Annotated in this window: 40 protein-coding genes (1 of these 40 running past the window's edge); 20 read left to right on the forward strand and 20 right to left on the reverse strand. The window is 36.4% G+C overall.

The features are described from left to right. The 9 genes from recN to ACI6PS_RS04965 all read left to right on the forward strand — a co-directional run. A protein-coding gene (gene recN, locus ACI6PS_RS04925; protein WP_421011438.1) for a DNA repair protein RecN crosses the window boundary here: on the forward strand, positions 1–898 show its 3' portion. Its footprint begins 755 nt before the window's first position; 898 of the gene's 1653 nt are visible here — the last part of the coding sequence; its start codon lies beyond the left edge, outside the window; its stop codon occupies positions 896–898. Between the two features lie 72 nt (positions 899–970). Beyond that, positions 971–2161 (forward strand): enoyl-ACP reductase FabV, encoded by a 1191-nt coding sequence (gene fabV / locus ACI6PS_RS04930; RefSeq protein WP_421011439.1) that lies wholly within the window; start codon positions 971–973, stop codon positions 2159–2161. Between the two features lie 154 nt (positions 2162–2315). Then, the gene (locus ACI6PS_RS04935) at positions 2316–5789 is read left to right on the forward strand and encodes a T9SS type A sorting domain-containing protein (protein WP_421011440.1); all 3474 of its coding nucleotides are present in this window, start codon (positions 2316–2318) and stop codon (positions 5787–5789) included. 263 nt (positions 5790–6052) lie between these two features. After that, complete coding sequence (locus ACI6PS_RS04940; protein ID WP_421011441.1) at positions 6053–9886, forward strand: GEVED domain-containing protein; 3834 nt, start codon at positions 6053–6055, stop codon at positions 9884–9886. A 147-nt stretch (positions 9887–10033) separates the two neighbouring features. Continuing rightward, a complete protein-coding gene (locus ACI6PS_RS04945) occupies positions 10034–13117 on the forward strand; it encodes a T9SS type A sorting domain-containing protein (RefSeq protein WP_421011442.1) in 3084 nt (1027 codons plus the stop codon). Positions 13118–13194: 77 nt separating this feature from the next. Beyond that, complete coding sequence (locus ACI6PS_RS04950; protein WP_421011443.1) at positions 13195–14193, forward strand: glycosyltransferase; 999 nt, start codon at positions 13195–13197, stop codon at positions 14191–14193. A gap of 3 nt (positions 14194–14196) precedes the next feature. Next, on the forward strand, positions 14197–14781 hold the full coding sequence (gene coaE, locus ACI6PS_RS04955; RefSeq protein WP_421011444.1) for a dephospho-CoA kinase: 585 nt from the start codon (positions 14197–14199) through the stop codon (positions 14779–14781). A 72-nt stretch (positions 14782–14853) separates the two neighbouring features. After that, the gene (locus tag ACI6PS_RS04960) at positions 14854–16440 is read left to right on the forward strand and encodes a sensor histidine kinase (protein WP_421011445.1); all 1587 of its coding nucleotides are present in this window, start codon (positions 14854–14856) and stop codon (positions 16438–16440) included. Between the two features lie 3 nt (positions 16441–16443). Beyond that, entirely contained in the window at positions 16444–17166 is a 723-nt protein-coding gene (locus ACI6PS_RS04965) for a response regulator transcription factor (protein WP_421011446.1), read from the forward strand. 259 nt (positions 17167–17425) lie between these two features. Here the strand turns inward: ACI6PS_RS04965 and ACI6PS_RS04970 are convergent, their stop codons facing one another. The 9 genes from ACI6PS_RS04970 to ACI6PS_RS05010 form a co-directional block, all read right to left on the reverse strand. Continuing rightward, positions 17426–18166: an acyl-[acyl-carrier-protein] thioesterase gene (locus ACI6PS_RS04970; RefSeq protein WP_421011447.1), complete on the reverse strand. Its 741-nt coding sequence runs from the start codon at positions 18164–18166 to the stop codon at positions 17426–17428. Further along, the gene (miaA, locus tag ACI6PS_RS04975; RefSeq protein ID WP_421011448.1) at positions 18166–19080 is read right to left on the reverse strand and encodes a tRNA (adenosine(37)-N6)-dimethylallyltransferase MiaA; all 915 of its coding nucleotides are present in this window, start codon (positions 19078–19080) and stop codon (positions 18166–18168) included. Before miaA ends, ACI6PS_RS04970 begins: the two co-directional genes overlap by 1 nt. A gap of 235 nt (positions 19081–19315) precedes the next feature. Then, entirely contained in the window at positions 19316–20140 is an 825-nt protein-coding gene (locus tag ACI6PS_RS04980; protein ID WP_421011449.1) for an ion transporter, read from the reverse strand. Positions 20141–20200: 60 nt separating this feature from the next. Further along, positions 20201–21562: an exonuclease domain-containing protein gene (locus tag ACI6PS_RS04985; protein WP_421011479.1), complete on the reverse strand. Its 1362-nt coding sequence runs from the start codon at positions 21560–21562 to the stop codon at positions 20201–20203. A gap of 66 nt (positions 21563–21628) precedes the next feature. Further along, positions 21629–22282: a YggS family pyridoxal phosphate-dependent enzyme gene (locus tag ACI6PS_RS04990; protein ID WP_421011450.1), complete on the reverse strand. Its 654-nt coding sequence runs from the start codon at positions 22280–22282 to the stop codon at positions 21629–21631. A gap of 83 nt (positions 22283–22365) precedes the next feature. Further along, complete coding sequence (locus ACI6PS_RS04995; RefSeq protein ID WP_421011451.1) at positions 22366–23583, reverse strand: DUF1015 domain-containing protein; 1218 nt, start codon at positions 23581–23583, stop codon at positions 22366–22368. Between the two features lie 69 nt (positions 23584–23652). Further along, positions 23653–24540, reverse strand: a complete 888-nt coding sequence (locus tag ACI6PS_RS05000; protein WP_421011452.1) for a 3-hydroxybutyryl-CoA dehydrogenase — start codon at positions 24538–24540, stop codon at positions 23653–23655. A gap of 76 nt (positions 24541–24616) precedes the next feature. Beyond that, a complete protein-coding gene (locus tag ACI6PS_RS05005) occupies positions 24617–25633 on the reverse strand; it encodes a PDDEXK nuclease domain-containing protein (RefSeq protein WP_421011453.1) in 1017 nt (338 codons plus the stop codon). A gap of 11 nt (positions 25634–25644) precedes the next feature. Continuing rightward, positions 25645–26610, reverse strand: coding sequence for a Gfo/Idh/MocA family protein (locus tag ACI6PS_RS05010; RefSeq protein ID WP_421011454.1), 966 nt, complete (start codon positions 26608–26610; stop codon positions 25645–25647). A gap of 182 nt (positions 26611–26792) precedes the next feature. On the opposite strand from ACI6PS_RS05010, the gene ACI6PS_RS05015 reads away from it, so the two are divergent. Next, positions 26793–27434 carry a protein-L-isoaspartate(D-aspartate) O-methyltransferase gene (locus tag ACI6PS_RS05015; RefSeq protein ID WP_421011455.1) on the forward strand — a complete coding sequence of 214 codons (642 nt, stop codon included), beginning with the start codon at positions 26793–26795 and terminating at the stop codon, positions 27432–27434. On the opposite strand, the gene ACI6PS_RS05020 is transcribed toward ACI6PS_RS05015, so the two are convergent. After that, positions 27431–27928, reverse strand: coding sequence for a metallophosphoesterase family protein (locus ACI6PS_RS05020; RefSeq protein WP_421011456.1), 498 nt, complete (start codon positions 27926–27928; stop codon positions 27431–27433). The genes ACI6PS_RS05015 and ACI6PS_RS05020 overlap by 4 nt on opposite strands. 153 nt (positions 27929–28081) lie before the next feature. On the opposite strand from ACI6PS_RS05020, the gene ACI6PS_RS05025 reads away from it, so the two are divergent. From ACI6PS_RS05025 to secDF, 8 genes are all read left to right on the forward strand, one after another. Beyond that, positions 28082–29545: a tetratricopeptide repeat protein gene (locus ACI6PS_RS05025; protein ID WP_421011457.1), complete on the forward strand. Its 1464-nt coding sequence runs from the start codon at positions 28082–28084 to the stop codon at positions 29543–29545. 194 nt (positions 29546–29739) lie between these two features. Beyond that, positions 29740–30474: a tRNA pseudouridine(38-40) synthase TruA gene (truA, locus tag ACI6PS_RS05030; protein WP_421011458.1), complete on the forward strand. Its 735-nt coding sequence runs from the start codon at positions 29740–29742 to the stop codon at positions 30472–30474. Positions 30475–30526: 52 nt separating this feature from the next. After that, complete coding sequence (locus ACI6PS_RS05035; protein WP_421011459.1) at positions 30527–32287, forward strand: ABC transporter ATP-binding protein; 1761 nt, start codon at positions 30527–30529, stop codon at positions 32285–32287. A gap of 768 nt (positions 32288–33055) precedes the next feature. After that, positions 33056–34444 carry a dihydrolipoyl dehydrogenase gene (gene lpdA / locus ACI6PS_RS05040; protein WP_421011460.1) on the forward strand — a complete coding sequence of 463 codons (1389 nt, stop codon included), beginning with the start codon at positions 33056–33058 and terminating at the stop codon, positions 34442–34444. Positions 34445–34654: 210 nt separating this feature from the next. Beyond that, a complete protein-coding gene (gyrB, locus tag ACI6PS_RS05045) occupies positions 34655–36595 on the forward strand; it encodes a DNA topoisomerase (ATP-hydrolyzing) subunit B (RefSeq protein WP_421011461.1) in 1941 nt (646 codons plus the stop codon). After that, positions 36588–37595, forward strand: coding sequence for a DUF6588 family protein (locus ACI6PS_RS05050; RefSeq protein WP_421011462.1), 1008 nt, complete (start codon positions 36588–36590; stop codon positions 37593–37595). Before gyrB ends, ACI6PS_RS05050 begins: the two co-directional genes overlap by 8 nt. Positions 37596–37620: 25 nt before the next feature. Continuing rightward, positions 37621–38556 (forward strand): malate dehydrogenase, encoded by a 936-nt coding sequence (gene mdh / locus ACI6PS_RS05055; protein ID WP_421011463.1) that lies wholly within the window; start codon positions 37621–37623, stop codon positions 38554–38556. 223 nt (positions 38557–38779) lie between these two features. Continuing rightward, positions 38780–41761, forward strand: a complete 2982-nt coding sequence (secDF, locus tag ACI6PS_RS05060; protein ID WP_421011464.1) for a protein translocase subunit SecDF — start codon at positions 38780–38782, stop codon at positions 41759–41761. Between the two features lie 356 nt (positions 41762–42117). Here the strand turns inward: secDF and ACI6PS_RS05065 are convergent, their stop codons facing one another. Next, positions 42118–44247: a DPP IV N-terminal domain-containing protein gene (locus ACI6PS_RS05065; RefSeq protein WP_421011465.1), complete on the reverse strand. Its 2130-nt coding sequence runs from the start codon at positions 44245–44247 to the stop codon at positions 42118–42120. A 101-nt stretch (positions 44248–44348) separates the two neighbouring features. After that, the gene (gene cphA / locus ACI6PS_RS05070) at positions 44349–46973 is read right to left on the reverse strand and encodes a cyanophycin synthetase (protein WP_421011466.1); all 2625 of its coding nucleotides are present in this window, start codon (positions 46971–46973) and stop codon (positions 44349–44351) included. A 474-nt stretch (positions 46974–47447) separates the two neighbouring features. On the opposite strand from cphA, the gene ACI6PS_RS05075 reads away from it, so the two are divergent. Then, complete coding sequence (locus tag ACI6PS_RS05075) at positions 47448–48344, forward strand: cyanophycinase (RefSeq protein WP_421011467.1); 897 nt, start codon at positions 47448–47450, stop codon at positions 48342–48344. An 8-nt stretch (positions 48345–48352) separates the two neighbouring features. Further along, on the forward strand, positions 48353–49195 hold the full coding sequence (locus ACI6PS_RS05080) for an isoaspartyl peptidase/L-asparaginase (protein WP_421011468.1): 843 nt from the start codon (positions 48353–48355) through the stop codon (positions 49193–49195). Between the two features lie 59 nt (positions 49196–49254). Here the strand turns inward: ACI6PS_RS05080 and ACI6PS_RS05085 are convergent, their stop codons facing one another. The 8 genes from ACI6PS_RS05085 to ACI6PS_RS05120 form a co-directional block, all read right to left on the reverse strand. Then, complete coding sequence (locus ACI6PS_RS05085) at positions 49255–49554, reverse strand: hypothetical protein (RefSeq protein WP_421011469.1); 300 nt, start codon at positions 49552–49554, stop codon at positions 49255–49257. Positions 49555–49568: 14 nt separating this feature from the next. Then, positions 49569–50006: a carboxymuconolactone decarboxylase family protein gene (locus ACI6PS_RS05090; protein WP_421011470.1), complete on the reverse strand. Its 438-nt coding sequence runs from the start codon at positions 50004–50006 to the stop codon at positions 49569–49571. Between the two features lie 77 nt (positions 50007–50083). After that, positions 50084–50653 carry a Crp/Fnr family transcriptional regulator gene (locus ACI6PS_RS05095; RefSeq protein WP_421011471.1) on the reverse strand — a complete coding sequence of 190 codons (570 nt, stop codon included), beginning with the start codon at positions 50651–50653 and terminating at the stop codon, positions 50084–50086. 92 nt (positions 50654–50745) lie between these two features. Then, positions 50746–51090, reverse strand: coding sequence for a 50S ribosomal protein L20 (gene rplT / locus ACI6PS_RS05100; protein WP_421011472.1), 345 nt, complete (start codon positions 51088–51090; stop codon positions 50746–50748). Between the two features lie 169 nt (positions 51091–51259). Beyond that, positions 51260–51457: a 50S ribosomal protein L35 gene (rpmI, locus tag ACI6PS_RS05105; RefSeq protein ID WP_011921545.1), complete on the reverse strand. Its 198-nt coding sequence runs from the start codon at positions 51455–51457 to the stop codon at positions 51260–51262. A 107-nt stretch (positions 51458–51564) separates the two neighbouring features. Next, positions 51565–52119 carry a translation initiation factor IF-3 gene (gene infC, locus ACI6PS_RS05110; RefSeq protein ID WP_421011480.1) on the reverse strand — a complete coding sequence of 185 codons (555 nt, stop codon included), beginning with the start codon at positions 52117–52119 and terminating at the stop codon, positions 51565–51567. Between the two features lie 17 nt (positions 52120–52136). After that, positions 52137–54083 (reverse strand): threonine--tRNA ligase, encoded by a 1947-nt coding sequence (gene thrS, locus ACI6PS_RS05115; protein WP_421011473.1) that lies wholly within the window; start codon positions 54081–54083, stop codon positions 52137–52139. Between the two features lie 271 nt (positions 54084–54354). Next, on the reverse strand, positions 54355–54593 hold a 239-nt coding region (locus tag ACI6PS_RS05120), incomplete at its 5' end, for a hypothetical protein (RefSeq protein ID WP_421011474.1).

The raw sequence follows: 54593 nt of genomic DNA on the forward strand, positions 1-54593 counted from the left end.
AAAGATAATTTCCATATCTCCAGAATATAATGCTTTGTTCGAAAGGACAAACAGCATGGTGATTGAGCTGGATGATATTGTTTCGGAAATAACTTCTTTATCTGAAAAATTAATAAACGACCCTGAAAAGTTGGAGTTGATTAACCAGAAATTGCAAACTATATATAGTCTTCAGAAAAAGCATCAGGTTGTTACAATCGATGAATTGCTTCAAATTCAAAATGAACTAGAAAGCAAGGTTGTTTCGGTAGATAATTTGGAAAGTGAGATAAAAAAGTTGGAGGGTGTTATCGAGATTAAAGAATCTGAATTGAATTCTAAAGCAATTTTAATTAGAGAAAACCGACTAAAAGCAGTTCCTGTTTTATCTGAAAAATTAATTTATTTTTTGGAACAACTCGGAATGCCGAATGCACGTTTTAAAATTGAAGTAAAGGAAATTCAAAATTTTTCATCAAACGGAAAAGACGAAATTCAATTTTTATTTTCGGCCAACAAAGGTTCAGATTTTGGAATGCTAAAGAAAGTGGCTTCTGGTGGAGAAATGTCCAGAATTATGTTGGCTGTAAAAGCTATTCTGGCACAATATTCAAAACTTCCCACGATAATTTTTGATGAAATAGATACTGGAGTTTCTGGAGAAATTGCCAACAAAATGGCGGTTATCATGAAGCAAATGAGTAATGAAATGCAGGTTTTTGCTATAACCCATTTGCCACAAATAGCAGGAAAAGGTAATGAGCATTTCAAGGTGTTTAAAACCACGATTGGAAACCAAACCCAATCGGAATTGAAACTACTGACAAACGAAGAAAGGGTAATAGAAATTGCAGAAATGCTTTCTGGAAAGGATGTTTCTGACTCAGCCATTAATCACGCCAAAGCCTTGTTGAACTGATTTTTTGGATTATCTTTGTTTGATTAAACTACAAAAAAAAGCAAAAAAAAATATAAACAGAATAGATATCTTATGATTATAGAACCAAGAATGCGAGGATTTATTTGCTTGACTGCACATCCAAAAGGTGCTGAGCAAAACGTAAAAAATCAGATAGAATATGTAAAGTCAAAAGGAAAAATTGATGGGGCTAAAAAAGTTTTGGTAATTGGAGCTTCAACTGGATTTGGTTTGGCTTCAAGAATTACAAGTGCTTTTGGTTCTGATGCAGGAACAATAGGTGTGTTTTTTGAAAAGCCACCAAGTGAAGGAAAAACAGCTTCACCAGGTTGGTACAATTCAGCGGCATTTGAAACCGAAGCCCACAAAGCAGGTTTGTATGCAAAAAGCATCAATGGAGATGCCTTTTCTAGCGAAGTAAAGAGAGAAACTCTAGATATGATTAAAGCTGATTTAGGTCAGGTTGATTTGGTTATATATAGTTTGGCTTCTCCGGTTCGAACAAATCCAAATACGGGGATTACGCATCGTTCGGTTTTGAAACCGATAGGGAATGTTTACACGAACAAAACTGTAGATTTTCATACTGGAAAAGTTTCTGAGGTATCAATTGAGCCTAGCAAAGAAGATGATATTGAAAATACAGTAGCCGTTATGGGTGGAGAAGATTGGCAGATGTGGATTGATGCTTTGAAGGCTGAAAACCTTTTGGCAGATGGAGCTATAACAGTTGCATATTCTTATATAGGACCATCATTGACCGAACCAGTTTACAGAAAAGGAACAATCGGTAGAGCGAAAGATCACCTTGAAGCAACTGCTTTTTCTATTACAGATAGCTTGAAAGATATTAACGGTAAAGCGTATGTTTCGGTTAATAAAGCATTGGTAACACAGGCCAGTTCTGCAATTCCAGTTATTCCACTTTATATTTCTTTGTTGTATAAGATAATGAAGGAAGAAGGTGTTCATGAAGGAACGATCGAGCAGATCCAAAGATTGTATCAAGACAGATTGTATGCAGGGAAAGAAGTTCCTACTGATGAAAAAGGAAGAATCAGAATTGACGATTGGGAAATGCGTGATGATATTCAAGAAAAAGTGGCAGCATTGTGGGAAAAGGCTACGACTGAAAACCTGTCTGAAATCGGTGATTTGGAAGGTTACAGGAAAGATTTTTATAATCTATTTGGATTTGATGTTCAGGATGTCAATTATGAATCTGATACTAATGAAATGGTAGGGATTGAAAGTCTGAAATAAGATTCAGATAAATTTTTCAATACTGCTAGTTTAACAAGTAAAATTTGTGCAATAAAAAAAAAGCCTCCTTTGGGAGGTTTTTTTTATGAATTAAACTATTGGTGTCTTAAAAAAAATCATATATTAGCACTGATTAACAAAAACTATTTTTATTATGAAAAAAATTACTTGGATTTTTTTCAGCTTCTTCGCATTTATTAGTGCCAATGCTCAAATTGGTATAATCGAAGGACTGAATTCTGCGACAATTCCTACTGGGTGGACTCAGGTAGGAGGATTCGGATCAACAACTACAACTCCATGTGAGGGTAGTCATGCATATAGAGATAATCTTTATGCTTTTTCAACAACTGGAAATTTTACCTCTCCTAATTACGTTGGGGCTTCCAATGGAACAGACTTGACAGTCGCATTCCAATGGAAAGCAACAGAGTGGTCAGCAGGTGATGGTGTTGGATTTACGGTTAATGTAGAATATTCTGCAGATAACGGAACTAGCTGGATCGCAATTGGTGATCCTATTCTTGCTTCTACAGTAACGGAATGTGCCGATTTTTCATCAGTTGTTCCAGGCGCTTCATTACCAGAAGGCTCAGATTTTAAATTTAGAGTGAGAGAAACTTGGACATCAGGTGATTGCTATTTTTGGATAGATAACATCAGTATTACTCAAGTAACAGCTCTTCCTCCAAATTGCGATGCTGCGTTGACATCTCCAGTAGATGGTAGTGCAGAAGTGAATCTAACAGGAGTTCTGTCTTGGAGCCCTGCAACAGGTTTGCCATCAAGTTATATTCTTTCTGTGGGAACAACATCGGGAGGTACTGATGTTGTAGCCAATTTGGATTTAGGTTTAGCTACATCTTATGATATACCAGGTCTTTTAGCAGAGCAAACCACTTATTATGTAACTATTACACCTACAAATGCAAATGGTAATGCAACAGGTTGCACGGTTTATAGTTTCACAACAGGTACGGCTTTACCTGGGGATTTTTGTTCCAATGCTATAGATTTGACAAATGAAACGTCTCCGCTACAATCTACAACTGTTGGTGCTACAAACGATAATTTGATTGTTTGTAATAACTCAAATGAAGAAGTTGCAAATATTTATGGAGATCTATATTACTCTATCGTTGTTCCAGACGGTTCTATGCTGACAATTGGACAAACAGTCAATAGCTATGATTCAGCTAATGTAGTTTTTTATGGAGACTGTGATAACAGGACATCAATAAGATGTTTTGATGATGGTGATTTAGATCTGGTTGAATGGCTTAACGATACTGGTGCTTCTCAAACTGTTTACTGGGTTCAAGATGGATGGTCAGGAACAGGAACATTTACTTTGGCATGGTCTGTAATTGCATGTACTCCTGCTCAAGCAACTTATACCGTAGTTTCTGATTGTGAAAATGGAGAACAATTTTTGGTAGATGTAGAAGTTACAGATATGGGTTCTGCAACTTCAATTACAGTATCTGACAATCAAGGAAGTGCTCCACAAACAGTTACTGCAACAGGGATTACGACTTTTGGACCTTATCCTAATGCCACATCAGTTGTTTTTACAGTAGCTAATGATCAAGATGCTGATTGTACTTTAACTAGTCCAGCTAGAACACAAAGTGTATGTCCTCCAAATTGCGAAAATGCAGAAATTATTACTGCTTGTGATGAAGAACATACTGCTGTTTTTACTGCAGGAAATGGTTCTTGGAACGTTGCGGCTTGTGGATGGTCTACTCCAGGTGTTGAAAAACTTTACTCATTTACGCCTGCTGAGACAGGAGCTTATGAATTAGAAATTCTTTCAGTAACTCCAAGCTTTAGCTATGTAGATTATTTCTACAAAGAAGCATCAGGAACTTGTGATAATACAGGGTGGACTTGTATCGATGATTTATCAACTGCAACTACAAAAGCTATTGGAACATTAACAGCAGGAGTGGAATATTTATTCTTGATTGATAGTGAGGGAACTACTGAAAGAACACATGTGTTCAAAATCAAATGTCTTCCTACTTGTACAAACGGAACATCTACTTATACTGTAGTTTCTGATTGTGAAAACGGAGATCAGTTCATGGTTGATGTTAATGTTACTAGTTTAGGTACTGCGAGTTCAGTAACCGTTTCTGACAATCAAGGAAGCGAGCCTCAAACTACATCTGCAACAGGTATCTTAACTTTTGGGCCTTATCCGAATACTACTGGAGTTGTATTTACAACTGCAAATGATGATGATGAAACTTGTGTATGGACTAGTCCATCTACAACACAATCTGTTTGTCCTCCAAATTGCGATGAAGCTACTGTAATTGCGGCTTGTAATGAAGAGCAGACAGCTGTATTTGCAGCAGGTAATGGCGCTTGGAATGTTGCGGCATGTGGATGGTCTACGCCAGGTGTTGAAAACTTATACTCATTTACTCCTACAGAAACTGGGGCTTATGAATTAGAGATTGTTTCTGTAACTCCAAACTTTAGCTATGTAGATTATTTCTATAAAGAAGCTTCAGGAACATGTGACAATACAGGGTGGACTTGTATCGACGATTTATCAACAGCAACTACAAAAGCTATTGGAATATTAACAGCAGGAGTAGAATATTTATTTTTGGTTGATAGTGAGGGAACTACAGCAAGAACACATGTGTTCAAAATCAAATGTCTCCCTACTTGTACAAACGGAACATCTACTTATACTGTAGTATCTGACTGTGAAAATGGAGAACAATTTATGGTTGATGTTAATGTTACTGATTTCGGTACTGCAACTTCTGTAACCGTTTCTGATGATCAAGGAAGTGCTCCACAAACAGTTACTGCAACAGGGATAGTAACTTTTGGACCTTTTCCAAATAATACACCTGTGATTTTTACAAACGCGAACGATGGAGATCAAACTTGCGTTTGGACTAGTGGTGTAATAAATCAAATCGCTTGTCCTCCTATTAATGATGAGTGTTCAGGAGCAATAGCTTTAACTCCTGGTGCTTCATATAGTGATCAAATTACAGATGCTAACAATTCTGGAGCTACAGGCTCTTCTCAAGCTACACCGGCTACATGCTTCGGTTATGCAGGAGGTGATATATGGTTTTCTGTAGAAGTGCCTTCTTCAGGAAATTTAATTATCGAAACTGGTGATTCATCAACAAGTGCTAGTGGAATTGATACTGTAATAACGGTTTATACTGGTTCATGTGAAGAACTTACTCAAGTTAATTGTAATGATGATAATGCAGGTACCGCTTATTCAAAGGTTACTTTGACAGGTAGAACTCCAGGTGAAGTACTCTACATTAGAGCTTACGAATATGGTAATAATAATTTTGGGGAGTTTGGAATATCAGCTCATGATGTTTCACTATCTACATCTCAGTTTGATACAAGTGGTTTCAAAGTGTATCCTAACCCAGTTAAGGATGTATTAAACTTAACATATACTCAAAATATTTCAAAAGTTGAAGTATTTAATATGTTAGGTCAACAAGTCTTGACTAAATCAGTAAATGCTACACAAGGACAGGTAGATATGTCAAACTTATCTATGGGAACTTACTTAGTAAAAGTTGCTTCAGACAATCAAGTTAAAACACTTAAGGTTATCAAGCAGTAAACTAATTTATTTTATAGATAGAAAAGCCACCCTAGGGTGGCTTTTTTTATTTTACAAAATGAATAATATAGTTTGTATTATCTCTTATTATTTTTTATAAATAAATTAAATAAAAAAACAAAGCATGTTGCAATAATGTGTTTTAAGTTAAAATTATCTTTATTTAACGAATAAAATAAAAATTAAGATTTAATTGTAGCTAAACTTTAAATGAGCTTCCCAATAATATCCTAAATTTATCCCAATAACAAAAAACATATATTATGAAGAAAATTACTTTCTCGCTATTGCTGTTTCTAGCAATGGTGTCTGGGGGGTACTCACAAGTTCAAATTGGAGAGGGCACAAATCAAGCCCAAAGTCTTCCTTTTGAACCTTATTATGAGTACACCTATGCTCAATCCATTTATCTCGCAAGCGAAATAAATGCATCAGGATCTATTACTGCTATCAAGTGGTATTATTCAGGTGTAAGTTCTTTTGACAATAGTCAGCAATTGGTTGTTTATTTAGGTCAAACGGATAAAGAAACATTTGAAAATTCAACAGATTTTGTTGATATTGCTGAATTGACGCAAGTTTATGCTGGAGGAATTACAATTCCAACACCTGGAACTCCTGGGTGGGTAACGATTACATTGAATACTCCGTTTGCTTATGATGGAAATAGTAATTTAGTTGTTGCAGTTGATGAAAATCAAATAGAATATGATGCTTCTGGAGATGATTTTCATAATACACAAGTATCCGGACAGCGCTCTATTTATGCCTATTCTGATACCGTAAATTTTGACCCTGCAGATCCTTCAAATAACCAAGGTGGTGGCCCTTTTGATGCCACAAGAGGTACAGCAAATTATGTTCCAAACATTATATTTGAAGGAATTCAACAAGAATGTCCAAATCCATTGGCACTTGGAGTAGGAGCTCTAACTACGGTTTCTGCTAGTTTGCAATGGGCTTCAAACCCTTCAGTTACACTATTTAATGTACAATATGGTGATGTAGGTTTTGAATTAGGATCAGGAATTGGTACAGGAACAGGAGTTGGAAATCCATATCCGATTTCTGGATTAAATGCTCAAACAGAATATGAATTTTATGTACAGTCTTCCTGTGGAAGCACAACAAGTGCATGGGCTGGGCCATATAAGTTCACCACGCCATGTGATCCTATTGGAGATTTTCTTGAAACTTTTGATGATACTACAGATGGTGATTTACCTGAGTGCTGGTCTAAAATCGAGAATTCAGCGAGTGAATATGCTTATGTAGATATTGTTGACTATGACTCTTTCAGTCCAACAAACCATATTGAAATGAGTAATTCGGATGATAGTAATGCGCAGTTATTATTAGTTTCTCCAAACATTATCTCATTTGATGATATGAGAGTAAAGTTCAGAGCTTTTAGTTATAGCACAGGTGGTACAATTCAAGTTGGTACAATGACTAACCCTGGGGATGCGTCAACATTTGTAATGTTGGGAGATCCAATTGCTTTAACAGGAAGCTATCAAGAATTTACTAGAACCTTAGAAGGTGCGGCAGGAAATTTTGTTGCAATTAAGCACGGTCTAGGCGGAACGTATAGAACAGTACACGTTGATAATTTTTCTTTAGAGGCTGTTCCAACTGTAATTCCAGAATGTGTTACTGATATCAATGTAACGCCAGACGATAGCTGTGGTAATTTTGCTACCAATTTTGAATGGAGTGCCGCTGAAGGTGCTGACGGTTATAGAATTTCTATAGGAACAACTTCTGGAGGAACAGAAGCTGTGAATAATGTTGACTTAGGAAATAATTTTAATTACACATTTGTAGGACTTTATAATACAACCTATTATTATTCAGTTACCGCTTACAACACTTTCGGAGATGCTACAGGATGTTTTTCTGACAGTTTTGCAACTGCTCCAGACGGATGTTTCTGTGAGTCATTGCCTAATCCAACTCAAATTGATGGTGATGGAATCACAAATGTTAGAATTGGTACAACAGATTTTCCAATAGAATCTGTAACATATTCTGATAATACAGAAGTAGAAACAATAGACTTGGCTCAAAATGTAATGGCCAATGTTCAAATTACTTTTGAAACTGGTTTTACTTATGATACTCATGTTTGGATTGATTATAACGACGATTATAATTTTGATGCAAGTGAAAAAGTATTTACAGGAGTTAGTCCTGAAACAAATCCAACAATATTTAATGCTGGTTTTAATGTAGCGGCAGATGCTCCTCTAGGAATACACAGAATGAGAATTGGTACTGCAGATAGTGGTCAACAAATACCAAATCCATGTTATAACGGAGGCTATGGAATTACGTTAGATTTTAATGTAAATATTGTTCCAGCACCAAGCTGTCTTCCTCCAACAACTTTATATACAACTGGTGTTGTGGCTGAATCAGCAACTTTTGGATGGACTTCAGATGCAACAACGTTTAATGTTGAATATGGCGAAGGTAATATTTTGCCTGGTGAGGGTACACTTGTGTCTAACGTAGGAGCAAATACTTTAGCAGTAAATGCTTTAACTGAAAATACAGCTTACCAATTTTATGTTCAAGCAATCTGTGGAGAAGGATCTCTAAGTCCATGGGCTGGTCCTTTTTCATTTACAACAGCTTGTGCCGCATTTGGAGATTTTGAAGAAGATTTTACTGTTGATTCTAATGTTAGTGCTCCAATATGTTGGACAGCAATCAATGAAGCATCTACTCCATATTCTTATATTAGAGTATATTCTTGGAGTGACAACGTTGAAATGTATAATTCAGACGATACTGAAGCAAATTTAATGCTTGTAACGCCATTACTTGCTGATTTGCCTAACGGAACACACAGAATCAAGTTTCAAGCAAGAACTTACAATGAAACTTCATTGATAGTAGGAACAATGTCTGATCTAACAGATTCAAGCACATTTATTCCGGTTCAAACAGTTGAACTATCTGATGACGGTATTTTTACTGATTATACAGTTGCATTTACAGCAACCACAACTAATCAGTATGTAGCTTTCAAACATGGTCTTGGAGGTGAATATATTTACATTAATATTGATAATGTAGTATGGGAGCCTATTCCATCAGTTGTACCTGGTTGTGTAGAAGATTTGAATGTTACTGTTAATGAAGATTGCGGAAATTTTGCTTCTTTGTTTGAATGGACAGCAGTTGATGGAGCAGATGGATACAAAGTTTCTTTGGGTACAACTTCTGGAGGTACAGATATTATAAATAATCAAAATGTAGGAAACATAACAGCTGTTACCTTTACAGGTGATTTCAATACTACATACTACTACACTTTAACACCATACAATACTGTTGGAGATGCAGTTGGATGTGCAGGTGGCAGTTTTTCAACCGCTGCAACAGGATGTCATTGTACCTCAGTTCCAACAAGCTTAGATGGATTAGGAATAACAAATATTCAATTAGGCGATACAGATTTTCCTAATGAGGACGAAACTTATACTGATAATACTGAGCTAGGAAACATCGCTATTACGCAAGGGCAAGATACTAACCTTCAAATTACATTTGATACACAAGGTTCTGGTACAAGCAGTTATGGATATGATGTACACGTATGGATCGATTTTAATGATGATTATGTTTTTGAAGAGTCAGAAAGAGTATTTACTGGTGAGTCTTCAGCTTCAAGCCCAACTACTTTAGATGCTACATTCATGGTTCCTGCAGAAGCAACTGTAGGTGTTCATAGAATGAGAATTGGAACTGCTGACGGAGGTCAATCAGATCCAAACCCATGTTACTCAGGATCTTATGGTGTGACTGTGGATTTCAGCGTAAATGTAGAAGAAGGATTATCAATTAATGAATTTGATACTGCTAATTTCAGAGTTTATCCAAACCCTGTTAAAGATATTATGAAACTATCTTACACTCAAAACATTACGACTGTTTCAGTTTTCAATCTGTTAGGTCAAGAGGTGATTGCTAAGACAGTAAATGCTACCGAAGGTCAAGTGGATATGTCCAACTTGGCATCAGGAGCATATCTTGTAAAAGTTGCTTCAGAAAATCAGATTAAAACTGTTAAAGTTATAAAACAGTAATTTTAAAAGAATACCAATAAAAAAGCCACCTTCGGGTGGTTTTTTTTGTTTTTATAACTTTCAAAAAGAACTTCAAAGATGTTAATGTTATATTATTTTAAATAATTAGTAATATATTAGCTTTAAATTATCATTTAATTAATATATATGAAGAAAATTACATTTTTATTAGCGATGATTCTTTCATCCTTTTGGGCCAATGCTCAAACGTGTGTGCAAGAGTTTATTATGGAGGGTGAAGATGTCAATTCAGTACTGACAATTAATTCGTCGGAACTGAATTGTTACAGCGGAACTTTAAATTCTATAAAAATTTCAGATGCTTTACTGGGGTCTGATTTTTATTGTGGAGAGTGGTACACTTTTGATATTGATATCGATGGTGTGGTAACAACTGATGTTTGTTATGGCGATCTAATTGACATGGATGTAACGGGATTTACAACAATTACCATCACATCTTATGATAACGACGATTGGACGGATGACATTGCAATAGGAATTGCACTTGAAGTTAACTTTACTGCTACTACAGTTCCAAATTGTGATGCCGAATTAACTACTCCAGCAGCAGATGCTGAGGCTAATTTAACGGGCAATTTGGTGTGGACTCCTGCAACCGGTGGTGCTGCTTCTTATTTATTGCAAGTTGGTACTACAAGCGGGGCTTCTAATATTGTTAATGTAGAATTAGAAGGTAATGTTACAAGTTATGATATTCCTGGTATTTTAGAAGAACAAACGCAATATTTTGTTAATATTATTCCTAGTAATACTATTGGCTCAGCCACAGGCTGCGTTGAATATAGCTTTACAACTGGAACTGCTACACCTGGAGATTTTTGTTCGAATGCTATAGATTTGACAAACGAAACTTCACCTTTGAGTTCAACAACAGTTGGAGCATTAAATGACAATTTAATTGTTTGTGGTGCTAATGGACAAGTTGCAAATACATACGGAGATTTATATTATTCTGTATTGGTTCCTAATGGTTCTATGCTTACAATAGGACAAACAGTAAATGGTTATGACTCTGCGAATGTAATTTTCTACGGAGATTGTGATAACAGAACCAATATTGATTGTTTCGATGATGATGATGATAAAGTGATAGAATGGGTTAACGAAACTGGAGCAGATCAAACTGTTTACTGGGTTCAGGACGGTTGGTCAGGTACAGGAACATTTACATTGGCTTGGTCAGTTTTTGCTTGTACACCTGCGGAAGCAAGTTATACAGTAGTTTCTGATTGTGAAAATGGAGAACAGTTCATGGTTGATGTTAATGTTACAACTTTAGGTTCGGCTCCATCAGTTTCAGTTTCAGATAATCAAGGAAGTGCTGTTCAGGTTTTAACTGCTGAAGGTATTGCAACTTTTGGACCTTACCCAAACAACACTCCAGTTATTTTTACGGTAGTGAATGATCAAGATGACAACTGTACGTTGACTAGTCCAGCAATGAATCAGTTGGTTTGTCCTCCAGCAAATGATAATTGTTCTGGAGCAATAGAATTAGCTTTAAATACAGCATACACTTGTGATACTGTTTTATCAGCTACTTTAAATGGTGCTACAGGATCAGTTGTTACAGGTAATACATGTTCTGGTAATGCAAATGATGACATTTGGTACAGTTTTGTAGCAACGGCTACCTCACATAGAGTTTCCCTTCTTGATGTAACTCCGTATGTAGATTTATACCATTCACTTTGGACGGGTGACTGCGAAGGAGGTTTAACACTAGTGCCTAATTCTTGCAGTGATGGAAACATTAGCAATCCATCAGGTCTTGTTGTTGATCAGGTTTATTATTTAAGAATTTACTCTTATGGTGCTGCTAACAGTACATCAACATTTAATATTTGTATTGGAACACCACCACCACCACCAGCTAATGATACTTGCGAAACTGCAATTGATTTGACAAATGAAATTTCTCCAATACAATCCTCTACAGAAGGTGCTACAAACACTAACTTAAATGTATGTAACAATGATGGTGAAGAAGTAGAAAACATACACCCAGATGTATATTACTCGATAGTAGTTCCTAACGGGTCAACGCTAAGTATTGGACAAACTACAAATAACTATGACTCTGCAAATGTTGTTTTCTATGGAGATTGTGATAATAGAACCATTATTGATTGTTATGATGATAGTGATGAAAAAATTGTAGAATGGGCAAATAACACAGGAGAAGAACAAACAGTTTATTGGGTACAAGATGGATGGTCAGGTGCAGGAACATTTACTTTAGCATGGTCAGTTATTGCTTGTACGCCAGCAGAAGCAACTTACACAGTAGTTTCTGATTGTGAAAACGGAGAGCAGTTTATGGTTGAAGTTGATGTGACGAGTTTAGGATCTGCAACTTCTGTTTCAGTTTCAGATAATCAAGGAACTGCTGTTCAGGTTCTAACTGAAGCTGGTATTGCTACATTTGGACCGTATGCAAATGGTGAGGCTGTAATATTTACTGTAGTAAATGATCAAGATGAAAACTGTACTTTGACAAGTCCAGAAATGAATCAGGTGGCTTGTCCTCCAGCTAATGATTTATGTATTAATGCTGAAGAATTAACAGTAGGAGCAGTTTTCGCAGAGAATGAAATAGAAGGAACAAATCTAGGTGCTACAAAAGACAGCACAGATCCAATCCCTTCATGTGAAGCATATGAATTTGCCAATAATGGTAAAGATGTTTGGTTTAGTTTCATTGTTCCAGCTTCAGGAACAATAACAGTTGAAACAAAAACAAATACAGGTACAACACTTACAGATACTGGTTTAGCTGTTTATTCAGGTGAATGTGGCTCTATTGTATCCTTAGGTTGTAATACAGATGATGGCGATGGTAATTTTTCTAAATTATCTCTTTCAGGTTTGACAGCAGGTGAAGAACTTTTAGTAAGAGTTTGGGGTTATAACGGAGCATCAGGAAGCTTTAAGATTTCCGCATATGATGCTTCACTATCTTCTTCGCAATTTGATATAGCAAACTTTAAGTTGTATCCAAACCCAGTTAAAGATATATTGAATTTATCTTATACACAGAATATTTCAAATGTAGAAGTATTCAATATGCTAGGGCAGCAAGTGCTTACTAAATCAGTAGATGCTACTCAAGGTCAAGTTGATATGTCTAATTTGGCAGCTGGAACTTATTTGGTTAAGGTTGCAACTGATAATCAAGTGAAAACTATAAAAGTTGTAAAACAATAGTTTCTAACTTTTAATATTTTTAAAGCCACCTTCGGGTGGCTTTTTTTATATGCTTATATTTGTTAAAAATTAAAGCTATGTTTTTTTCGCTTATCATACCCGTATTCAATCGGCCAGATGAAATTGATGAACTTCTTGAAAGTTTGTCAGTTTCAGATTTTAATAAAGATTTTGAGATTGTAGTGATTGAAGATGGCTCAACAATTCCATGTAAACATATAGTCGATGCTTACCAGAATAAATTGAATATAACCTATTTCTTCAAGCCAAATTCAGGCCCGGGCGATTCTCGAAACTTCGGAATGCGTCATGCCAAAGGAGATTATTTCATCATTTTTGATTCCGATTGTATCATTCCAAAACAATATTTAACCGAAGTTTCAAAGGCTTTAAAAGCTAATTATGTAGATTGCTTCGGAGGTCCAGATAAAGCCTTGGATAGTTTTTCGGATGTTCAGAAGGCAATCAATTTTGCAATGACTTCTTTCCTAACAACTGGAGGAATACGTGGAGGTTCTGAAAAAATAGATAAATTCCAGCCAAGAAGTTTCAATATGGGAATTTCAAAAAAAGCTTTTGAAGAATCCCAAGGTTTTGGAAACATCCACCCTGGAGAAGATCCAGATTTGTCGATAAGATTATGGAATATAGGCTTTGAAACCAGATTGTTTCCTCTTGCGTATGTATATCATAAAAGAAGAATTGATTGGTCAAAATTTTACAAACAGGTGAATAAATTTGGAAAAGCACGACCAATCTTAAATACGTGGTATCCAAAATACAATAAACTGACTTTCTTTTTTCCAACAGTATTTCTGCTAGGATTCATAGTTTCAACGATTATCTTGCTGTTAGGTTTTCCATTTTTAATCTATGCATACGGATTGTATTTCCTTCTTTTATTTATAACTTCAACAGCTTCAAACAAAAGCTTGAAAATTGGAATACTCTCAGTAATAGCACTACTTATTCAGTTTTATGGGTATGGTATTGGTTTCCTAAAATCATTTATACTGGTCCAAATCTTGAAAAGAAAACCACAGGAAGTTTTTCCAGAATTGTTTTTTAAAAACTAAGAGATGACAAAAATAATAGGCCTCACAGGCGGTATTGGAAGTGGTAAAACAACAATTGCTAAAAAGTTTCAAGCACTAGGTGTTCCTGTCTACATTGCCGATACAGAAGCAAAGAAAATAATGGAATTCCCAGAAACAATCCAATCGGTTGTGGAAGAATTTGGAACTTCAATTATAGAAAATGGATCTATAAGCAGGCAAAAACTGGCCGAAATTGTTTTTGAAAATCCTGAAAAACTTCAAAAATTAAACAGCATTATACATCCTTTAGTTAAAAAACATTTCGATGAATGGGTTGAGCAAAAAAGTGATTTTGATTTTATAATTAAGGAGGTCGCTATTTTATTTGAAAGTGGAAGTTATAAAGATTGTCATAAAATTATTACAGTTGTTGCGCCATTTGATTTAAGAATTGAAAGAGTTTTGAAAAGGGACAATTCTGATTATGAATCGATTATGAATCGAATTCAAAACCAATGGACAGACGAAATGAAAATTGCAAAAAGCGACTTTGTCATTGAGAATATCGACATAGAAAAAGCATATAAACAGGTGGATGCCATTTATATGGAATTGAAAAATATGTAAAAATAATGAAAGGTGTTAATGTTTGGTTAATGTATTAATAGGCCAAGTGTTAAAATGTTAATTTTGTGATGTATGAATAAGACATTGTTTCGCTTACTGGTTTTTTTAATGAGCCTTTCCTTGATAGGGATTATTCTGGTTCAGTTGTATTTGATCAATACATCTTTTAAGAATAACGAAGAGCAATTTAAATACCATGTAAAGCAAGTTGTTGGGAATGTTGCTGATAATTTAAAAGAACAAGAAGTTTACACGATTCTTAACCAGTATAATATTCTAAAGGAAAAAAAAGGTAAAGATCCGACGGAAACGGAATTATTAGATTTTATCTTAGTTCAAAAGAACAAAGTTACCAATAAGACGATAATCTATTCAAACAGCATAACGTCAGAAGATTACAATATTAATCTTTCGGTCTTTGATAAAAAAAGTGATACTTTAAGAAAAGTTCAAAATTTTATTTCCAAAAGTAAAACAGAAATTTATTCTGGAGGTTCACTTGATAAATCGGAAATTCAGCACAGTACAACACCCGACATTACAATTCAGCAATCGGGAAGTATGGAGCTTTTGGATAAGGCTCAATTTGAAATATTTTTTAAAGGGATAACAGAAACAAAACCTTTAAAAGACAGAATTACAAAAGAAAGATTACATCAAATACTAAAGAAGGAATTAAAGCTTTATGATGTAGAAACGCCTTTTGAATTTGGGATTTACAGCAATGGTTTGGCTACAAAAATAAAATCGGATAAGTTCAAGTTTGATAAGAATTCAACATTTTCGATACCCGTTTTTGCAGACACAGACGGAAAAAGTAAGTTTCAGCTTTTAGTGAGTTTTCCTGAAAAAAAGAAGTTTCTATTTTCAGAATTGATTGGAATAACAACATTGTCGATAGTTTTTACACTGATTATCATAATCGCATACAGCAGTGCTTTGAACCAGTTGATAAAACAGCGTCAGATTTCAGAAATCAAGACCGATTTCATCAACAATATGACGCATGAGTTCAAAACACCAATTGCAACGATAAATCTGGCACTGGATGCCATAAAAAATCCAAAAATTATTGAAGATCGGGAGAAAACACAACGTTATCTCCAAATGATTCGGGATGAGAACAAACGAATGCACGCTCAAGTCGAAAATGTATTGAGAATTTCAAAACTCGAAAAACGAGAACTGGATATAAGCAAGGAATCAACAGATATTCATGAAATTGTAGAAGATGCAATCGAGCACGTAAATTTGATTATCGAAGACAGGCAAGGCACTATAAAAACACATTTTGAAGCCACAAGAAATTCCGTTCTATTAAATGATGTTCACTTTACAAATGTTATAGTAAATATCTTGGACAACGCCATAAAATATTCGCCAGAAGCACCAAAAATTGATGTTTACACAGAAAATGTCAAAGACTTTGTCATCATAAGGATAAAAGATCAAGGTGCAGGAATGGGAAAAACAGCCCAAAAAAGAATTTTCGAAAAATTCTATCGCGAGCATACAGGAGATATACATAACGTAAAAGGCCATGGTCTTGGACTTGCTTACGTAAAGAGAATAATAGACGACCACAACGGTCAAATTGCTGTAGAAAGTGAAAAAGGGAAGGGTAGCACCTTCATAATAAAATTACCATTAATAAATTAAAATATGGAAACTGAAAACAAAAAAATCCTTTTAGTAGAAGACGACCCAAATTTCGGATCAATTTTAAAAGATTACTTAATCTTAAACGATTTCGAGGTAACGCTTGCTAAAAATGGAATGGAAGGGTTTGAAAAGTTCAAAAAAGATACTTTTGATTTGTGTATTCTAGATGTTATGATGCCATACAAGGACGGATATACTCTTGCAAAAGAAATCAGAGAAAAAAACAAGGAAATTCCACTTATTTTCCTAACAGCAAAGTCTATGAAGGACGATGTTTTGAAAGGATACAAAGTAGGAGCCGATGACTACCTCAATAAACCATTCGATTCAGAAGTTTTGTTGATGAAGATCAGAGCAATCATTCAAAGAAAAGCATCAGAAGTAAAAACTGACGCCACTAAATTTGAATTCGAAATTGGAAATTTCCACTTAAATTCAAAACTACGTTTCCTAACATTCAAAAAAGAAGAACCAATAAAACTTTCTCCAAAAGAGAATGAACTATTGAAAATGTTAGCCATTTATGAAAACGATTTAATGCCGAGAGAACTTGCCCTAACAAAAATCTGGAGAGACGACAACTACTTCACGTCAAGAAGTATGGATGTTTACATCGCCAAACTGAGAAAATACCTAAAACAGGACGAAGAGGTAGAAATCCTCAACATTCACGGAGAAGGTTTCAGATTGGTAGTAAAAAACAAGCCAGCTGCAACAGAATAAATTAAGAGAAGCTTCGAGAAATCGGAGCTTTTTTTATGCTTTTTTAGAAGCTATTCCAGCTTTCCGTTTCAAGTTTTTTTCAAACCTCCTTTTTTGCTAAAATAAAAAAGAGCTTCCGTTGGTCGCTTTTTTTATTTTGCAAAAAATGTCGGTTTTTCAAAAAAGCTTTCCACTACAATCTGGGCTAGTAAGTATATTACCGAAAGAGATTGTGAGAGATTAAAATAAATCATTCAAATCCTTTAATCTGTGGCATTATTTATTTGTATTGAACTTCTAAAGCAAAACAAGTTTTTTCATCTTTCAAAATAGCATAAGTTGAGCTGTTTTCATTTTTAAAAGACTTGATAGAAACTTCATCATTCAGTATCAATTCCTTCATGAAGTTCATATCAATAGTAGAAATCTTCTGCTTCAAAATCGTTTTGTAATCCAGTAAATCCAGGCACCATTCCAGATATTTCACATTATTTACATGGTTCACAATATCCAAATCAGAAAGTACGACTTTTCTATTGTTCACATTTTTCATATCCTCATACAAGTCAACTTTCTTCACTCTTTCCAAAGTTGAAAAGCGTTCCGGAAATTTTTCAAAATGCTCATGTGGTAAAGCTAGAGCTTCCGGTCTACGGATTTTTGTATTGAAAACGGCCCAAAAAGTTTCGCAACCAATCAGCTTCTTATTACCGACCCATAATTCCAAAGCCCTTACAGAACGCGAGTTTTCTAGGGAAACAATCCAGGTTTTCACCGTAACAATATCCCTCCATTTTGGTAGCGATTCAATCTCAAGACGCATCCTGCTCATCACCCAAGCCTGATTGAATTCCTGCATATCGGTAAAACTGATTCCACCCACTTCTGCATGATCACCAGCGGTCAATTGTAAAATATTACACAAGTCGGTATATTTTAAATAGCCATTTGGCGTGCATTGCGTAAAGTTGATTTCCCAGTCTTTGCTGAAAACAGATGTAAAATTTTGAGCTATTGGCATTACTTTTCTTTTATATAATCAATAATTTTTGCGAAGTCAGTTTTATAATCAAACCATTTTGCATTTTCCGTTCTTTTGAACCACGTCATTTGTCGTTTTGCAAAACGGCGGGTATTTTTTTTGATTTCTTCAATGGCGAAATCCAAGGTGAAATCTCCATCAAAGTAACTGAATAACTCTCGATATCCAACAGTTTGTAAGGCGTTCAAAGTTTTATTTGGATATAATTTTTTTGATTCTTCCAATAAACCAGCTTGCATCATCATATCAACACGAAGATTAATTCGATCATACATTTCTAGTCTGTCAGCTTCCAAACCAATAATTATTGGTGTAAAATTTCTAGGATTTTTTTTCTGATTCAAGAAAGAAGAATAAGGCTTTCCTGTTCCAATGCAAACTTCTACAAAACGCATCATACGTTGTGGATTCTGTAAAGTCTGAGGATTTTCTTTTGATATTGAATTGAAATAATCGTTATCCAATTTTTGTAATTTTTGCTGTAGAAATTCAATTCCAAATTCTTCATAATTTAGGTTGACTTCTTCTCGAACGGAACTGTCGATTTCTGGAAAATAATCAAACCCTTTTAAAATAGCATCAACGTACAGTCCTGAACCACCAACAAGAATCGCATAATCATTGGTTTGATACAGGTCATCCAATTTAGCAAGCGCCTCCTTTTCAAAATCGCCAACGGTATAATTTTCAAAGATGGATTTGTTCTGTATAAAGTGATGTGGGGCAGAAGCTAACTCCTCTTTTGAAGGAACGGCCGTCCCAATTTCCATTTCTTTGAAAAACTGGCGTGAATCACAGGAAATGATTTCGCAATTGAAATGGTTGGCCAGCTTGATGCTCAAAGCTGTTTTCCCGATGGCTGTAGGGCCAATGATGGTGATTAATTTCTTCATTAAAGCAAAGTTACCTTTTATGCTACGGTTTTGAAAATTCTGCTGTTGATTTTTAAAATAATCTTCCTTTGTTGCACTGATTAGCCCGGATGGAAACGGAAATCCCGGAATTTCAAAAGCTAGTTTTTCTTGAAAGAAAAGAGCGACCAACGGAAGCTCCTTTTATGGCTTAGAAAAACAGCTTTTGAAATGAGGAATTGTAGTGTAGAGCCGGATTAGCTACTTGGAAAAGCAATTAATCGTTTAAGGAATGTCCACAGTTATAGCAAAATCCTGCGTCGTTACGATGATGATCGGCACTGCAATTAGGACAAACTTGTGTGTTATCGTGTATGGTTTTGTCTCTCGACATGAATTCGGCCGTGACCAGACCTGTTGGAACTGCAATGATACCGTAACCTAGAATCATGATGATGACTGAAACGAATTGACCGAAAGGAGTTTGTGGAGTGATGTCGCCAAAACCAACGGTAGTGAGGGTTACGATGGTCCAATAGATGCCCATCGGGATACTAGTAAAACCATTTTCAGGACCTTCAATCATGAACATTATGGTTCCTAGAATGATGCAGAGCACAATGACGTTGAACAAAAAGACGGCAATTTTAAGCTTAGCTTTTTTCAAGGCAACCACTAATTGATTTGAGGCACCAACAAAATGACCCAGTTTTAAAATCCTGAAAACACGTAGTAAACGTATGGCTCGAATGGAAAGCAAAAAGTGTAATCCTGGAAAAAGCAAATCGATATAAGCTGGCAAAGTCGCGAGCAGATCAATTAACCCATACGTGCTGAAAATATATTTGAGAGGTCGCTTAACGGCAATGATCCGGGCGATGTATTCCATCGTGAAAAAAATGGTGATGACCCATTCAATTATTTCAAGTTCCTTGCCATATTTGCTGTAAACCCCGGCCATACTTTCGAGCATAACCGCAACGATGCTGATGACAATGAGTACAAGAAGAAACAAATCGAAAAGTTTCCCGAAAGGAGTATCGGCTTCATAAATGATTTCGTGAAGCTTTTTTCTTATGTGTTCTTTTTTTGAAATTTCCAAAGCAAGTTTTTTATTATCAAATTTAGTAAAACTTAAAATGATATGATGCAATTGGTAACTTTAAAAACGAACTATTTTGTGGTGTTTGCTTTTTTTGAGATAACCTAAAATAATGTTTTTTGAATCTCGGTTGCTTGGAAGTGGCGTAATGATATTTTTGAGCACTTCTGTATTGCTGATCTGATAGTTCAAATCATAAAAGGCATAGCCCAGAAGCATTCCGTTTTCGAGGACAACTGCACTTTTTTCCTGTAGATTTCGACCCCTTTCAATGATGATCATGTTTTGATTCTGATAGTCGTTGTTTTCAAGAAAATCAGTTGCACGAATATTGTAGTCTTCGGCAGATTCCTTTTGGATACAAGCGCCGTTGCATTGTTGGATTTGATACGGAAAGCAATTCGTTTTTGGAGTATCAAGTCCATTTATTTTCTGACACAAATTGTATTTTTCGGTAATTTGAAATAATTTGTTTTGTGCTTCCTGATGCGTTGCGAATGACGCTATTTCTTTTTTGCGTAAATCAGATTTTTCTAGAGTCACGGCCAAATAACCGTTGTTGTCTATTTTAGAATACAACGACCATGGAAAAACCATCTTTCGAAGAGCTCTGTTGTAGATAGGTTTGTTGACTTTTATTTCTTCGGATTCTTTTAGTAGTGCAATCAGCTCACTACCCGTTTCTTCGAAAGAAACATCAAAAACTTCGGCTTGGATTTTTTTACATTTTCGAGCCGATCCGGTAAAATGCTGGTTGACTCTTTTCTTAATATTTCGACTTTTACCGATGTAGATAATATCGCCATTCTCTTTGTGGATGTAATAGATTCCAGTTGTAGAGGGCAGTTTCGAAACAATATCCAGCAGTTTTGGCTCCAGTTTTTTTTCGACTTCGGTCTTGATAAAGGTTTTTACGATTTCCTTTTCCAAGTCTTTATCCAAAAGCATCTTGAATAACTTTACCGTTGCCAATGCATCGCCAGAAGCTCGATGTCTGTCGGCCATTGGGATTCCGAGTGCACGAACCAATTTTCCTAAACTGTACGACGGCTGTTCTGGAATTAGTTTTTTAGCCAATTCAACAGTACAAAGGTTTTGCTTTTCAAAATTATACCCCAAACGAGAAAATTCGGTGCGAAGGATTCGGTAATCAAATTGAGCATTGTGGGCTACAATTATCGTGTCTTGGGTAATTTCTATAATGCGTTTCGCAACTTCATAGAATTTTGGAGCACTTTGCAACATCGCGTTATTGATGCCCGTCAATTTGACCACAAAAGGTTGTATGGGCTTTTCGGGATTTACCAAACTAATAAATTGATCGACAATCTCGTGTCCGTCGAATTTATAAATGGCAATTTCCGTGATTCCTTCTTCGTTGAATTGGCCTCCAGTGGTTTCTATGTCGAGTATGCTGTAAATATTCTTAAATTTAAAAGTTTACGGTTTAAGAGGTTTTTGCGAAGTCTTTTCTCTTTCTTCTTGTTTCTATTTTCTTCCTCCAAAGATACTACTTCCAATCCGAATCATTGTACTTCCACTGTCAATTGCAAGTTGATAATCTCCGGACATTCCCATTGAGAGAATTGAAAAGTTAGAATTTAGAATTGAGATTTTCTCAAAAATCGATTTTAAATGAAGGAATTCCTTTTTAATTTGGTTTTGGTTTTCAGTGAACGTTGCCATTCCCATCAAGCCTTTTATTTTAATGTTTTTTAGATTTTTAAATTTTTCAGAATTTAGTAAATCGTTCAATTCTGTTTCGTCCAATCCGAATTTTGTGTCTTCTTCGGCAATATGAATTTGTAAAAGACATTCAATAATTCTTTCGTTTTTTAAAGCCTGTTTATTAATTTCTTCCAATAATTTCAAGGAATCAACGCCGTGAATTAAATCAACAAACGGAGCAATAAGTTTAGCCTTTTTCGATTGCAAATGACCAATAAAATGCCACTGAATATCTTGTGGAAGTTGCTCATGTTTCTCAACTAATTCCTGAACATAATTTTCTCCAAAGATTCGCTGACCAGCTTCGTAAGCTTCCAACAAATCTGAAACAGGTTTTGTTTTTGAAACAGCAACAAGAGTTACATTTTCCGGAAGCGAAGATTTTATTTCGAGTAGGTTATTTTTTATTGACATTTTTTTTAAAATTATCGAATTATCGAATTATCGAATTATCGAATTATCGAATTATCGAATTATCGAATTATCGAATTATCGAATTATATTTCATAAACCACTAATCCACTTCTAAACTTCGGGTCAATGTAGGTGCTTTTTGGGGGCATAATCAAGTTGTTATCTGCTAATTCTTTTATTTCAGAAATATCGGTAGGGTAAAGCATAAATCCTAAGGCAAATTCACCTTCATCCACAACTTCTTTGATGGTGATAATGGATTGCTTTCCAGGAATGTAATCAATTCGTTCGTCGTTTCGTAAATCTTGGATGCCCAAAATTGGTTTCAAAACTTTCTCGTATAAAATCTGAGCATCCAAACGTTCTAAAACGGATGTGAAACTGTGTTCGTCCTTTAGGGTCAACGAATAAAATTCACCATCCAAATACATTCCAAATTCGAATTTTTTGGTCGGTTTCCAAAGCTCTTGTTCTTTGTTTTTGAGCCAAAAACTTTCGGATAATTTATTGAGAAATTCTTCTTTTGAATGTCCGTTTAAATCGTGTATGATTCGGTTGTATTCATAAATTTTTACGTTGCTTTCGGCAATCAAAAAACTCATGAAATAGTTCAGGTTTTCATTTCCGGAAACTTTGTCTTCTTCATATAATAATTCTGCAGAAGCCGAACGGTGATGTCCATCGGCAATATACAAATCGCCAATTTCGTTGAATTTTTCCTGAAGCCAAGCAATTTCATTTTCATCTTCAATTTTCCAAAGGATGTGCTTTTCTCTTTTGGTAGTTGAAAATTCGTAAAGCGAATCGGTTTGTTTTTTATCCGAAATCCAGTTAGTTAATTCTTGATTATCCGGATAGGTTACTAAAACGGGTTCGGTATTGAAACCAGTTTGATGTAGATAATCCTTGAAGAGTTCTACACGATATTGCAACGTATCTTCGTGTCTTTTGATGACATTATTTTGGTAATCTTCAATGGAAGTTCCAGCGATAATTCCGGTAAAAGTTTGGATTTTGGTTTGGATTTCGTAGATGAAAAAAACAGGTTTTTCTTCTTTTATCAAAACTACTTCTTCTTTAAAGTCGTTGTATTTCTGGGCAACCAATTTAAACCTTTTTTCAAGTCCTATTTTTTGCTGGTTGACATATGCCGGATTCAAAACGTGCAAAAACGAAAACGGATTAAAATCCAACTGCGAAGCCAATTCTGCTGGAGAATATTCGTCGTAAGAGCGCGAAGTTACCAAGCTGACTTTGTCGCGGGTTGGTCGGACTGCTTTGAAAGGGATTATTTTGCTCATTTTGGGCATTAGGCAATGGGCATTAGGCAAGAGTACGAAACTTTTGCCTAATGGTTTTTGCCTCTTTACTTAATTAAATTGTTTTGCTACTTTTTCAGCTTTTTTACTTTCGGAATAATCATAGAATCCTTCGCCAGATTTCACGCCTAATTTTCCGGCGCGAACCATATTCACTAAAAGTGGGCAAGGGGCATATTTTGGATTTTTGAAGCCTTCATACATCACGTTCAGAATTGCCAAACAAACGTCAAGACCAATAAAATCAGCCAATTGCAACGGTCCCATTGGATGTGCCATTCCTAATTTCATTACCGTATCGATTTCATAAACCCCTGCAACACCGTTGTATAACGTTTCGATAGATTCGTTAATCATCGGCATCAAAATTCTGTTGGCCACAAAACCTGGATAATCGTTCACTTCAACCGGAGTTTTGCCTAGTTTTTCAGACAAATCCATAATGGTTTTGGTCACTTCGTCAGAAGTATTATAACCGCGGATGATTTCGACCAATTTCATAATCGGCACCGGATTCATAAAGTGCATTCCAATAACACGTTCAGGATGAGCGACAACAGCCCCAATTTGCGTGATGGAAATCGATGAAGTATTGGTTGCCAAAATCGTGTTGTGTGAACAAGCTTCGTTTAATTGCTTGAAAATGTTCAGTTTCAATTCCACGTTTTCGGTTGCAGCTTCCACAACCAAATCAACACCAACAACGCCGTCTTTGATGTCGGTATAGGTGATGATATTGCTGATGGTTTTCATCTTATCGTCTTCAGTGATGGTTCCTTTTGTAACCATCCTGTCCAAATTTCCGGCGATTGTTGCCATTCCTTTGTCCAGCGATTTTTCTGAAACGTCGATTAATTTTACGGTGAATCCGCTTTGCGCGAACGTGTGGGCGATTCCGTTACCCATTGTTCCTGCTCCGATTACGGCTATGTTTTTCATTTTTATTTATTAAAAGATTTAAAAATTTTAGGATTGAAATGTTTGAAACATTAAGGGATTAAGTTCCGTTAAGTTTTTAGTTGTCTTGATTATTTTGGATATTAATATTGTTTATTTCTTTTCTGATTTCGGTAAGTAATTGTTCTTCTGAAGGCAGAATTAATTTGTATTGACTTGCTAGAATAGTTTGGTTTGTTTCTGGCAAGGAGAATTTTACGACTGCGTTATTTTTATCAGCACAAAGTAAAATTCCTATGGTTGGCTTTTCATGTTCGAGTTTTTCTATTCGGTCATAATAGTTGACATACATCTGTAATTGGCCTAAATCTTCGTGTGTTAATTTATGTGTTTTGATTTCGAAGATGATGGAACATTGCAGAATTCTATTGTAAAAAACCAAATCGATCAAAAAGTCATCACCATCAAGATGGATTCTTTTTTGTCGGGAAACAAAGGAGAATCCGTTGCCCAATTCCAAAAGAAAATCTTGTAAATGTGTGATTATCGCTTGCTCTAAATCTTTTTCATAATAAGCGGATTCGCGTCTTAATCCGAGAAATTCTAAAACCATTGGGTCTTTTATAATTTCCGATGGATTTGTGGGAAGTTTTTCATTTCGGGCAACTGCCAAAACACTTTCTTTATCATTACTCAATAATAAACGCTCAAATAATTGGCTGTTTATTTGTCGTTCCATTTGACGAACAGACCAATTATTTTTTACAGTTTCGGCAATATAATATTCTCTTTTGTGATCGTCATTTAGGCGAATCAGGATTTTGTAATGTGTCCAACTCAATTGCGAACGCAGCGAGTTCGCAATTGGAAAAGTTCTGTAAAATTGACGCATTAATTCTAATTGGCGGTAGGAAAAACCGCTTCCATACTCAGGTTGAAGTTGCTCTGAAAGGTATTTAATTAGATAATTCCCGTATTCGGCACGTTCTTTTCCTTGCTGTTCCTCGTTGAAAATACGTTCGCCAATATACCAATATAATAACGTTCTCTGAAAATCAACAGAACGAACTGCCGTTTCTCTCGCGTTTGCAATAAGATTTTTTATTTCGAGGAGAAGATTATTATTGGTTAGCATCAATTAGAAGATTACTTTTTAAAACAATCAATAATTTGATACGCAACTCGCAAAGCGTCCGTTCCATCTTCTAAAGTCACGATTGGTCTAGTATTATTGTTGATGGCATCGGCAAAAGTTTCCAATTCATCCAAGATGGCATTGTTATTTTCCACATCTGGATTGTCAAAATAAATTTGTTTTTTTACACCTTCAGCATTTTGCAAAATCATATCAAAATCGCCTGGGACTTCCGGAGCGTCTTTCATTTTTACGACTTCGCATTTCTTTTCAAGGAAATCTACAGAGATGTAAGCGTCTTTTTGAAAGAAGCGTGACTTACGCATATTTTTTAAGGAAATTCTGCTTGAAGTCAAATTCGCAACACATCCATTTTCGAACTCAATTCGAGCATTGGCAATATCTGGAGTGTCTGAAATTACAGAAACGCCACTTGCGTGAATATTTTTTACGGGAGATTTTACAACGCTCAAAATAGCATCGATATCGTGAATCATCAAGTCTAAAACAACAGGAACATCAGTTCCTCGAGGATTGAATTCTGCTAAACGATGTGTTTCAATAAACATCGGATTAATGATGTCATTTTTCACTGATTTGAAAGCAGGATTGAAACGTTCAACATGACCAACTTGACCTTTTACATTGTATTCTTTCGCTAAAGCGATGATTTCTTCGGCTTCTTCAACTGTATTTGAAATTGGCTTCTCAAGAAAAATATGTTTGCCCGATTTGATTGCGACTTTCGCACATTTATAGTGCGATAGCGTTGGAGTTACAATATCAACCACATCAACGGCATGAATCAGCTTGGCAATGGTATCGAATTTTGTGTAACCAAATTCCTTGGCTACTTTTTCGGCATTTTCCTGATTAGGGTCGTAAAAGCCTACCAATTCGTACTTTTCGGATTGTTGTAATAATCGCAAATGAATTTTTCCTAAGTGACCGGCACCTAATACTCCAACTTTTAGCATATAAATGTATTTTGAACAAAAATAGTATTAATTGTTTAAAGTCGAAAGTCTTAAAGTGATAAAGTCGAAAGTCAAAAGTAGAATATCAAATATATTAGAAGTATTGTTGAAACTTTCGACTTTCGGCCTTAGACTTTTGACCTAACTTTTCCTATTTTTACCAAAATTTATTACTCCAAATTTTGAAAGATACCGCCAAACATCAAGGACTTCGCAATCAACTGGTAACCGTTTTAGAACAGAAGGGAATTACCGATAAAAATGTATTGGAAGCGATAAAAAAAATTCCGAGACACTTGTTTTTGAATTCCAGTTTTGAGGATTATGCCTATCAGGATAAGGCTTTTCCAATTGGTGCGGGCCAAACTATTTCGCAACCTTACACAGTTGCTTTCCAGTCACAGTTGTTAGAAGTTCAAAAAGACCATAAAGTTCTAGAAATCGGAACAGGATCTGGCTATCAGACGGCTGTTTTGTGCATGATGGGGGCTAAAGTGTATAGCGTAGAAAGACAAAATGAATTGTTTAAAACGACTTCTTTATTGCTACCGAAATTAGGAATCAGACCCAAACATTTGTCTTTTGGAGATGGCTATAAAGGTCTTGAAAATTATGCTCCTTTTGATAGTATAATTGTAACGGCGGGAGCACCAATTATTCCAAAGCCTTTGATGGCACAGCTAAAAGTTGGGGGAAGGCTGGTAATTCCTTTAGGAGAAGAACACCAGATTATGACGATGCTCATTCGCAAGAATGAAACACAATTTGAAAAGCATGAATTTGGAGAATTTCGATTTGTGCCTTTGTTGGAAAATAAAAACTAAACCCTTTTTTCGACTTCTATAATTTCCAAATCCTTGATGGCATCACCATCAATAACAAAACGAAGCATAGTTCGAACGTTGTGAAAACCACTTTTTCCAACTGCTCCCGGATTCATGTGCAAGAGATTTAATTTCTTGTCGAACATTACTTTTAGAATATGCGAATGCCCACAAATAAATAGTTTTGGGGGATTTGAAGTGATTTCGCTTCGAATCGCTTGATTGTACTTTCCTGGGTAGCCTCCAATATGTGTAATCCAAACATCAACACCCTCGCACATAAAACGATTGTTCAATGGAAATTCCATTCGAGCCTTATCATCGTCGATGTTGCCATAAACAGCACGAAGCGGTTTTAGTTGTTTGATGGTGTCTGTAACAATTAAATCGCCAATATCGCCAGCATGCCAAACTTCATCCGCTAGGTCGACGTATTTTAGAATAGTATCATCAATGTGGCTGTGGGTATCAGAAAGAAGGAGTATTTTCTTCAATTTTTTTTGTTTTTTAAGTACTTGAAAATTAGTAGATTTTTAGAATCATGAAAAATTAAAGTTCAAATATTTTATTTGTGGTTCAATTATTGCAAAAATTATGTTAACTTTAAGATTCAAATATATTTTAATGATCCCCCCTAAATAAATTATATGAGAAAAACCATTATGTGCCTTTTTTTTATATTCCATTTTAGTAGTTCATATTCTCAAAATTATACAGCTCAGGAAATTGACAGCATTTTAACTAATGAGAATGTAAAGCTAAATACAAATGCCAAATATAATGAAGCTATTTTATTCAATGAAGAAATGATCAAAGAGTCCGAGAAAATAGGATATTCAAAAGGAATTGCCAAAGGTAATTATTATCTCGGAAGTCTCTTCTCTACACTTGGATCATACAAGGAAAGTTTTAGGTATTTGGATCTAGCAAAAAAAATGGCTAGAGAACAGTCTGATGATTATTTAGAAGCATCAATACTTTTGGAATATGCCAAAAATTATCAGGAATTGGGCTTGTATAAAGAAGCAGTCAAATTATCGAAAAAAACAGAAAATATAGGGCATTCTATAAAGAAGCAATATGATAGAGAGACCATTTTATTGTACAGCTACAGTGCTTTAATGTCTAATTATTACGCACAAAATAAGGCTGATTCGGCCTATTATTATTTGCTCAAATCATATAAAACCGAAATGTCGGCCTATAATCTATCGGCTTTGGCCTATCATCATCTGAATTATACAAAAAACAGTGATTCTACAGAATATTATTTGAATGCGACGCAAAAAGTTTTAAATCATCAATCAGATTTAATTTTTGAAAAAGCAATCCTCGAAAACCTTTGGGGCGATTTCTATCTAACTGAAAAAAAATACAAAGAAGCCCTGGATCATTATTTAGCATCTATACCCTTTGCGGTAAAGTCTCAAGCCACAACAGAAATAGCCAATTCCTATAAAGGTATTTCAAGCGCCTATGAGCGACTTGGTAAGAGTAATGAGTCAAAAGAGTTTTTAGTAAAATACTATAACTATAAAGATAGTTTGGCCAACAATAAAAAACACATAATTGATGCATCCCTGCAAATGGTGATAGAAGAAAGAGACGAAGCGATAAAAACGTCAAGACGACACATGATCATAGGCATATCCATCATTTTTGTAATTGTATGTGGTGTGGTATATGTGTTAGTGAAAAAGCAAATCAGGCAAAAACAAGATTTCGATGAAAAATTGATGAATGAGCATAGGCGATTAAAAAATACTGAGACAGAAACCAATGAACTCAAACAGCTTGTAAATCCCGCATTTAATGAAGTAGTGCAGTTGGCAAAAAGTAATAGCCCAGAGTTTCCAATACGGTTTAAACAAGTTTATCCAGAATTTTGTAAAAGATTACTCGAGATAAACCCCGATCTTCAAACGTCCGATTTAAGATTCTGTGCCTTGATCAGCTTGAATTTCTCTACCAAAGATATAGCGGAATATACATTCGTGTCACCTCGATCGGTACAGTCAAAAAAGTACAGACTAAGAAAAAAATTAAAACTCGATTCAGAGGCAGATATTTACCTATTTATGAGTAATTTGATGACGGGAATAATGAGTTGAGCCTAGCTAAGCTCAAATCAAATAACGAATGCTAAATCTTTCCTAATTCGATTTCTTTTGTTATAGTTGCAAATAAAAAATGCATATTAATAAAGTATCTTTGCATTTGAAAAATCCAGAAGCCAGAAAAGAGTGGAAGTCAAAAATTTTCATCAGTACATCCATTTTCTAGCTTGCTCTTCTAACTTTTAAGAATGCGCTACTTCATCAAATTTTCATACAAAGGAACAAATTACCACGGTTGGCAATATCAGCCCAATGCAGTTTCTGTACAGGAAACCTTGACAAAAGCACTCTGCGTAGTTCTTAATTCCGAACTCGAAATCATGGGTGCCGGACGAACAGATACAGGCGTTCACGCCAGAGAAATGTTCGCGCATTTTGACTTTGAAAAGGAAATAGAAGCCCAAACACTAATCCATAAACTCAATTCTTTTTTACCAAAAGACATTGCCGTTTCAGATATAATTCCAGTTCATGAAGATGCCCATGCTCGTTTCGATGCAACCAAACGGACATACGAATACCACATCAATACCGCCAAAAATGTTTTCTTGGAAGAATTAAGCTGGTACTATCACCAAAGGTTGGATGTAAATCTAATGAACGAAGCAGCAAAGATTTTATTGAACCACATCGATTTTCAGTGTTTCTCAAAAGTCCATACCGACGTCAATACCTTCAATTGCAAAATCACCGAAGCCTATTGGAAGGAAGTAAACAATCAACTGATCTTTACTATTTCAGCCGATAGATTCCTGCGCAACATGGTCAGAGCAATCGTAGGGACGTTAGTATATGTTGGCTTGGGCAAAATCACACTTGAAGATTTCAACACAATCATAGAAAGTAAAGACCGAGGCAAGGCAGGTTTTTCAGTTCCTGCACACGGTTTATATTTAACCGAAGTAAAATACGATTATATATAGAGTTGAGTTTTGGAGAAATCTAAAATCTAAACTCTAAATTCTAAAATAACAAATGAAAGCAAAAGCATTCGATACAAAAGTATTCAAGAGGATAATGGTCTATACCAAGCCCTACAAATGGCGCTTCAACGGTGTCATCATTTGGGCAATAACCCTCTCAATATTTGCCGCACTACGTCCTTATTTGCTAAAGCAAACGGTCGATGGATACATCCAAACCGAAGACGAAAAAGGCCTCCTTTATTATATAATCCTCATGGGGATAGTGCTTCTTTTGGAGGTCATTTCACAATTTTATTTCGTCTATTGGGCCAATTGGCTCGGTCAGGACATTGTGCGCGACATCCGAACAAAACTCTTCAAGCACATGCTGAGTTTCCGTATGAAATACTTTGATAATGCACCTGTGGGGCAATTGGTCACGCGTTCGGTATCAGATATCGAAGCAATCGCAAGAATCTTCAGCCAAGGACTATTCATGATCATCAGCGATTTGATGAAGATGCTCGTTGTCTTGATTTTTATGTTTTATATGAACTGGAGCCTCACCTGGATTGTAATCGTAGCCATGCCAATTTTAGTCATCGCCACAAGAGTGTTCCAAAAGAAAATGCAGGTCGCTTTCGAGGAAGTCCGAACACAAATTTCCAATCTAAACACTTTCGTGCAAGAACGTGTTACGGGTATGAAAATCGTCCAGCTTTTCAACCGTGAAGACATCGAAGCCGAAAAATTCAGCGAAATCAACGCAAAACACAACAAGGCCTGGATCAAGACCGTTTGGTACAACTCCATTTTCTTTCCAATTGCCGATATCATTTCCTCATTTACATTGGCTACGGTCGTTTGGTACGGCGGAACGCAGATTCTCGGAGGCAATACCACCACTACTTTCGGGGATTTGTTTTCCTATACCATGTTCATAGGGATGCTCTTCAATCCGCTGCGTCAAATTGCCGATAAGTTCAACGAGATGCAAATGGGGATGATCGCCGCCAACCGTGTTTTTGATATCCTCGATACACAGGATCAAATCCAAGACAAAGGAAGTTTGGTCGCGCCAAATTTTAAAGGAGAAATCGAATTCAAGGACGTTCATTTTGGGTATATCGAAAATGAAGAGGTCATTAAGGGAATTAATCTAAAAGTAAAAGAAAGCGAAACAATCGCAATCGTCGGAGCCACGGGAGCCGGAAAATCTACAATTATTAATCTTTTGAATCGTTTCTACGAAATCAACAAAGGCGTCATTTGCATCGATGGCGAAAACATCAACAGCTACACATTGGAATCTTTAAGAGAACAGATAGCCGTGGTTTTGCAGGACGTTTTCCTTTTTGCCGATACCATCTACAACAACATCACCCTAAACAACCCAAAAATTTCGCGAGAGGATGTCATCACAGCTTCCAAAAAAATAGGCGTCCACAATTTTATAATGAGTTTGCCAAATGGTTATGATTATAATGTAAAGGAACGCGGCGTGATGCTTTCTTCCGGTCAACGCCAATTGATTGCTTTTTTACGGGCTTATGTCAGCAATCCGAGCATCCTCATTCTGGATGAAGCCACTTCGTCAATCGATACCTATTCAGAAGAATTGATCCAAAGAGCAACCGAAACCATCACAAAAGGAAGGACTTCTATTGTAATCGCCCACCGATTGGCCACAATCGTAAACGCCGACAAGATTATCGTCATGGACAAAGGCCTGATTGTAGAACAAGGAAGTCATTTCGAGCTCTTGCAAAACGATAATGGTTTCTACAAGCGTCTATACGATTCACAATTTGCAGTAGAAAAGGCAGAATAAGTCAAGCTAACTAAAATTAAAAATGCCTTTACTGAAACTGAAACATCGTTACTGGAACAAAATCCCGAATAGTAGAACTCAAATGCCGTTACAGGAACTAAAATCCTGAATAGTAGAACTAAAATATCGTTACTGGAACTAAAATCCTGAATAGTAGAACTAAAATATCGTTACTGGAACTAAAATCCCGAATAGTAGAACTAAAATATCGTTACTGGAACTAAAATCCCGAATAGTAGAACTAAAATGTCGTTACTGGAACTAAAATCCCGAATAGTAGAACTAAAATATCGTTACTGGAACTAAAATCCTGAATAGTAGAACTAAAATATCGTTACTGAAACTAAAATCCCGAATAGTAGAACTAAAATGTCGTTACTGGAACTAAAATCCCGAATAGTAGAACTCAAATGCCATTACTGGAACTAAAATCCCGAATAGTAGAACTAAAATATCGTTACTGGAACTAAAATCCCGAATAGTAGAACTCAAATGTCGTTACTGGAACTCAAATGCCGTTACTGGAACTAAAATTCCGTTACCAGAACTAAAATTCTAAACAGAAGAACTCCAATGAGGTTATTCCTGCCAAAAGCCAAAAATGAGGTTTCATAACCCATTTAGTGCTAAAAAAAATAAACAACATTCAAGTTTTCTTAAAAGAGAATAAATGCTTATTTTCGCAACTGAAAATTCATTTAGAAATTATTAGAATAAAATGAGCTTCGGCAAATTTTATTTTTACAAAAATCAAATAAAATACAAAAAATGAAATACGATATTATTGTTTTAGGAAGTGGTCCTGGTGGATATGTAACCGCAATCCGTGCATCACAATTAGGATTTAAAACGGCCATCATCGAAAAAGAAAACCTTGGCGGAATTTGTCTAAACTGGGGATGTATCCCAACAAAAGCCTTGCTAAAATCAGCTCAGGTTTTTGATTACCTAAAACATGCTTCTGATTATGGTTTGACGGTTTCAGAATTTGATAAAGATTTTAGCGCTGTAATCCAACGTTCCAGAGGTGTTGCTGATGGAATGAGCAAAGGAATTCAGTTCTTGATGAAGAAAAATAAAATCGACGTTCTAGAAGGTGCCGGAAAAGTAAAAGCCGGAAAGAAAGTTGATGTTACCGATAAAGACGGAAAAACAACAGAGTATTCTGCCGATCATATCATCATCGCTACAGGAGCTCGCTCTCGCGAATTGCCAAACTTGCCACAAGATGGTAAAAAAGTAATCGGTTACCGTCAAGCAATGACCTTGCCTGAGCAACCAAAATCCATGATTGTAGTAGGCTCTGGAGCTATCGGAGTAGAGTTTGCTCACTTCTATAACTCAATGGGAACCGATGTAACAATCGTAGAATTCATGCCAAACATTGTTCCAGTTGAAGACGAAGACATCTCTAAACAAATGGAGCGTTCTATGAAGAAAGCAGGTGTAAAAATCATGACCAGCGCTTCAGTAGAAAAAGTAGATACTTCTGGAAATGGAGTAAAAGCAACAGTAAAAACAGCAAAAGGAGAAGAAATCCTAGAAGCGGATATCTTGCTTTCTGCTGTTGGAATCAAATCAAACATCGAAAACATAGGTCTAGAGGAAGTTGGTATTGCTACCGATAGAGATAAGATTTTAGTAAACGCGTTCTACCAAACAAACGTTCCGGGATATTATGCCATTGGAGATGTAGTTCCAGGTCCAGCTTTGGCTCACGTAGCTTCTGCAGAAGGAATCACTTGCGTAGAAAAAATCGCTGGCCTTCACGTAGATGCTATTGATTATGGAAACATTCCTGGATGTACATACGCAACTCCAGAAATCGCTTCTGTAGGTTTGACTGAAAAAGCGGCTAAGGAAAAAGGATACGAATTGAAAATTGGTAAATTCCCATTCTCAGCTTCAGGAAAAGCAAGTGCTGCCGGAACTAAAGACGGTTTCGTAAAAGTAATCTTCGATGCCAAATACGGCGAATGGTTAGGTTGCCACATGATTGGTGCTGGAGTTACAGATATGATTGCTGAAGCGGTTGTAGCCCGTAAATTAGAAACTACAGGACACGAAATCATCAAATCTATCCACCCGCATCCAACAATGAGCGAAGCCATCATGGAAGCTGCCGCTGATGCTTATGGAGAAGTGATTCACTTGTAAGAAATTCAAATTTTTTAGATATTATTAAATCCGCTGAAAGGCGGATTTTTTTTGTTTCATTTAAGAATGAAAATCATAATTTAAAACCGAAGTTTTTAAGATGAAAATGTTAATAACTTACGGACTAAAGCAGGCATTTATAAGCGATTATCACTTGCGTTTTCTTATATTTGTTCGTTAAACAAAAAATCATTCAGAATAATATATAATATGAGCGAAGAAGTTAATAAACACAATTATTCAGCAGATAGTATTCAGGCATTAGAGGGGATGGAGCACGTAAGAATGCGTCCGTCGATGTATATTGGAGATGTAGGTGTTAGAGGTCTTCATCACTTGGTTTACGAAGTGGTAGACAACTCTATCGATGAGGCAATGGGAGGTCATTGCGACACAATTGGCGTTTGGATTAATGAAGACGGATCTGTGACGGTTGAAGACAACGGTCGTGGTATTCCAGTCGATATGCATAAAAAAGAAGGCGTTTCTGCACTTGAGGTTGTAATGACCAAGATTGGAGCAGGAGGTAAGTTTGATAAAGATTCATACAAAGTTTCTGGAGGTTTGCACGGTGTGGGTGTTTCAGTTGTAAATGCCTTGTCAAACCACATGAAATCTACCGTTTTCCGTGAAGGAAAAATTTACGAGCAGGAATACGAGAGAGGAAAAGCAATGTATCCTGTAAAACAAGTTGGTGAAACTGAAAAAAGAGGAACCAGACAAACGTTTTATCCAGATGATACAATCTTTACGCAAACAACAGAGTTTTCATATGATACTTTGTCGGCCCGTATGCGCGAGCTTTCCTATTTGAACAAAGGAATCACCATTACTTTTACAGATAAGAGAGAAGTTGATAAAGATGGAAATTTCCTATCTGAAGTTTTCCATTCTGATGAAGGTTTAAAGGAATACATCCGCTACTTGGATGGAAACCGTGAGCCAATCATCGCGCATGTTATTTCAATGGATAATGATAAAGGAGAAATTCCTGTTGAGGTTGCCTTGATTTACAATACAAGTTATACAGAGAATATTTTTTCATATGTAAACAATATCAACACACACGAAGGAGGAACGCATTTGCAAGGTTTTAGAAGTGGTCTTACAAGAACACTTAAAAAATATGCCGATGCTTCTGGAATGTTGGATAAGTTGAAATTTGAAATTGCTGGAGATGATTTCCGTGAAGGATTGACAGCAATTATTTCAGTTAAGGTTGCTGAGCCTCAATTTGAAGGTCAAACCAAAACCAAATTAGGAAACAGAGAGGTTGTTTCGCCAGTTAGCCAGGCAGTAGCCGAAATGCTGGAGAATTATTTGGAAGAAAATCCAAATGATGCCCGTATCATCATACAAAAAGTAATCCTTGCGGCTCAAGCACGTCATGCTGCTAAAAAAGCACGTGAAATGGTGCAGCGTAAAACCGTAATGGGTGGAGGCGGATTGCCAGGAAAACTTTCTGATTGTTCAGAGCAGGATCCGGCAAAATGTGAGGTGTATCTTGTCGAGGGAGATTCGGCTGGTGGAACTGCAAAGCAAGGACGTGATAGAAATTTTCAAGCAATTTTGCCGTTAAGAGGTAAGATTTTGAATGTTGAAAAGGCGATGCACCACAAGGTTTTTGAAAACGAAGAGATTCGAAATATTTTTACGGCTTTAGGTGTAACAATTGGTACCGCTGAAGATAGTAAAGCCTTGAATCTTGAAAAATTAAGATACCACAAGGTGATCATCATGTGTGATGCCGACGTCGATGGTAGTCACATTGCTACCTTGATTCTTACTTTCTTTTTCCGTTTTATGCGTGAATTAATCGAAGATGGACACGTTTATATTGCTGCTCCGCCATTATATTTGGTGAAAAAAGGAAACAAAAAAGAATACGCTTGGAATGATATTCAACGTGATCAGGCAAATGAGAGAATGGGTGGAAGTGCCGCAATCCAGCGTTATAAAGGTCTTGGAGAGATGAATGCAGAGCAATTGTGGGAAACTACAATGGATCCAAATTTCAGAACACTACGTCAAGTGACCATTGACAGTCTTGCTGAAGCCGATAGAATCTTCTCTATGTTGATGGGTGATGAGGTGCCGCCAAGAAGAGAGTTTATTGAGAAGAATGCTGTTTACGCTAATATTGATGCGTAAATCGGTCTTAAAAGGAATCGTGCTTTTCGTTTTTTGCGTTACCAATGCAAAAGCACAATCTATACCAGTTGAAGAAATTTCTTCTCTAATAAAAGATGCGATTTTTTTTACTGACAAATATGTTACACCCGCCACGGATGCCGCGGTTTACCAAGCGGCATCAGGATGGGTGAATACTCCTAAAAAAGCCAAACTTTGGGATTTTACCCTTGGTTTGCACGGAAATATTTTCTTCGTTCCGCAATCTGATAGAAGTTTTAGGCTTTCCAATAATGATCTATCTTTTTTTAAAATAAATAAAGAAGGTGTTGAAAGTGCCTTAACACCTTCAACTTTAGGAAGCGATGAGTATGTAGAATTAATTGGAGAACTCAACGGAAGCCAAGTCTCCTTAAGAACACCTGAAGGAATTGATCGGGAAGTCGTTTTTTATCCCTACTTACAAGGTTCTCTAGGTTTGTTGTATGGAACGGAATTTATTGGTAAATTTTCACCAATGATCAAGTTGAAAAATGTGGATTATCAGGTTTATGGTTTGGGTTTAAAGCATAACTTGAGTCAATATTTTTCAAGTCTTGAAAAAAGAAAACTACATCTTTCAGTATTACTAGCTTATTCTAAAGAAGATCTCACAGTAAATTTTTTAGATGTACAAACATCTTATGGTAATCTTGGTCTAAATGCTTTAAACAGTTTAATCGATACCTGGCAATTTCAAGTAAACGCATCAAAAGAGTTTAATAAATTCGAACTTTCCGCAGGCTTTATAATGAATACAAGTGATTTTGAATACAAAGTAAATGGACCAAAAGGAGAAATCGAAAAGATCACTCCTCTGCAGGATGTTCTAAATGGACAATTGAAATCGATTGCTAGAACAAAATTCAATGCAATTGGAGAAGTTTCTGGCAGGTATCAATTTAACCATTTTTATATACAACAAACGCTTGCTTTTGGTAAATTTGTAAACTCAAATACCGCATTACAATACGAATTCTAATTATTAAATATAAAAACAACATAATATGAAAGTTACAATAGTTGGTGCTGGAAACGTTGGAGCATCGTGTGCAGACATCATTTCTTACAGAGGAATCGCAAGTGAAGTAGTTTTATTGGATATCAAAGAAGGTTTTGCCGAAGGTAAAGCTATGGATATCATGCAATGTGCTACTAATACTGGATTTAATACGCAACTTACGGGAGTTACTAATGATTATACTAAAACGGCTAACAGTGATGTAGTGGTGATTACTTCTGGAATTCCTAGAAAACCAGGAATGACACGTGAGGAATTAATCGGAATCAATGCCGGAATTGTAAAATCGGTTGTAGATAATGTTTTGGCTCACTCACCAAATACAATTGTTGTGGTAGTTTCAAACCCAATGGATACAATGACCTATTTGGCTTTGAAATCTACAGGATTGCCAAAAAATAGAATTATTGGAATGGGTGGCGCTTTAGATAGCTCACGTTTCAGATATTATTTGTCTAAAGCTTTGAACAAGCCTGCAAATGATGTTTCTGCAATGGTAATTGGAGGTCACGGAGATACGACTATGATTCCTTTGACAAGATTGGCTTCTTATAATGGAATCCCAGTTTCGGAATTCTTAACTCAAGAGCAATTGGATAAAGTTGCTGCAGATACTATGGTTGGTGGTGCTACATTAACAGGATTGTTAGGTACTTCAGCTTGGTATGCACCAGGAGCATCTGTTGCTTACTTGGTAGATAGTATCTTGAACAATCAACGAAAAATGATTGCTTGTTCTGTTTTCTTAGAAGGTGAATACGGTCAAGAAGATATCTGTATCGGGGTTCCTTGTATTATTGGTAAGAACGGTATTGAGGAAATTGTTGATATTACTTTGAATGATGCTGAGAAAGCTTTATTTGCAAAAAGTGCCGATGCAGTTCGCAACATGAATGCAGATTTGAAATCTGTTTTAGCGTAAGCTTTTACACAAAATACAAAAAAGACTGCAAACTTGCAGTCTTTTTTTTGAGATTAATCGATAAATAAATTGGTTAATCTTTTTGTAAATTATATATTTGCTCGTTTCAAAAAAAGGGAAATATTCGTAGTTGTCGTCTTTGTAGTTTAAAGGCGTTGATTTATTTATTTTTTAACAATTAAAACATTAAAACACATTCAAAATTAATTAATTATTAGTAATAATGCAGAATAGAGGACTCGTTAAATTTTTTGCAATTTTATTTGCATTGGTAAGTATTTACCAACTTACTTTCACATTTGTCGCAAGTAGCGTTGAAAGCAAAGCAAAAGCTTTTGCAAAAGGTAATTCAGAGCAAGAGTTAAAATACCTTGACTCAATTGGTAAGGAAAAGGTTTTTATGTCTTTTACATATAATGATGTAAAGGATAAAAAAATCAACAAAGGTTTGGACTTAGAAGGAGGAATAAATGTTGTTCTTCAAATATCTGTGAAAGATGTTTTGAAAGGATTGGCAAACAATTCTAAAGATCCAGTTTTCAACCAAGCTTTAGATAATGCTACCAAAAACCTTCAAGGAAATCAAACTTATATTGATGCCTTTTTTATTGCATTTAAAGAGGCTTCTGCAGGAAAAACAAAATTAGCTTCTCCTGAAATCTTTGCTAATAAAAATATGCAAGGAACAGATGGTGTCAACTTTAAAATGACAGATGCTGAAGCTGAAAAAGTAATCAGAAAAAAAGTTGATGAGTCTGTAAACAGTGCCTTCTTGGTATTGAGAAAACGTATTGATAAATTTGGAGTTACACAGCCAAACATCCAAAAATTAGGTGAAACAGGAAGAATCCTTGTTGAACTTCCAGGTGCTAAGGATGTTGACCGTATTAAAAAGTTATTATCAAGTACTGCTCAATTAGAGTTTTGGGAAACCTATAAAATTGAAGAAATTGGTGGATTCTTAGGAGCCGCTAACGAAGCATTGAAAAAAACAGAAGTTGCTGTTAAAGAAACTGCTGTTGCAAAGAAAGATTCTCTAAGCTCATTATTGACTGATGATGCAGCTGATTCTACTGCTGTAAAAGGAAACAATCCTTTGTTCGACAAAATTATCGGACAAGGCGGAGGACCAGTTTTAGCTGTTTTCTCTTCTAAAGATACTGCCGCTGTTTCTGGTTATTTGAACAGACAAGACATCAGAAACCTTTTGCAAGGTGATCAAAGATTTGCAAAATTTGTTTGGGGAAAACCAACAACTATTAAAGATGATAAAGGTAAAGAAATCGAAACTTTTGATTTATATGCTTTAAAAGGAAATAGAAACAACGTAGCTCCAATGAGCGGTGGAGTAGTTACAGAAGCTAGAGACGAGTTTGACCAAATGGGTAAACCTTGCGTTTCTATGCAAATGAATGGTGCTGGAGCAAAAACTTGGGAAGAATTAACAGGAAAAGCGTATAGCCAAAGAAGTTTTATTGCAATCGTTCTTGATGATGTAGTTTATTCTGCACCAGGTGTAACAACTGGACCAATTGCAGGTGGAAATTCTCAAATTTCTGGAGCGTTTACAGTAGCAGAAACAAAAGATTTAGCAAACGTATTGAAAGCAGGTAAATTACCAGCAGCGGCAGATATTATTCAATCAGAAGTAGTAGGACCATCTTTGGGTCAGGAAGCTATTGATGCAGGTATCAACTCATCATTATTCGGATTATTGATCGTTTCTATCTGGATGATTTTCTATTATGGTAGAGCAGGTGTTTATGCTAATATCGCTTTGGCAGTGAACCTTTTGTTCATGTTTGGTATCATGGCAAGTTTCGGATTTGTATTGACACTTCCAGGTATTGCAGGTATCGTTTTGACAATGGGTACTGCGGTTGACTCGAACATCCTTTTCTACGAAAGAGGAAAAGAAGAATTGAGAAACGGTAAAACTTTAGAAGAAGCAATTAAATCGGCATTTAGCTGGACTGGAGCAATGCGTCCAATCTTTGATGCAAACGTAACGCACATTTTGACGGGTATTGTATTGTACATTTTTGGTACAGGACCAATCCAAGGTTTTGCATTGACATTATTAATTGGTATCGTAACATCTTTGTTTACTTCAATCTTCATTACAAGAATCCTTTTGGATAGAAGTGTTGCTAAAGGAAATAAAATCCAATTCTCAACAAACATTACTAAAAACTGGTTTACAAACTTCCACTTTGATTTCTTAGGTGTGAAAAAATATACTTATGCTTTTTCAGCGGTAATCGTTATTGTAAGTATCTTCTCATTGGCTACACACGGTTTGAATCCTGGTGTTGACTTTGTAGGAGGAAGAACTTTCCAAGTACGTTTTGAAGATAAAGTGAGCCCAGAAGTTGTTAAAGAAGAATTGACAGCAATATTCGGTGAGCAAGTAGAAGCAAAAGTTTTTGGTAAGGATAATCAATTAAAGATTACAACTAAATATAAAGTTGAAGTAGCGGGTACAGAAGCAGATGCTGAAGTAAACCAACTATTGTTCAAAGGTCTTTCTAAACATTATAGCAAAGACATGAATTATGATAAATTCGTAAATTCTTATGATGGTAAAAACCTAGGAGTTGTTCAGGCTTCTAAAGTAGGACCAACAATGGCAGAGGATATGAAAACCAATTCATACTATGCAGTTCTTGGAGCTATGGCTATCGTATTTGTTTACTTGACAGTGAGTTTCCGTAAATGGCAGTACAGCTTAGGTGCAATTGCATCTGTAGCACACGACGTTATTTTCGTATTAGGATTATATTCATTGACTTGGAAATACATGCCTTTCAGTATGGAAATCGACCAGCATTTCATTGCGGCAATCCTTACCGTTATTGGATACTCGATGAACGATACCGTAATTGTATTTGACAGGGTTCGTGAGTACCTTGCAGGGAATGTAAAAGGTAGTTTCAACGACATCGTAAACAAATCGGTAAACTCTACTTTGTCTAGAACAATCAATACTTCATTGACGATGATCTTGGTATTATTGATTATGTTCATCTTCGGTGGAGACACAATGAGAGGATTTATCTTCGCAATGTTAATCGGTATGATTGTAGGTACATATTCATCTTGGTTCGTTGCAACTCCGGTATTGTGTGATACAATTCCAGATGCTGAGCACAAGCGTATTGAAAACCTGCACAACGCAGATGCTACTAAAGAAGATGTTGCTTAATTTTTAAAAGCATCCTAATAATGAAAAAGGCTGTCTCTATTTGAGGCAGCCTTTTTTTATTATTCAAAATGGAAAGATAAATATATCTTCAATCTAATTGAGATCATGTATTTGGTTTTAATCAATGAAAATATATAAGACAAGATAGGTAACAATAATACATGATCAAATTTGAATAGCCAATGATTTTAATCGATGGATCTAGTATTTAGTTTTAATCAATGAAAGCAGATAAGACAAAATAGTGCGACAATAAATACATCATCAAAATTTTAATTGCCATTGTTTAATCAATGAAACAAAAAAATCCCGATTACAAAGCTGTAATCGGGATTTTATATGATAAGTAAATCGGTTTACTTGTTATTCTCAATAATATAATCCAAAACTTTTCGCATCAAATGAACTCTGTCTTTTCCACCAACATTGTGCTTGTGCATTGGATAAGGAAAGAAATCAATCTGTTTTTCCGATTCGATGAATTTTTTGACCAAGGCAAAATTCTGTTGCATCACCACCACATCATCACTTGTTCCATGAATCAAAAGCAATTTTCCTTTTAGATTTTTTACGAAATTCAAAGTATTTGCTTCATCATAACCTTTTTGATTTTCCGCGGGAGTATCCATATAGCGTTCGCCATACATCACTTCATAATATTTCCAATCTGTCACCGGTCCACCGGCAACTCCTACTTTAAACGTATCTGGTTTTTTCAACATCAATGAAGTGGTCATAAAACCGCCATAGCTCCAACCGTGAACTGCCAAACGATTTCCATCCACATACGGAAGCGATTTCAAGTATTCAACACCTTTCATTTGGTCTTCAATTTCATGCTCGCCTAATTTTCCGTGAATTACATTTTCAAAATCCAAACCTCGGTTTTCAGAACCTCTGTTATCAACCGTAAACACTAGATAACCTTGTTCGGCCATCCAATACATCCAAAGATTGGCTCCATCCAAATATGAATTTGTAATCATTTGTGCATGTGGACCACCATATACATAAACCATCACTGGATATTTTTTCGATGGATCGAAATTACTTGGTTTGATCAATCGTGTGTACAAATCAGTCGTTCCGTCGCCCGCTTTGATTGTTTTGATTTCAGCAGTTCCCATTTGGTAATCGGCATATTTGTTTTTGCTCTCGACCAAAGGAGTAACCTTTAAATTTTTATCTAAAAGCAAAGATTTTGAAGGTGTGCTATGATTGGAGAATTCATCAAAAAACCAATTCCCATCGGTATTAACAGAGAAATTATGAACACCTTCGTCTTTGGTTAATAAAGTTTGTTTTCCTTTTAAATCAACTTTGTAAGCCAACATATTTGTTGGATTGGCTCCTGTGGCAGAAAAATAAATTTCTGTTCCAGCCGGATTTGCTCCCAAAATTCCAGTTGCTACAAATTTATTATTAGTCAATTGTTTGATTAGTTTTCCTTCGATTGAATAATAGTACAAGTTTTGAAAGCCATCTTTTTCGCTGAACCATACAAAATTATTCGATTTATTGCTTGGGAAAAAGGCAGGATGTTCCGGCTCCACCCATTTTGGATTTTTTTCGTTCAATAGTGTTCTTACGAAAGCTCCTGTATTTGCATCATATAAATGAAGCGACATATTATTTTGTCCGCGGTTAACTTCGGCAATCAAGACGAATTTTTCATCAGGTGTCCAAGATAAATTCGTCAGATAATCTTCACTGCTTCCTTTTGGAGTGATAAAAACGGTTTTGGCTGTAGCCAAATTATAGATTCCAACTTTTGGCTTCTCGCTTTTTTGTCCTGCCATCGGATATTTGATGTTCACTAACTTTCCAGGCGTTTCATTGATGTCCAACAAAGGATAATCGGCTACTTCGGTTTCATCTTTTTGATAAAAGGCTAAAAAGTTTGCATTTGGCGACCAGAAAATTCCATTATGAATTCCAAATTCGCTTCTTGCATAGGTCTGTCCCGAAACAATTCCTTCGTTAGTTTCATTTGTAACCGCTACTTTCTGATTGTTTTTTAGTATAAACAGATTGTTTTTTTCTGTAAAGGCAATATTTTGTTTCTTGCTGTCGAAGGTTTGATTCTCTGAAGTCTCAGGCAATTCAGCAATTTGCTTTCCAGTTTTTGTGGCAACGTTGTACTCGTAGAATTTACTTCCGTCGCTTAAGATAAAAGTGTTGGCGTCTTTCCACTCAATTCCAAAAAAACCTCTGAAACTGGTTGCAAGGGTTTTGTTTAAATCGGAAAGAGTTACCAATTCAGTAGCTTTTGTATCAACTGAACTCGCCGACATTAATTTCTGACCTAAATTTTCAAAGTAGATATACTTATTTGAGTTTGGAATCCATTGAAAACCCAACATTTGATCGGGTCTAAAAGCTCTGTATTGTTGCAAAACACCATCATCCAAGGTGATTTTTTTTGTTTGTCCGACAGCTGTAAACGCCAAGAAGAGACTAAAAACAGCAATAATTTTTTTATTCATATTGATTTTTGTTTGATAGAAGGCAAATGTATTAAAAAAGGATAATGTCAACAGGATTTTAACCCCCGTTAACATTATCCTTAAAGTTATTGAAATTGTGTTTAAATAGAACCTGCTTCATTTTCCTTGTCCAAATACTGCTGGACAATTTCTATTGCATTGGTTACCACATCGCTCAAAGCTGTAATATAGGTTCCTTCTTCGGCAATATTGATGGCATGTTTAATCGCATCAACCTCTTTAGAAATGATTTCATAAGTTACAGACCTGCCAGATGCTGATATCCCATCAAGGATCAAATCGTTGATTTCCTCTTCCGTCCTGCCTCTCAAATGTTTTTCCGAACGAATAATGATGTGATCAAACATTCTGCCTGCAATTTTTGCGCATTCCTTAATGTCTTCGTCACGACGGTCGCCAACTCCGGCAATGATTCCAATTTTTTTATTGGCTTCAACGGAACTCAAGAAATCTTCAACACCTAAATAGCCAGCCGGATTATGAGCAAAATCAATTAGCACTTTGAATCTTTTAAACTCAAAAATGTTCATCCTACCAGGAGTTTGCGCCACACTTGGAATAAAAGTTTGAAGTGATAGACTAATATCTTCCGTTTTAAAGCCCCATAAGTAACTCGCCAACGTTGCGGCCAAAGCATTCGCAATCATAAATTTGGCCTTTCCACCCAAAGTCAGCGGAACGTGTGTCGCTTTTTCCACTCGGATTTTCCATTCTCCTTTTTTTACTGTAATAAAACCATTTTCGTAAACAGCCACAATTTTTCCTTCCTTGGATTGTTTTTTGATGAAAGGACTTTCCTCATCCATACTGAAATAAGCTACATTGCAACTTAAATTTTCTCCTATCTTGATGCATTGCTCATCATCTCCGTTCAAAATGGCCCAACCATCTTTCTTGATACTTTTTACAACCGTGCTTTTCACTCTTGCCAAATCATCAAGTGTGTGGATATCACTCAAGCCCAAATGGTCTTCCTGAATATTCGTAATTACACCAATGTCACAACGGCTAAATCCTAATCCTGAACGAAGAATTCCACCTCGTGCTGTTTCCAGAACTGCAAATTCTACAGTAGGATCTTTCAAGATATATTCTGCAGAAATAGGTCCCGTTGTGTCGCCTTTTTCCATCATGTGATTTTGGATGTAAATTCCATCCGATGTTGTGAAGCCTACTTTGTAGCCATTATTTTTTACAATATGCGCCAAAAGTCGGGTAGTGGTGGTTTTTCCGTTTGTTCCAGTTACTGCGATAATCGGAATTCTGCTTGCTTTTCCCGGTGGATAAAGCATGTCAATGACTGGCGAAGCAACATTTCGGGGCAAACCTTCAGAAGGAGCAAGATGCATCCTAAAGCCTGGAGCGGCATTTACTTCCAAAATACAACCGCCATTTTCCTTTAAAGGTTGTGTCAGATTTTCAGCCATAATATCAACACCACAAATATCGAGGCCGATCACCCTTGAAATTCTTTCGGCTAGAAAGATGTTTTCAGGGTGCATCATATCGGTAACATCTACAGAAGTACCGCCCGTACTCAAATTGGCAGTCGATTTCAAGTAAACAATTTCTCCGTTTTTAGGAATGCTTTCAACAGTATAATCCAGTTTTTCCAATAAATCTAAGGTATCACGGTCTACATCAATCTGCGTCAGAACATTTTCATGGCCATAACCTCTTCTTGGATCTTTATTGGTTTCATCAATAAGGCTTTGAATGGTGCTTTTTCCATCTCCAACAACATGCGCAGGAACACGTTTAGCGGCAGCAACTAATTTATTATCAATGACCAAAACGCGGAAATCAAATCCTGTAATGAATTTTTCCACGATTACTCTTCGACTATAAGTTTGAGCATATCTCAATCCGGCTTTTGCATCTTCCCAATTTTTTACATTGATGGAAGCGCCTTTTCCGTGGTTTCCGTCCAGAGGTTTCAGTACAATTGGGTAGCCAATTTTTTTAATTGTTGCATCTAATCCTTCTTCATCGACACAGATGCTACCGCTAGCTACAGGAATTGAAGCCAGGTCGAGCATACGTTTTGTTTCTTCTTTATTGCAGGCGATATCAACGGCAATGTTGCTGGTTTTACAAGTAATTGTTGCTTGAAAACGCATCTGGTTTACGCCATAACCAAGCTGAACAAGTGAATTTGTTCCCAGACGAATCCACGGAATATCTCTGGCAACGGCTTCTTCTACAATACTTCCTGTACTTGGTCCGAGACGAACGCGTTCGCGAATTTCACGCATTTTTTGGATGTCGGCTTCCAAATCATATTCGGTTCCAGCAATTAAGGCTTCGGCTATGTGAACGGCTGATTCTGCGGCAAAAAGGCCTACGTTTTCTTCTGTATAACTGAAAACAACGTTGTAGATTCCGGGTGTTTTGGTTTCACGAGTTCTACCGAAACCGGTTTCCATTCCGGCCAGGGTTTGGATTTCTAAGGCAATGTGTTCGATTACGTGGCCCATCCAGGTGCCTCTTTCTACTCTTGAGAAGAATCCTCCTGGAACGCCTTCTGAACACCTGTGTTCAAACATCGTAGGGAACATTGCTTCGATGCGTTCCTTGAAACCATCTATTTTATTGGTTGGAAATTGTTCCATCTCCTCTAAATCCAACCTCATTTGGATTAATTTTTTTCTTTGGACACTCCAGATGTTGGGTCCTCGAAGGGCTTGTACTTTTAATATTTTCATTCAGATGAAGTTAATTGTTGTATTTTGTTTTAGTTAATCGGTTGATCTTTAATACGTTTTTTAGGTTTGATTTCTTGAAGTAAATCAACTTGAAAATTTATTTAGAAAATTAGTTAAAATATTTAGAATATCATTCAACTAAAATATTTTTTTTAGTACTGATATTGTAATTTAATATTTTTACTATTGAAAGCATTATGCTTTTAAACAAGTAATTCGACAACTGTTTTTACATGTAGTTTGTAATATAGCCCGGATTGTAACGGAAAGCCTCGATGGCTTGAAAGCTATTTTTTCTTGACGCAAAAGAGCGACCAAGGGAAGCTCCTTTTGTGGCTTTGAAAAAAAGCTTTTGAGCGGAGAGCTTGTAGTGGAAAGCCGGATTGGCTCCTGAAATTATTCTTAAAAAATGCGTTGAAGGCTTGTGTTTTTTAAGTTTTTGGTTATTTTTACCAATCTAACATACCAGTTAAAATGAATATAAAAGGAAAGTTAATGATTATCGGCGGTGCGGTTGATAAGGGAAGTTTTACGGAAGCCAGCTTTGATGCAAATGTGGCGAATAATTTGAATTTTTTTGAGACGGGAATTTTGAAACGTCTTATTTTAGAATCGAAGCATAAGGAAGATTCGAAGATTGAAGTGATTACGACGGCTTCGAAAATACCGAGAGAAATAGGTCCGGAATATGTGAAAGCGCTTGAGTATTTGGGTGCGAAAAACGTTGGGGTACTTCATATTGAAAAGCGTGAGCAAGCAACGGCTCCTGAGGTTTTGGAACGCTTGAAGGCGGCCGATGTGGTAATGTTTACGGGTGGCGACCAGTTGCGTTTGACTTCTATTCTTGGTGGAACTGCGTTTCACGATATTATTTTAGACAAGTATCATAATGAGGATTTTATCTATGCGGGAACTTCGGCAGGTGCTGCGGCTGCGTCGAATAATATGATTTATCAGGGAAGCAGTTCTGAGGCTTTGCTGAAAGGCGAGGTGAAAATAACGAGTGGTTTGGGATTGATTGATGGTGTGATTATCGATACGCACTTTGTGCAAAGGGGTAGAATCGGCAGGCTTTTTCAGGCGGTTGTTGGGAATCCGAAAGTGCTTGGAATTGGACTTGGAGAGGATACTGGCTTGCTGATTAAAAATAATACGCAGATGGAGGCGATTGGTTCTGGGCTTGTGATTTTGGTTGACGGTCGGGAAATTAAGGATACCAATTTGACTCAAGTCGAGTTGGGGCAACCGATTTCAATCTCGCATTTGGTGACGCATGTGATGAGTATGTACGACACTTTTGATTTGAGTACGCATAAAATGTTTATCCGATCTTCGCAATATGCGGACGAATTAGGACTTCCAACTGATTGATAGTAGCTATGAAAATAATTATCCACGGCGGTTTTTTCTCTGAATCTTCTACCAATAATGAAACAAAAGTGGCGAAGCAGAATGCTTTGTTGCGAATTGCGAAGGATTCGTATGAATTTATGAAGTCGCATTCGGCTTTGGAAACGGTGGTTTATGCCGTTTCGCAATTGGAAGATGATGAATTGTTCAATGCAGGAATTGGTTCGCAGATTCAAAGCGACGGTAAAATCAGGATGAGTGCTTCGTTGATGGACGGCTTTTCGATGAAGATGAGCGGTGTTATTAATATTGAAGAGGTGAAAAATCCGATTCAGGTTGCACACATGTTGCAAGACAGCGAGGATAAAGTTTTGGGTGGAGAAGGAGCTACTGATTTTGCAAGGAAGTTGGGTTTTGAGAAATTTTCGACTGAAATTCCGCAAAGGAGAGCTGAATATGAAGCTAAAAAAGCTGGAAATGGAAGGGGAACCGTAGGTTGTGTGGCACTCGATAGTTTTGGTAAAATTGCGGTTGCGACTTCAACTGGAGGGAAAGGATTTGAAATTCCGGGCAGAATATCCGATTCGGCTACGGTTGCAGGGAATTATGCTAATGAATTTTGTGGTGTGAGTTTGACTGGTGTGGGGGAAGATATCGTAAGTGGAGCGGTTGCTTCGAAGATTGTAACGCGTGTTACGGATGGTTTTTCTTTGAACGAAGCTTTTGAAAAAACCTTTAATGAGTTAAAGCCGTTTGATGGTTTTGCAGGTGCGATTGCGATTGATGTTGATGGAAATGTTTTTCATCAGGATTCGCATCCGAGTATGGTTTTTGCAAGTTTTGATGGGGAGAACGAAGAAGTTTTTAAATAAGATTTATACACATATAAAACAAAAGCCTGGCAAGAGCATTGTCAGGCTTTTTGTTTTAGTTACTTTGATGAACCGATGTGCTCAAGCATTTCAAGCGTATGTGAATTATTCAAACCGCTTTCATCACGTTCTTTTTGGAAGTTTTTGAAGGACGGAACATTCAGAATTTGGTTTTGAATTTCCTCATTTTTATAAGATGATAGATGTAAAAAGGTAATTCCATCTTGGCATAAAAACACATCATATTCAAAATCGGATGCGTTTAGTTTATTAAAATCTTCCAAGAATATTTTGATGTTGGCCTTGTTTTGGGCTACAAATTCAGGTTTTACGGTGTAGGTTACTTTTACAGAAATCATATTTTAAAAATTAATTATCCAACAGAAAGTTCAGTTGCAATTCCAATTCTATTCCAAGCATTGATTATGGTAATCATCATCATGATGTGTCCGATATAATCATCATCAAACAAGTTTTTTGCTTTTGCATAAGTTGCATCAGACAAACCCTTTTTTTGAATTAGCGTTATTTCTTCGGTCATTTCTAAGATTACTCTTTCTTCTGGAGTATAAAGATTGGTTTCTTTCCAAGCGTTTAAAAGGTAGATTCTTTGTTCGGTTTCGCCTTGCTTTCTTGCATCAGTGGTATGCATGTTTATGCAAAAAGCACAACCGTTGATTTGCGAAGCCCTGATTTTGATTAGCTCTTTATGCGTCGAAGTTAGAGAAGTTGAAGCGATGTATTTTTCTAATTCGAACATTGCTTTGTAGGCTTCTGGTTGTGTCTGGAAAATGTTTACTCTTGTGTCCATTTTGATATGTTTTTAAGTTCATTACAAAGTTGCGTAAGATGTGGCTCAAAAAACTTGAAGTAGTTCAAGAAATGAAATCAGACTTTTCCAGCTCGAATCTTACTCATAAACTCCGCCGAAAAATCCAAGTAGGAAGCAATCATGTATTGCGGAACGCGTTGCACAAATTCGGGAAACATCTCGTTCATTTGGCGGAAGCGCTCTTCGGCAGACATTGTAAAGAGATATCTGATTCGGACTTGCGAAGCACCGAAAGATTTTTGAATAACCAATCGGAAGTACTTTTCAAGCTTTGGAATACGTTCCAATAATGCATCAAATGATTTCCTGTCAATCGAAAGGACTTCGATGTTCTCAACAGCTTGGATGTGGAAGTAGGTTGGAGTTTGGTATTGAAAACTCAAATAATCGGTGATCCACCAATTCTCGATTCCGAATTGCATCGTTTGCTCAACACCTTTCGAATTGTTTATGTAAAACCGAACAATCCCTTTGGTAATGAAATATTGCTTGTAGGCTATTTGCCCTTCTTCTAATAGCAGTTGCTTCTTTTTGAAAGCTTGTGCTTCAAAATAGGAAAGGACAACATCTGCTTCGCTTTCGCTTAAAGAAATGAACTTTTGAATATGTTGAATGAGTGGATTCATAAAACAAATATAAAGGATGTAAAATAAAAAACCCACTCTTTCGAATGGGTTTGGTATAAGTAAGTAGATAAATTATTGTTTGACAAACGTTCTTATTTTACTTTTTTGATAACTGCTTTGAAAGCTTCTGGGTGGTTCATCGCTAAATCTGCAAGAACTTTTCTGTTCAATTCGATTCCGTTAGCTTTAACTTTCCCCATGAATTGAGAATAAGATAATCCTTCCAATCTAGCTCCAGCGTTGATACGTTGGATCCATAATGAACGGAAGTTTCTTTTATTCTGTTTTCTATCGCGGTAAGCATAAACCATAGCTTTCTCAACCGCATTCTTAGCAACTGTCCAAACGTTTTTACGTCTACCAAAGAAACCTTTGGCTTGCTTCATTATTTTTTTTCTTCTTGCTCTTTTAGCAACTGAATTTACCGATCTTGGCATAATTTTAATGTGTTTTTGTAGCAGGCGTCCTGAATTTAATCAAAGGAACTTAAGGCCGTACTCCAAGGTTATTGAATAATTTTTAACCTAAAGAATTTATAGGCAAAAGTAATCAGTCATTAGGCAAAAGTTTAGAACTATTGGCTATTGGCTTTTTACTATTGGCTTATTAGATAATTCTTAATTGTTGTTTAATGCTTTTTTCATCTGTCTTGTGAACAAGTGCAGAGTGAGTCAAAGCTAATTTACGCTTTTTAGATTTTTTAGTCAAGATGTGACTTTTAAAAGCGTGCTTTCTTTTAATCTTTCCAGAACCAGTAACTTTGAAACGTTTCTTGGCGCTAGATTTGGTTTTCATTTTAGGCATTTTTCCTAGTGTATTTAATTTATTCTTACTTACTTATTTTGAGTAATTAGCCATTAGCCATTAGCCATTAGTTTTACAACTTTTGCCTGTTGGCTTTTGCCTATTAACTATTTTTTCTTTTTCGGAGCAATGAACATAATCATTCTCTTTCCTTCAAGAACAGGCATGGCCTCTACTTTTCCGAATTCTTCAAGATCAGTGGCAAGTCTTAATAAAAGAATTTGTCCTTGATCTTTGTAAATGATGGAACGTCCTTTAAAGAATACAAATGCTTTCAATTTAGAGCCTTCTTTCAGGAACTTCTCTGCATTTTTTCTTTTGAATTCATAATCGTGCTCATCTGTTTGTGGTCCGAAACGAATTTCTTTCACTACAATTTGAGTAGATTTTGCTTTAAGCTCCTTTTCTCTTTTCTTCTGCATATAAAGGAACTTTTTATAGTCCATTATTTTACATACAGGCGGTTCAGCATTTGGAGAAATTTCAACTAAGTCAAATTCCTGTTCATCTGCCATACGTAAAGCTTCAGAGATTTTGTAAACTCCTGGCTCCACATTTTCTCCCACAAGACGTACTTCAGGAACACGAATAAGATTGTTTATTCTGTGTGCATCTTTTTTTTCTACTCGAGGCTGGTAACCTCTATTGTTTCTTATTGCTATGGCCTTAAAATTTTAAGTTAAACTGTAAATGTTTTTAATGTCTTTTTTATTTCTTCGTTTACAATCAAAGCAAATTCTTCAATCGTAACGCTAATATTTCCTTTTCCTTCCTGTCCGTGACGACGAACTGAAATAGTACCATTTTTCTCTTCTTCCTCGCCTACAATCAGCATAAACGGATACTTTTGAACTTCGGCTTCTCTAATTTTTCTACCGATTGTTTCGTTTCGGTTGTCAATTAGGGCGCGAATTTCGGCATTTTCTAGCAATTCTAAAACTTTTTTGGCATAATTTTCATATTTCTCGCTCAAAGACAATATAATAGCCTGCTCAGGCATCAACCAAATAGGGAAATTTCCTGCAGTATGCTCCAATAAAATTGCTATAAAGCGTTCCATTGAACCAAAAGGTGCTCTGTGAATCATCACCGGACGGTGCAATTCATTGTCTGAACCTTTGTAAGTCAGGTCAAAACGTTCAGGCAGGTTATAATCCACTTGGATGGTTCCCAATTGCCATTGTCTTCCCAAAGCATCCTTTACCATAAAATCCAGTTTCGGACCATAGAAAGCGGCTTCTCCGTATTCAACAACTGTGTTTAAGCCTTTGTCTTTCGCTGCATTGATGATTGCATTTTCGGCTTTTTCCCAGTTTTTGTCAGTACCTATATATTTAGCTCTATTTTCTTGGTCTCTCAAAGAAATTTGCGCCGTAAAGTTTTCAAAACCTAACGATCCGAATACATATAATACAAGGTCAATTACTTTTTTGAATTCTTCGTCCAATTGTTCTGGCGTACAGAAAATATGCGCGTCATCCTGAGTAAAGCCACGAACACGAGTCAGTCCGTGCAATTCACCTGATTGCTCATATCTATATACTGTTCCGAATTCAGCATAACGCTTCGGTAAATCTTTATAGGACCAAGGCCTAACATTGAAAATCTCACAGTGGTGCGGACAGTTCATTGGTTTTAATAAAAATTCCTCGCCTTCTGCAGGTGTGCTGATAGGCTGGAAACTGTCTGCTCCGTATTTTTCATAATGTCCAGAAGTCACATAAAGTTCTTTCTGACCAATATGTGGTGTAACCACTTGTTCGTAGCCGGCTTTCTTTTGTGCTTTTTTCAAGAATTGCTCCAAACGATCTCTCAACGCGGCACCTTTTGGCAGCCACAATGGTAAACCTTGACCTACTTTTTGGGAGAAGGCAAACAATTCCAATTCTTTTCCAAGCTTTCTGTGATCACGACGTTTTGCTTCTTCAAGCAGTTCAAGGTAATCGGTCAAGTCTTTTTGCTTTGGAAAAGAAACTCCATAAACACGCGTCAGCTGCTTGTTCTTTTCATCACCTCTCCAATACGCACCGGCAACGCTCATGATTTTAAAAGCCTTGATGATTCCAGTATTCGGAATATGCCCACCACGACACAGGTCAAAGAAGTCGGCATGATCACAAAAAGTAATCGTTCCGTCTTCCAGATTTGAAATCAGTTCCGTCTTGTATTCGTTGTCCTTATATATATCCAACGCTTCAGCCTTAGAAACTGAACGCATCTTAAATTCATATTTGCCCCTCGAAATCTCGAGAACACGATCTTCTACTTTTTTAAAGTCAGCATCCGTAATCTTTTGATTACCGAAATCTACGTCATAATAGAAACCGTTGTCAATTGCAGGTCCTAATGTTAATTTGATTCCAGGAAACAATTCTTCCAAAGCCTGCGCCATAACGTGTGAAGTCGAATGCCAAAAAGCTTTCTTCCCATCCTTGTCATTCCAAGTATATAATACGAGCGAACCGTCCGTCGTCAGTTCCGTCGCGGTTTCCACAGTAGTTCCATTGAAAGAAGCCGAAATAACATTTCTAGCCAATCCCTCACTAATGCTTTTTGCAACATCCATCGGAGTCACGCCTTGCGCAAACTCTTTAACTGACCCATCGGGTAACGTAATCTTTATCATCGTATAAAATTTATGACCGCAAATATAGAAGATTCCCAAAACACACACAATATATATAGGTACTATATTACACCTATATATAATGTATGTGCTTTTATAGATTAGGAGCAGAACATTCGGGCATTTGTTCCATCCATATTCCCGCTTTCCATTCCAATCTTTTCCTTTTTAAAGAAAAAAGGAAAAGGATTTCCACTCCAATCGGGGCTGGGAGGGAGACCTTGGGTGTGTTTTTGGAGACATTCCGCCACAATTGCGCAGAAATCACCCCTCAAAAACCCTCCATCTGGGAACAATCCAATCCCCCGGGCACAGCATCTCCGCCGATTCCGGCTCTATACGGTACTGCCGATTCCAAAACATGAAAAAAACTTCGATCTCCAAGACGCACGTTTCCAGCCTCTTGAAAAAAACTTTGAAAAAAAGTGTATTTAAAGCTTGCGTTAGTGGAAATCTTGTGTACTTTTGCACCCGCAATCAAGGCGACGTTCTTAGGAAAACACTGGAAGA

This window comes from Flavobacterium sp. PLA-1-15 (assembly GCF_049060005.1).
Classification (GTDB): Bacteria; Bacteroidota; Bacteroidia; order Flavobacteriales; family Flavobacteriaceae; genus Flavobacterium.

Excerpts from the sequence above, each read along its gene's own strand:
- ACI6PS_RS04960 (WP_421011445.1), top strand. The coding sequence starts at position 14,854 with ATGAATAAGACATTGTTTCGCTTACTGGTTTTTTTAATGAGCCTTTCC.
- ACI6PS_RS04965 (WP_421011446.1), top strand. The coding sequence starts at position 16,444 with ATGGAAACTGAAAACAAAAAAATCCTTTTAGTAGAAGACGACCCAAAT.
- coaE (WP_421011444.1), top strand. The coding sequence starts at position 14,197 with ATGACAAAAATAATAGGCCTCACAGGCGGTATTGGAAGTGGTAAAACA.
- fabV (WP_421011439.1), top strand. The coding sequence starts at position 971 with ATGATTATAGAACCAAGAATGCGAGGATTTATTTGCTTGACTGCACAT.
- ACI6PS_RS05090 (WP_421011470.1), bottom strand. The coding sequence starts at position 50,006 with ATGGACACAAGAGTAAACATTTTCCAGACACAACCAGAAGCCTACAAA.
- ACI6PS_RS04935 (WP_421011440.1), top strand. The coding sequence starts at position 2,316 with ATGAAAAAAATTACTTGGATTTTTTTCAGCTTCTTCGCATTTATTAGT.
- ACI6PS_RS05010 (WP_421011454.1), bottom strand. The coding sequence starts at position 26,610 with ATGCTAAAAGTTGGAGTATTAGGTGCCGGTCACTTAGGAAAAATTCAT.
- ACI6PS_RS05035 (WP_421011459.1), top strand. The coding sequence starts at position 30,527 with ATGAAAGCAAAAGCATTCGATACAAAAGTATTCAAGAGGATAATGGTC.
- ACI6PS_RS05005 (WP_421011453.1), bottom strand. The coding sequence starts at position 25,633 with ATGCTAACCAATAATAATCTTCTCCTCGAAATAAAAAATCTTATTGCA.
- ACI6PS_RS05085 (WP_421011469.1), bottom strand. The coding sequence starts at position 49,554 with ATGATTTCTGTAAAAGTAACCTACACCGTAAAACCTGAATTTGTAGCC.
- ACI6PS_RS05075 (WP_421011467.1), top strand. The coding sequence starts at position 47,448 with ATGAATATAAAAGGAAAGTTAATGATTATCGGCGGTGCGGTTGATAAG.
- mdh (WP_421011463.1), top strand. The coding sequence starts at position 37,621 with ATGAAAGTTACAATAGTTGGTGCTGGAAACGTTGGAGCATCGTGTGCA.
- ACI6PS_RS04940 (WP_421011441.1), top strand. The coding sequence starts at position 6,053 with ATGAAGAAAATTACTTTCTCGCTATTGCTGTTTCTAGCAATGGTGTCT.
- miaA (WP_421011448.1), bottom strand. The coding sequence starts at position 19,080 with ATGAAGAAATTAATCACCATCATTGGCCCTACAGCCATCGGGAAAACA.
- ACI6PS_RS04995 (WP_421011451.1), bottom strand. The coding sequence starts at position 23,583 with ATGAGCAAAATAATCCCTTTCAAAGCAGTCCGACCAACCCGCGACAAA.
- ACI6PS_RS05025 (WP_421011457.1), top strand. The coding sequence starts at position 28,082 with ATGAGAAAAACCATTATGTGCCTTTTTTTTATATTCCATTTTAGTAGT.
- ACI6PS_RS04945 (WP_421011442.1), top strand. The coding sequence starts at position 10,034 with ATGAAGAAAATTACATTTTTATTAGCGATGATTCTTTCATCCTTTTGG.
- truA (WP_421011458.1), top strand. The coding sequence starts at position 29,740 with ATGCGCTACTTCATCAAATTTTCATACAAAGGAACAAATTACCACGGT.
- gyrB (WP_421011461.1), top strand. The coding sequence starts at position 34,655 with ATGAGCGAAGAAGTTAATAAACACAATTATTCAGCAGATAGTATTCAG.
- ACI6PS_RS05095 (WP_421011471.1), bottom strand. The coding sequence starts at position 50,653 with ATGAATCCACTCATTCAACATATTCAAAAGTTCATTTCTTTAAGCGAA.
- thrS (WP_421011473.1), bottom strand. The coding sequence starts at position 54,083 with ATGATAAAGATTACGTTACCCGATGGGTCAGTTAAAGAGTTTGCGCAA.
- secDF (WP_421011464.1), top strand. The coding sequence starts at position 38,780 with ATGCAGAATAGAGGACTCGTTAAATTTTTTGCAATTTTATTTGCATTG.
- ACI6PS_RS04990 (WP_421011450.1), bottom strand. The coding sequence starts at position 22,282 with ATGTCAATAAAAAATAACCTACTCGAAATAAAATCTTCGCTTCCGGAA.
- ACI6PS_RS05050 (WP_421011462.1), top strand. The coding sequence starts at position 36,588 with ATGCGTAAATCGGTCTTAAAAGGAATCGTGCTTTTCGTTTTTTGCGTT.
- lpdA (WP_421011460.1), top strand. The coding sequence starts at position 33,056 with ATGAAATACGATATTATTGTTTTAGGAAGTGGTCCTGGTGGATATGTA.
- rpmI (WP_011921545.1), bottom strand. The coding sequence starts at position 51,457 with ATGCCTAAAATGAAAACCAAATCTAGCGCCAAGAAACGTTTCAAAGTT.
- rplT (WP_421011472.1), bottom strand. The coding sequence starts at position 51,090 with ATGCCAAGATCGGTAAATTCAGTTGCTAAAAGAGCAAGAAGAAAAAAA.
- ACI6PS_RS04950 (WP_421011443.1), top strand. The coding sequence starts at position 13,195 with ATGTTTTTTTCGCTTATCATACCCGTATTCAATCGGCCAGATGAAATT.
- ACI6PS_RS05065 (WP_421011465.1), bottom strand. The coding sequence starts at position 44,247 with ATGAATAAAAAAATTATTGCTGTTTTTAGTCTCTTCTTGGCGTTTACA.
- ACI6PS_RS05080 (WP_421011468.1), top strand. The coding sequence starts at position 48,353 with ATGAAAATAATTATCCACGGCGGTTTTTTCTCTGAATCTTCTACCAAT.
- ACI6PS_RS05000 (WP_421011452.1), bottom strand. The coding sequence starts at position 24,540 with ATGAAAAACATAGCCGTAATCGGAGCAGGAACAATGGGTAACGGAATC.
- ACI6PS_RS04970 (WP_421011447.1), bottom strand. The coding sequence starts at position 18,166 with ATGCCAATAGCTCAAAATTTTACATCTGTTTTCAGCAAAGACTGGGAA.
- cphA (WP_421011466.1), bottom strand. The coding sequence starts at position 46,973 with ATGAAAATATTAAAAGTACAAGCCCTTCGAGGACCCAACATCTGGAGT.